General features: G+C 60.5%; 54 protein-coding genes and 1 pseudogene (1 of these 55 running past the window's edge). 28 read left to right on the plus strand and 27 right to left on the minus strand.

The window, feature by feature from the left end; all coding sequences use genetic code 11:
• Nucleotides 1-435: 435 nt before the first annotated feature.
• From BV106_RS36425 to BV106_RS29185, 4 genes are read left to right on the plus strand one after another with little or no spacing between them, the layout of a single operon-like run.
• Complete coding sequence (locus BV106_RS36425) at nt 436-3252, plus strand: sialidase family protein (protein ID WP_051946465.1); 2817 nt, start codon at nt 436-438, stop codon at nt 3250-3252.
• Between the two features lie 36 nt (nt 3253-3288).
• A complete protein-coding gene (locus BV106_RS29175) occupies nt 3289-4302 on the plus strand; it encodes a bile acid:sodium symporter family protein (RefSeq protein WP_038170766.1) in 1014 nt (337 codons plus the stop codon).
• Nucleotides 4299-5441 carry an aminoglycoside phosphotransferase family protein gene (locus BV106_RS29180; RefSeq protein WP_038170767.1) on the plus strand — a complete coding sequence of 381 codons (1143 nt, stop codon included), beginning with the start codon at nt 4299-4301 and terminating at the stop codon, nt 5439-5441. Before BV106_RS29175 ends, BV106_RS29180 begins: the two co-directional genes overlap by 4 nt.
• A 36-nt stretch (nt 5442-5477) precedes the next feature.
• Nucleotides 5478-6218, plus strand: a complete 741-nt coding sequence (locus tag BV106_RS29185) for an aldolase/citrate lyase family protein (protein ID WP_038170769.1) — start codon at nt 5478-5480, stop codon at nt 6216-6218.
• Nucleotides 6219-6240: 22 nt separating this feature from the next.
• On the opposite strand, the gene BV106_RS29190 is transcribed toward BV106_RS29185, so the two are convergent.
• The gene (locus tag BV106_RS29190; RefSeq protein ID WP_038170770.1) at nt 6241-7530 is read right to left on the minus strand and encodes an ATP-dependent 6-phosphofructokinase; all 1290 of its coding nucleotides are present in this window, start codon (nt 7528-7530) and stop codon (nt 6241-6243) included.
• A gap of 159 nt (nt 7531-7689) precedes the next feature.
• On the opposite strand from BV106_RS29190, the gene BV106_RS29195 reads away from it, so the two are divergent.
• The 5 genes from BV106_RS29195 (at nt 7690) to BV106_RS29215 (ending at nt 13005) form a co-directional block, all read left to right on the plus strand.
• Complete coding sequence (locus tag BV106_RS29195) at nt 7690-8130, plus strand: GNAT family acetyltransferase (protein WP_038170972.1); 441 nt, start codon at nt 7690-7692, stop codon at nt 8128-8130.
• Between the two features lie 46 nt (nt 8131-8176).
• Nucleotides 8177-9286 (plus strand): alpha-hydroxy acid oxidase, encoded by a 1110-nt coding sequence (locus BV106_RS29200; protein ID WP_038170772.1) that lies wholly within the window; start codon nt 8177-8179, stop codon nt 9284-9286.
• Nucleotides 9287-9344: 58 nt separating this feature from the next.
• Nucleotides 9345-10700, plus strand: coding sequence for a right-handed parallel beta-helix repeat-containing protein (locus BV106_RS29205; protein ID WP_038170773.1), 1356 nt, complete (start codon nt 9345-9347; stop codon nt 10698-10700).
• A 92-nt stretch (nt 10701-10792) separates the two neighbouring features.
• Nucleotides 10793-11887 (plus strand): NHL repeat containing protein, encoded by a 1095-nt coding sequence (locus BV106_RS29210; RefSeq protein WP_038170775.1) that lies wholly within the window; start codon nt 10793-10795, stop codon nt 11885-11887.
• Nucleotides 11888-11928: 41 nt separating this feature from the next.
• Complete coding sequence (locus BV106_RS29215) at nt 11929-13005, plus strand: hypothetical protein (protein WP_038170777.1); 1077 nt, start codon at nt 11929-11931, stop codon at nt 13003-13005.
• An 83-nt stretch (nt 13006-13088) separates the two neighbouring features.
• On the opposite strand, the gene BV106_RS38960 is transcribed toward BV106_RS29215, so the two are convergent.
• Nucleotides 13089-13343, minus strand: coding sequence for a hypothetical protein (locus tag BV106_RS38960; protein WP_265596193.1), 255 nt, complete (start codon nt 13341-13343; stop codon nt 13089-13091).
• Between the two features lie 227 nt (nt 13344-13570).
• Between BV106_RS38960 and BV106_RS29220 the strand changes: the two genes are divergently transcribed.
• From BV106_RS29220 to BV106_RS29230, 3 genes are all read left to right on the plus strand, one after another.
• Nucleotides 13571-14311, plus strand: coding sequence for an N-acetylmuramoyl-L-alanine amidase (locus BV106_RS29220; protein WP_051946466.1), 741 nt, complete (start codon nt 13571-13573; stop codon nt 14309-14311).
• Between the two features lie 110 nt (nt 14312-14421).
• Nucleotides 14422-18090: a PVC-type heme-binding CxxCH protein gene (locus BV106_RS29225; protein ID WP_038170779.1), complete on the plus strand. Its 3669-nt coding sequence runs from the start codon at nt 14422-14424 to the stop codon at nt 18088-18090.
• Between the two features lie 103 nt (nt 18091-18193).
• Nucleotides 18194-19915, plus strand: a complete 1722-nt coding sequence (locus BV106_RS29230; protein ID WP_038170975.1) for an FAD-dependent oxidoreductase — start codon at nt 18194-18196, stop codon at nt 19913-19915.
• Between the two features lie 336 nt (nt 19916-20251).
• Here the strand turns inward: BV106_RS29230 and BV106_RS36430 are convergent, their stop codons facing one another.
• Together BV106_RS36430 and BV106_RS29240 are read right to left on the minus strand one after the other, a co-directional pair.
• On the minus strand, nt 20252-21040 hold the full coding sequence (locus BV106_RS36430; RefSeq protein ID WP_051946467.1) for a hypothetical protein: 789 nt from the start codon (nt 21038-21040) through the stop codon (nt 20252-20254).
• Between the two features lie 47 nt (nt 21041-21087).
• The gene (locus BV106_RS29240) at nt 21088-21681 is read right to left on the minus strand and encodes a hypothetical protein (protein ID WP_038170781.1); all 594 of its coding nucleotides are present in this window, start codon (nt 21679-21681) and stop codon (nt 21088-21090) included.
• Between the two features lie 113 nt (nt 21682-21794).
• Here BV106_RS29240 and BV106_RS29245 point away from each other — a divergent pair, with 113 nt between their 5' ends.
• From BV106_RS29245 to BV106_RS29280, 8 genes are all read left to right on the plus strand, one after another.
• Nucleotides 21795-22490 (plus strand): NUDIX domain-containing protein, encoded by a 696-nt coding sequence (locus BV106_RS29245; protein ID WP_038170783.1) that lies wholly within the window; start codon nt 21795-21797, stop codon nt 22488-22490.
• Nucleotides 22491-22499: 9 nt separating this feature from the next.
• Nucleotides 22500-22940, plus strand: coding sequence for an NADAR family protein (locus BV106_RS29250; protein WP_038170785.1), 441 nt, complete (start codon nt 22500-22502; stop codon nt 22938-22940).
• Nucleotides 22941-22947: 7 nt separating this feature from the next.
• The gene (locus tag BV106_RS29255) at nt 22948-23847 is read left to right on the plus strand and encodes an ADP-ribosylglycohydrolase family protein (protein WP_038170788.1); all 900 of its coding nucleotides are present in this window, start codon (nt 22948-22950) and stop codon (nt 23845-23847) included.
• Nucleotides 23848-23903: 56 nt separating this feature from the next.
• Nucleotides 23904-24458, plus strand: coding sequence for an RNA 2'-phosphotransferase (locus tag BV106_RS29260; protein ID WP_038170790.1), 555 nt, complete (start codon nt 23904-23906; stop codon nt 24456-24458).
• Nucleotides 24455-24652 carry a hypothetical protein gene (locus tag BV106_RS29265; protein WP_038170791.1) on the plus strand — a complete coding sequence of 66 codons (198 nt, stop codon included), beginning with the start codon at nt 24455-24457 and terminating at the stop codon, nt 24650-24652. The genes BV106_RS29260 and BV106_RS29265 overlap by 4 nt, the downstream gene beginning before the upstream one ends.
• A complete protein-coding gene (locus BV106_RS29270) occupies nt 24649-25011 on the plus strand; it encodes a hypothetical protein (protein WP_038170793.1) in 363 nt (120 codons plus the stop codon). Before BV106_RS29265 ends, BV106_RS29270 begins: the two co-directional genes overlap by 4 nt.
• Nucleotides 24998-26065 (plus strand): ADP-ribosylglycohydrolase family protein, encoded by a 1068-nt coding sequence (locus BV106_RS29275; RefSeq protein WP_038170795.1) that lies wholly within the window; start codon nt 24998-25000, stop codon nt 26063-26065. Before BV106_RS29270 ends, BV106_RS29275 begins: the two co-directional genes overlap by 14 nt.
• A 124-nt stretch (nt 26066-26189) precedes the next feature.
• Nucleotides 26190-26639 (plus strand): AAA family ATPase, encoded by a 450-nt coding sequence (locus BV106_RS29280; protein ID WP_038170798.1) that lies wholly within the window; start codon nt 26190-26192, stop codon nt 26637-26639.
• A 256-nt stretch (nt 26640-26895) separates the two neighbouring features.
• Here BV106_RS29280 and BV106_RS37680 read toward each other — a convergent pair whose 3' ends face one another.
• Nucleotides 26896-27327, minus strand: coding sequence for a transposase (locus BV106_RS37680; RefSeq protein ID WP_306301643.1), 432 nt, complete (start codon nt 27325-27327; stop codon nt 26896-26898).
• A gap of 154 nt (nt 27328-27481) precedes the next feature.
• On the opposite strand from BV106_RS37680, the gene BV106_RS29285 reads away from it, so the two are divergent.
• The 4 genes from BV106_RS29285 to BV106_RS29300 all read left to right on the plus strand — a co-directional run bounded on the left by BV106_RS29285 (nt 27482) and on the right by BV106_RS29300 (nt 34922).
• The gene (locus tag BV106_RS29285; protein ID WP_051946468.1) at nt 27482-28414 is read left to right on the plus strand and encodes an alpha/beta hydrolase; all 933 of its coding nucleotides are present in this window, start codon (nt 27482-27484) and stop codon (nt 28412-28414) included.
• A 167-nt stretch (nt 28415-28581) separates the two neighbouring features.
• Nucleotides 28582-30858, plus strand: a complete 2277-nt coding sequence (locus BV106_RS29290) for a redoxin domain-containing protein (RefSeq protein ID WP_038170800.1) — start codon at nt 28582-28584, stop codon at nt 30856-30858.
• Between the two features lie 96 nt (nt 30859-30954).
• Nucleotides 30955-33447 carry a PSD1 and planctomycete cytochrome C domain-containing protein gene (locus BV106_RS29295; protein ID WP_051946469.1) on the plus strand — a complete coding sequence of 831 codons (2493 nt, stop codon included), beginning with the start codon at nt 30955-30957 and terminating at the stop codon, nt 33445-33447.
• 41 nt (nt 33448-33488) lie between these two features.
• Nucleotides 33489-34922, plus strand: coding sequence for a DUF1501 domain-containing protein (locus BV106_RS29300; RefSeq protein WP_038170802.1), 1434 nt, complete (start codon nt 33489-33491; stop codon nt 34920-34922).
• A gap of 222 nt (nt 34923-35144) precedes the next feature.
• Here BV106_RS29300 and BV106_RS29305 read toward each other — a convergent pair whose 3' ends face one another.
• The 4 genes from BV106_RS29305 to BV106_RS29320 form a co-directional block, all read right to left on the minus strand.
• Nucleotides 35145-35801: an SGNH/GDSL hydrolase family protein gene (locus BV106_RS29305; RefSeq protein WP_038170803.1), complete on the minus strand. Its 657-nt coding sequence runs from the start codon at nt 35799-35801 to the stop codon at nt 35145-35147.
• A 587-nt stretch (nt 35802-36388) separates the two neighbouring features.
• Nucleotides 36389-37294 carry a metallophosphoesterase gene (locus tag BV106_RS29310; RefSeq protein ID WP_038170804.1) on the minus strand — a complete coding sequence of 302 codons (906 nt, stop codon included), beginning with the start codon at nt 37292-37294 and terminating at the stop codon, nt 36389-36391.
• A 19-nt stretch (nt 37295-37313) separates the two neighbouring features.
• Complete coding sequence (locus BV106_RS29315; protein WP_038170805.1) at nt 37314-41705, minus strand: hypothetical protein; 4392 nt, start codon at nt 41703-41705, stop codon at nt 37314-37316.
• A 78-nt stretch (nt 41706-41783) separates the two neighbouring features.
• Nucleotides 41784-42317 carry a hypothetical protein gene (locus BV106_RS29320; RefSeq protein ID WP_038170806.1) on the minus strand — a complete coding sequence of 178 codons (534 nt, stop codon included), beginning with the start codon at nt 42315-42317 and terminating at the stop codon, nt 41784-41786.
• A gap of 84 nt (nt 42318-42401) precedes the next feature.
• Here BV106_RS29320 and BV106_RS29325 point away from each other — a divergent pair, with 84 nt between their 5' ends.
• The 4 genes from BV106_RS29325 to BV106_RS29340 all read left to right on the plus strand — a co-directional run bounded on the left by BV106_RS29325 (nt 42402) and on the right by BV106_RS29340 (nt 46685).
• Complete coding sequence (locus BV106_RS29325; RefSeq protein ID WP_038170807.1) at nt 42402-43589, plus strand: histidine decarboxylase; 1188 nt, start codon at nt 42402-42404, stop codon at nt 43587-43589.
• Nucleotides 43586-43984 (plus strand): ACT domain-containing protein, encoded by a 399-nt coding sequence (locus tag BV106_RS29330; RefSeq protein WP_038170809.1) that lies wholly within the window; start codon nt 43586-43588, stop codon nt 43982-43984. Before BV106_RS29325 ends, BV106_RS29330 begins: the two co-directional genes overlap by 4 nt.
• A 159-nt stretch (nt 43985-44143) precedes the next feature.
• A complete protein-coding gene (locus tag BV106_RS29335; protein WP_038170811.1) occupies nt 44144-44803 on the plus strand; it encodes a hypothetical protein in 660 nt (219 codons plus the stop codon).
• 148 nt (nt 44804-44951) lie between these two features.
• Nucleotides 44952-46685, plus strand: a complete 1734-nt coding sequence (locus BV106_RS29340) for a carboxypeptidase regulatory-like domain-containing protein (RefSeq protein WP_265596194.1) — start codon at nt 44952-44954, stop codon at nt 46683-46685.
• 166 nt (nt 46686-46851) lie between these two features.
• Here BV106_RS29340 and BV106_RS29345 read toward each other — a convergent pair whose 3' ends face one another.
• The 18 genes and pseudogenes from BV106_RS29345 to BV106_RS29430 all read right to left on the minus strand — a co-directional run.
• Nucleotides 46852-47460 (minus strand): adenylate kinase, encoded by a 609-nt coding sequence (locus BV106_RS29345; RefSeq protein ID WP_265596195.1) that lies wholly within the window; start codon nt 47458-47460, stop codon nt 46852-46854.
• Between the two features lie 64 nt (nt 47461-47524).
• Nucleotides 47525-48289, minus strand: coding sequence for a phosphoribosylformimino-5-aminoimidazole carboxamide ribotide isomerase (hisA, locus tag BV106_RS29350; protein WP_038170814.1), 765 nt, complete (start codon nt 48287-48289; stop codon nt 47525-47527).
• A 4-nt stretch (nt 48290-48293) separates the two neighbouring features.
• Complete coding sequence (gene map / locus BV106_RS29355) at nt 48294-49118, minus strand: type I methionyl aminopeptidase (protein ID WP_038170815.1); 825 nt, start codon at nt 49116-49118, stop codon at nt 48294-48296.
• A 67-nt stretch (nt 49119-49185) separates the two neighbouring features.
• Nucleotides 49186-50691 carry a preprotein translocase subunit SecY gene (secY, locus tag BV106_RS29360; protein ID WP_038170816.1) on the minus strand — a complete coding sequence of 502 codons (1506 nt, stop codon included), beginning with the start codon at nt 50689-50691 and terminating at the stop codon, nt 49186-49188.
• Nucleotides 50692-50784: 93 nt separating this feature from the next.
• Nucleotides 50785-51234, minus strand: coding sequence for a 50S ribosomal protein L15 (gene rplO, locus BV106_RS29365; protein ID WP_038170818.1), 450 nt, complete (start codon nt 51232-51234; stop codon nt 50785-50787).
• Nucleotides 51235-51268: 34 nt separating this feature from the next.
• Entirely contained in the window at nt 51269-51808 is a 540-nt protein-coding gene (gene rpsE, locus BV106_RS29370) for a 30S ribosomal protein S5 (RefSeq protein ID WP_038170820.1), read from the minus strand.
• A gap of 17 nt (nt 51809-51825) precedes the next feature.
• Nucleotides 51826-52182, minus strand: coding sequence for a 50S ribosomal protein L18 (rplR, locus tag BV106_RS29375; RefSeq protein WP_038170821.1), 357 nt, complete (start codon nt 52180-52182; stop codon nt 51826-51828).
• A gap of 21 nt (nt 52183-52203) precedes the next feature.
• Nucleotides 52204-52740, minus strand: a complete 537-nt coding sequence (rplF, locus tag BV106_RS29380; protein ID WP_038170822.1) for a 50S ribosomal protein L6 — start codon at nt 52738-52740, stop codon at nt 52204-52206.
• A gap of 18 nt (nt 52741-52758) precedes the next feature.
• Nucleotides 52759-53157 (minus strand): 30S ribosomal protein S8, encoded by a 399-nt coding sequence (rpsH, locus tag BV106_RS29385; protein WP_038170824.1) that lies wholly within the window; start codon nt 53155-53157, stop codon nt 52759-52761.
• A gap of 29 nt (nt 53158-53186) precedes the next feature.
• The gene (rplE, locus tag BV106_RS29390) at nt 53187-53771 is read right to left on the minus strand and encodes a 50S ribosomal protein L5 (RefSeq protein WP_038170826.1); all 585 of its coding nucleotides are present in this window, start codon (nt 53769-53771) and stop codon (nt 53187-53189) included.
• 78 nt (nt 53772-53849) lie between these two features.
• Nucleotides 53850-54092, minus strand: coding sequence for a 50S ribosomal protein L24 (gene rplX, locus BV106_RS29395; RefSeq protein WP_009963521.1), 243 nt, complete (start codon nt 54090-54092; stop codon nt 53850-53852).
• Entirely contained in the window at nt 54089-54457 is a 369-nt protein-coding gene (gene rplN, locus BV106_RS29400) for a 50S ribosomal protein L14 (RefSeq protein WP_029190677.1), read from the minus strand. Before rplN ends, rplX begins: the two co-directional genes overlap by 4 nt.
• A gap of 58 nt (nt 54458-54515) precedes the next feature.
• Entirely contained in the window at nt 54516-54797 is a 282-nt protein-coding gene (gene rpsQ, locus BV106_RS29405; protein ID WP_009963524.1) for a 30S ribosomal protein S17, read from the minus strand.
• Between the two features lie 145 nt (nt 54798-54942).
• Nucleotides 54943-55128: pseudogene (gene rpmC / locus BV106_RS38965) on the minus strand (50S ribosomal protein L29); the annotation flags it as partial.
• 38 nt (nt 55129-55166) lie between these two features.
• Complete coding sequence (gene rplP, locus BV106_RS29415; protein ID WP_029190678.1) at nt 55167-55586, minus strand: 50S ribosomal protein L16; 420 nt, start codon at nt 55584-55586, stop codon at nt 55167-55169.
• A gap of 59 nt (nt 55587-55645) precedes the next feature.
• Nucleotides 55646-56470, minus strand: a complete 825-nt coding sequence (gene rpsC, locus BV106_RS29420) for a 30S ribosomal protein S3 (RefSeq protein ID WP_038170829.1) — start codon at nt 56468-56470, stop codon at nt 55646-55648.
• A 34-nt stretch (nt 56471-56504) separates the two neighbouring features.
• Nucleotides 56505-56894, minus strand: a complete 390-nt coding sequence (gene rplV / locus BV106_RS29425) for a 50S ribosomal protein L22 (protein ID WP_009963531.1) — start codon at nt 56892-56894, stop codon at nt 56505-56507.
• 14 nt (nt 56895-56908) lie between these two features.
• Nucleotides 56909-57671 carry the 3' portion of a hypothetical protein gene (locus BV106_RS29430; RefSeq protein ID WP_038170831.1) on the minus strand. 23 nt of this gene lie beyond the right edge of the window, so only the last 763 of its 786 coding nucleotides appear in the window; its start codon lies beyond the right edge, outside the window; the stop codon is at nt 56909-56911.

The raw sequence follows: 57671 nt of genomic DNA on the forward strand, positions 1-57671 counted from the left end.
ATTTCGTCAACAATGTGAGGCTCTTTTTTTGAAGATTTTTGAAGATCGAAAACTGGCAAACTGAGCCGTTTAACGAACCCATGGAGACGAAAAATGGAAGGCCTCGCAAAGCCCCCTAGTGGCAGGCGGATCGAGCGGTCTCATTAATTAAGACTGACAAATCATTAGCAGATTCAAGCGCCGAAAAAATGCGCACCTCGAAGCCGAAAAAAGCCCTTCAGAACGCCGCGAAGCCCCCAAAGCGGGTTCTGTAGGGATGTTTGGATGCGAAATTTCGCGGTCAGAAAGTGGCAATTCGATGCTTGGCGCATCGCTCCGCTCCCAAAAAAGCACCGCGAAACCCTGGCCGCTCATCGTGTTACCATAACACAGCACCTTGATTGCCTCCGCGCGCGGTTCGGTGCCTCATAGGGGCCGTTCTTCTTTCCTCACCGCATGAAATCACTTCCCCTATTCTGCGCGGGCTCTCTGTCCCTCTGCCTCCTCCCTGCCTTGCACGCCGCAGGGTCGGAGCCTGCCTCCTCCCCCTCTCCTTCCCTGGTCCCGGCCTCGGTACTGGATCTGGCCATGCAGCCTTCCGAGCTGATCACCAACCCCGGGGCCAAATACTCCGCCGAAGAACGGGACTACGCGATGGTGATCGGGATGGATCGCACGCCGAAGGGCCGCATCTGGTCCGCCTGGGTGGGTGGTGGCGACAGTGATCTCGGCTACTTCGTGCTGGCATCCAGTGATGACAACGGTGCCACGTGGTCCAAGCCCCGCCTTGTGATTGATCCCCCGGAAGCTCCGACGGGCCTGCGCAAGCGCATCCTGGTCGGCAATCTCTGGACGGATCCCAACGGCAAACTGTGGCTCTTCTATGATCAATCCATGGGGTACTACGACGGCCGCGCGGGTGTATGGGCCATCTGCTGCGAAAACCCGGATGCAGAGAACCCCACTTGGTCAGAGCCTCGCCGCATCTGGCACGGACTCACTCTGAACAAGCCGATTGTATTAAAGAACGGCGAATGGCTCCTCCCCATCTCCCTCTGGACGCGTGACCGCATCGGGCCTGGGGAACTCCGGGAAGGATTCAAGGAACTGGATGAGTTCCGCATGGCAAACATCTTCGTATCCACCGATCAGGGCAAAACGTGGACACGGCGCGGCGGCGTGACCGTGCCAGAGACGGACTTCGATGAGCACATGTTCGTGGAGCTGAATGATGGACGCCTCTGGCTGCTGGCCCGCACTAAATACGGCATTGCCGAGAGCTACTCCTCAGACCAAGGCCGGACCTGGACCGAGGCGCAGCCATCCAAGATTCAGAATGTCAGTTCTCGATTCTTCCTGCGCCGGCTCGCCTCAGGCAACCTGCTCCTGGTAAAGAATGGCCCTCGGGACCAACGGCTCAAAGGGCGCAGCCATATGACGGCCTACCTTTCTGATGACGAAGGCAAAAGCTGGAAAGGCGGGCTGGTCATCGATGAACGTGGTGGCGTCTCCTATCCTGATGGTTTCCAGGCCCCTGATGGCACAATCTACGTCATCCACGATCACAACCGGGACAAGGATCGCGAGATCCTCTTTGCGAAGTTCAAAGAAGAAGATGTGCTGGCAGGCAAGTTCACCCAGCCTGATTCCGCGGGTATGCTGATGGTGAGCAAGGCCTTGGGCAAGCATATCGGCGAGGTCACTTACAACGGCATTCAACTCGATAGCGAGTGGCCACCCCGCACCCAGGATCCGAAATCCACGGAGCCTATGGCGGTGCCTTATTTGACCAATCCGCCTGCCGTCGTCCCCATCAACTTTGGGCGTCAGCTCTTCGTGGATGACTTCCTCATTCAGCAAACCGACCTGAAGCGCACCTACCACGCTGCGGAGAAGTACTCGGGCAATCCCGTCTTTAAAGCAGAAACTCCCGACGAGCTCAAACCTTCTACGGTGGGGGAAACCGGTGAGGAGGCCGTGTGCTACCTGGGCCATGGCGGGGTGTTCTTCGAGCCCAAGGAGAAGCAGTTCAAAATGTTCTACACCGCCGGCTGGAGAGGCGGTCTGGCGCTGGCCACCAGCAAGGATCTGCTCCAATGGGAGCGTCCGTCTCTCGGCCTCGCGGGTGGAAACCTGATCCTCCCCGGCGGCAAACAATGGGCCGGTGGTGACAACTCCGTGTGGCTGGACCTGAGCTCCAAGCTGCCTGAAGAACGCTACAAGCTGCTGACGGATCGTCAGCCCCATACCATCCACACTTCCCTGGACGGCCGCATCTGGTCCCAGGGCATCCCCACGGGCAAGGCTGGTGACTACTGCTCCTTCTTCTACAATCCCTTCCGCAAGAAGTGGGTGTACAGCATCAAACAAGGCGGCCCCCGGGGACGCAGCCGCTACTACGCGGAGACCAACGAGTTCGTCAAAGGTGCGGACTGGAAGAACTCCGTGTACTGGACCAACGCCGATCAACTGGACCCTGCCGATCCCGAGATCGGCGAGGCTCCTCAACTGTACAGCCTCAATGCGGTGGCCTATGAGAGCCTGATGCTGGGTGAGTTCTACATCCTCCAGGGACCCAACAACGAGATCTGCGACAAGGGCAAATTCCCCAAGGTCACCCAGGTGATGCTGGGATTCAGCCGTGATGGCTTCCACTGGCACCGTCCCGAACGCAAGCCCTTCATCGCTGCCACCAAGAAGGAAGGCGACTGGGACCGGGCCTATATCCACGGCACCACGGGTGTCATGGTGGTGAAGGAAGACCGCCTGTACTTCCCCTACACCGGCTACTCCGGCATCGCCCCCAATGGTACTCGCGGCATGTACACGGGCGCCAGCATAGGTCTGGCCACCCTGCGGCGCGATGGCTTCGCCTCGATGGAAGCCGGTGCCACCACCGGTACGCTGACCACTCGCCCAGTGGCGTTCAATGGCTCGCATCTCTTCGTCAACGTGAACTCGCCTCAGGGCAGCCTGAAGGCCGAAGTCATCGATGAAACAGGCAGGGCCATCGAGCCCTATACGATCGCCAACAGCGAAGCCATCACCGCAGACAGCACCCGCACGCGGGTGCTGTGGAAAGGGGCGGTCGATCTGGAAGGTGTGCGGGGCAAGGCCGTGCGTCTGCGCTTCCACCTCACCAACGGCAGCCTCTATTCCTTCTGGATCACGCCACACCTCAGCGGCGCCAGCGGTGGCTACGTCGGCTCCGGCGGCCCTGGCTTCCCGGGAGTAGTGGACACGGTGGGCGACGGCACCCCGGCGGCCAAGTGACGTTTCCTTAAACCCATCTCTTCCTCCACCACCATCATGTTCCGCTTTATCAACTGGTTTACCGGGTTGTACCCGGTCTGGGTCATCTCCTTCGCCGTGGTCGGCCTCATCCGGCCAGAACTGCTCACGTGGTTCAACGGCCCGTGGGTGGTCTGGGCCCTCACTCTGGTCATGTTGGGAATGGGCTTCACGCTCAAGGTGGAGGACTTCCGACGGCTCTTCAAGGCGCCATCCTCCCTCGCCCTCGGCTTCCTGGCCCACTACACCATCATGCCGCTGGCGGGGTGGTCGGTGGCGCACTTGTTAAACCTCGATCCCGGTTTCGCGGTCGGCCTTATCCTGGTGGCCAGCTGCCCTTCCGGCACTGCGTCCAACGTCATCTGCTACCTGGCAAGGGCGAATGTCGCCCTCGCCGTCATGGTGACGCTGACCTCCACCCTGCTGGCGTTCCTGATGACGCCCGCGTGGTGCAAGGTGCTGGCTGGACAGTACGTGCCCGTGGATGCCGCAAAACTGAGCCTCTCCACCATCCAGATTGCTGTAGCCCCCGTCATGATGGGCGTCTTCTGCAACTGGCTCTTCCCAAAGGCAACCGCCTCGGCCTCCCGCGTCGGCCCGCTTATCTCGGTGCTGTCCTTGATGTTCGTGACGGGCGGCATCGTCGCCCAGAACGCCGAGGCCGTGAAGATCAATGCTGGCAAACTGGCGCTCGCCGCCGTGCTGCTGCATTTGTTGGGTTTCGGCGTCGGCTATCTGGTCGCCAAGATCCTGCGCCGTCCCGAGGAAATCGCCCGCACCATCTCGATTGAGGTGGGTATGCAGAACGGCGGACTGGCGGCGGTGCTGGCGAAGCAGAACTTCCCGCTCCAGCCGCTGGCGGCGGTACCAGCCATCTTCAGCGCCATCACCCAGACCCTGCTGGGCAGCCTGCTCGCCACCTGGTGGCGGAACCATCCCGTCCCTTCCTCCAACCCGGAAGCGACTCTCGCCGCTGCCAAGCCCGCTCCCTTGCCTACGTCCCCTGCCATTCCTGAGGCCCGCCCGGAATGAACGCCACCGCCCTTCCTACTCCCCCCTCCGCCTCCCCTGCGGATTCCGTTCCCCTTTCCCATCGTCGCACGACTTACTATTGGAAGTGCGACCGCCCCGCCGCGTTCCACGGCACGACTGGCCGCACCGACGCCTCCAGCCTGCAGAGTTCCTTAAAACGAGCGCTGCAGGAGAAGTTTCCCAAGGCTCGCCTCTCCCTCCAACCAGGGCACGGCCAGGGGAATCACATCACGTTCATCTGCACCCTGGACGATGCCAAGCGCTTCGTGCGTGTGGAAGACGGTCCGGAAAAGGACAACTACCTCATGGTGGAGTCCCGGGTGCTCCAAGAAGTGCGCACCCTCGGTCTGCCAGCCCCCCGGGTGCATGCCGTGGATGCCAGCCGGGAAAAGGTGCCCTTTGCCTGGCAAGTGCTGGATCTCGTGGACGCCCCCGACCTGAACCACTTCCACAAGCAAGGTGCACTGGATCTTCCCGCCATGGCGAAGGAGATTGGCTCCGCCATTGCCCACTGGCAGTGTCTGGAGCCATCAGGCTTCGGGCCCTTTGATCCTGCCGTGGTCACAGGAGCCAACACCCTCAGTGGATTTCACGCCTGCTATGAGGACTACTTTTTCCTGCACTTTGAGCGGCATCTTCGCTATCTGACCAACCAGGAACTGCTCAGCACCCGCGAAGCCGCAGAGATGGAATCCGAAGTGCTTGGGCACCGCAGTCTGCTCAGTCTGGAGCGCGGCTGCCTGGTTCACAAGGATCTGGCCCTCTGGAACATTCTCGGCACCCCGGAAGGCATCGCCGCGTTCATCGACTGGGATGACGCCATCTCCGGCGACCCCATGGACGATCTCTCCCTGCTGGGTTGTTTCCATGATGGCAGGGTGCTGGACCGCGCCCTCCAGGGCTATCAGATGCTCCGCCCCCTGCCCCGGGAGCATCGCCGACGTTTCTGGCTTCACCTCCTGCGCAACATGATCGTCAAAGCCGTCATCAGGGTCGGTGCAGGTTATTTCAAGAAATCCGACGGCTTCTTCCTGATTGGCAGCGGCAGCAATGGCCAGAACCTGGAGGAGTTCACCAAACAACGTCTCGCCACTGCCCTGCGCGGCCTCCGCGAGGATCTGCCGATTGAGTCTCTCTAGATAGATTGTTCCTTTCCTTTTGCTTCCACTTCTCCCATGTCCGCCGATTTTTCGTCCGCCCCCGTTCTTCTGGGCACCTTCCTCTCGCTAGGCTCTCCGCTCGTCGCCGAACTGGCGGCTGAGTGTGGCTTCCAATGGCTTCTGCTCGATCTGGAGCACGGTGCCAGCACGGATGCCACCTTGTTGCCCCAACTGATGGCCACCAAGGGCACCTCCACTCAGGTCATCGTCCGTTTTGGTATCCCTCATGCCGACCAGGTGCTGCGTGCCCTGGACTGGGGTGCGCACGGCATCATGATCCCCCGGGTCACCTCCGCAGCAGAGGCCGCCGCCTGCGTCCAGGCCGCGTCATACGCGCCCCGGGGACACCGCGGATTCTCCCGCTCTGCGCGGACCTATGGGCTGGGTCTGCGACCACCCACCTCCGCAGAGACCATCCCCCAGCCTCTGATCATGGCCCAGATTGAGAACATCGAGGGCGTGGCTCACGCCGATGAAATCGCCGCCGTGGACGGCGTAGACGTCCTCTTTGTCGGCCCGGCCGATCTGCAGTTCGATCTGGCGGCCCGCCCTGACCTAGCCACCCTCAGCTATGAGGAATGTCTGATCTCCGTGGCCAGCGCCGCCCAGAGCGCAGGCAAGGCGTGCGGCATCCTTTTGCGCGACGCTGCCGAGATCCCCAAATTCAGAGATCTCGGCTACACCTATCTGGCGCTGGACTCTGATGTGGCACTGCTTCGCAAAGGCTTCCTGGCCCTCGCAAACGCCGTCCGATAGTCGCCCAGCCTCCTCGCCCTCCTTATTTGAAGAGGGCGGGTTGGCCGGTGGATTCCAGCACGGAGTGCCAGAGCTCGCGCGTGGGGTCCACCTTGCGACGACCGCCCGTCACCAGGTCCAGCGGCAGGTGCACGAAGGCGCCGTGCCAACATCCCACCAGCATGTTCGTCTTGCCCGCCATGGCAGCATGCACCGCCCCTTGGGCCAACCGTGAGCAGTACACGTTGTCCTGCGCATTGGCCGGCACGCTGCGCACGATGTAACTGGGGTCGATGTACTTGAGGTTCACCTCCATCCGGCGGCTCTTGAAGAAGGCATTGATCGTGTCCTTCAGATACAGGCCGATATCCCCATAGCGCTGGTTTCCGCTGGCGTCGGTAGCGGATGCATCACGGTCCATGAGATACTGTCCAGCCCCTTCAGAGACGACGATGACCGCGCTTCCGCGCTTCACCAGGCGATAGCGCAGCATTTCCAGCAGTCCCTTGGGCCCCTCGAGCTCGAAATTCACTTCCGGAATCAAGACGAAGTCCACATTGCTCCCGGCCAGAGCGGCAAAGCAGGCAATGAACCCGGAATCCCGGCCCATGAGCTTCACCAAACCCACGCCGTTCACCGCGCCAGTGGACTCCGTGTAGGCACACTTCACCGCCTGCACAGCTTCGGCAAACGCGGTGTCGAACCCGAAGCTCTTGTCCAGGTACATGATGTCGTTGTCGATGGTCTTGGGGATGCCCACGACCGCCTTCTTCAGTCCACGACGCTCAATCTCCTGGGTGATGGCCGAGGCACCGCGCAGGCTGCCGTCCCCACCGATCACATAGAGGATGTCCACCTTCATGTCTTCGAGCGTGTCCACCATGTCGCCAATGTTCTGGTGACCGCGGGAGCTCCCCAGCATGGTGCCACCGAAGTTGTGGATCTGCTCCACGGATTGCGGCCGGAGGATGAGCGGGGTGTGCCCATACCGCTGCACCAGACCTTCATACCCGTATCGGAACCCATAGATCTTGGTGATCCCATACTGATTGTGCGACTGCAGCACGATGCCGCGGATGATGTCGTTCAAGCCCGGACAGAGGCCACCACACGTCACGATGCCCACCGTGGTCTTCGGTGGATCAAAGAAGATGTGCTCGCGTGGACCCGCCTCCTCAAAGCTGTAGGGCATGGCCCCCGGCTCGTGATCCGAGGTCCGATTATTAAAATAGATGCGATTTTCGTCCGTCTTGAAGGGGGCCTCCATGCCGCCGAAGTGCGGCAGCGGTGAGGGAATGTGGCAAGGTCCGAGGGTTGGGATGTGGAGGTTCACGAAGCAGCGGGATCAAAAACGGGATGTCAATCAAGGGCAAGTTGCAAAGAAAGAAGCAGAAGCGATGCCATGAAACGTCTGGCGATAGAGCTGCTTTTCACGTGCAAGATTGTCACTTTGGGCCAGCGTCCCCATCCGGGCAAGCCATCTCCTCCATCCATGAATTCCTTACTGATCCGCCCCTATGCGGCGAGCGACCAGGCTGCCGTCGTGGCCCTCTGGCAGGCTTGTGGTCTGGTCCGGCCGGTTAATGACCCGCTCAAGGACATCCAGCGCAAGCTGAATACCCAGCCGGAACTCTTTCTGGTGGCGGAGCAGGAGGGGGCAATCATCGGCACCGCCATGGCCGGTTACGAGGGGCATCGCGGCTGGATCAACTACCTCGCCGTCGCGCCCGCCTTGCAGAAGGGAGGGCTGGGCCGCCAGCTCATGGACCACGCGGAGCGCCTGCTGCGCGAGCGCGGCTGCCCCAAGATCAACCTGCAGGTGAGAACCGCCAACCGTGGGGTGATCGCCTTCTACGAGCGTCTGGGCTTTGTCCAGGATGACGTGGTCAGCCTCGGCAAGCGACTGGTGACAGACGAGGCCTCTGCGGGCTGAAGCCATCCATTGACAGTCCGATTCCCGGAGCTGACAGAGGGCAACGATGTCCCTGCTCCCTCCCCTCACCCAAATCCCGCCGGAAGTGGCGTCTTTGGAGGACTATGAACGGCTCGCGCGGGAACGGCTCACTGATCACGCCTGGGCCTACTACTATGGCGGAGCGGGCGATGAAATCACGGTACGCCGCAATCGCGAGGCCTTCGCGGAGCTTGCGCTGGCCCCCCGCGTGCTCGCTTCCATGACCGGAGGTCACACGCGCGTCAGCCTGCTTGGGCACGAGTACGATCACCCCATCCTCCTCGCTCCCATTGCCTACCACCGCATGGCCCACCCAGAGGGAGAGGTGGCGACCGCTTTGGGAGCCTCGGCATTGAAGGCGGGCATGATCCTCAGCACGCATGCCAGCATGCTGCTGGAGCAGGTGGCTGCAGCCGCCCAGGCCCCGTTGTGGTACCAGCTCTACCTTCAGCCGGATCGTGGCTTCATCCGCGAGCTGCTTCAGCGGGTGGCCGACGCCGGATATCGGGCCATCGTCGTGACGGTGGATGCCCCGCTCAAAGGGCTGCGCAATCGTGAACACCATGCGCTCTTCAAACTGCCTCCGGGCATTGAGGCCGTGAACCTGCAGGGGATGGAATCCCTGCCCCCGGTGTATGCGCGGCCCGGTGATCCTTCCATTTACTTTGGCCCCCACCTTGATGCCGCCCCGACCTGGCGTGACATCGCCTGGTTGCAGGAAAACACCTCCCTCCCGGTGCTAGTAAAAGGCATCATGCACCCAGACGATGCCTCTCTGGCCCTCCAGCACCAGGTGGCAGGGTTGGTGGTCTCGAACCACGGCGGCCGCACCCTCGACACTGCTCCGGCCACGATTGAGGTACTTCCCGCCATTGCGGACCGAGTGGCAGGCCAGGTCCCCATCCTGCTGGATGGCGGCATCCGCCGCGGGACAGACATCTTGAAGGCAGTCGCACTGGGCGCCAAAGCCGTGCTCATCGGCCGCCCGTACATTTACGGGCTCGCCGCCGCAGGTGCGGTGGGGGTGGCGCATGTGCTCAATATCCTGCGGGCCGAGCTGGAAATGGCCATGGCCTTCACCGGTCGGGCCACGCTGGACCAGGTGGATGCCTCCACGCTGTGGGATTGGGAATAACGTGGGGCAAAATGCACGCCACTACGCAAGGGCGCGGTGGCAGGCCCGTTATGGGCTGATGCCGCTTTCACGTCTGACCCGCCCACTGACGCATCTGCTGATCGCTCTCATCGGTCCCGGCATGATCGTTGGAGCCGAGCCCGGTGACAAACCGTTCTCCATTCAGGCAGCCCTGGATACCAATCCCGGCACCATGGTCCACGTGCCCGCCGGGGATCACCTGATCTCCGCACCCCTGCGGCTGCACCACGATCACAGCGGACTCTATGGCGAAGGGCGCATCATCCAGCAGAATCCTGAGGTGCCCATCCTCATCATCGAAGACTCACGGGATGTGACGGTGCAAGGACTCACCTTCACCCGTGCCAAGGACAAGGAAGTCACGCGGGCTGAAGGCGTGGTCGCCATCAAATGCCGAGACCTGGTGCTGGATGGCATCTGGGTCATCAACAACCGGACTCGCTCGGCCGCCATCGCCATACGGGAAAGCCAGAGCACGGACATCCGCGATTGCCGGGTGCGCAACTACATGAGCCTCACCATCGATGACCGCACCCATAGTCCAGACTGGGGCTATGCGTTCAACTGCATCGACGGTACCGGCATCGCCGTTTCCTATAGCCAGGGCACCAGCATCACCGGCTGTCGCGTGGTGGAGGAGGATCTGCTCCCCACCCGGGAGGTGCAGCAGAAGCATGGGTTGGGCAAGTTCGTGAAAAAGAACCCGCAGAAAGGGGCCATCATCAGCCAGAAGACCTGGGATGAGGAGTTCGTCTCGAACTGGCACCAGGGATCCGCCATCATCGTCACCGCTCCGGAGTCCAGCGATCTCACCCGCATCCTGAACAACCACATCGAGAACGCCGCCCAGGGCGTGGACCTGCACTCGGACCACGTCATCCTCTCCGGCAATGTGATCCACAACTCCTTCATGGGCATGAAGGCGATGCACGGTTCAAGGAATGTCATCATCACCGGAAACCAGTTCATCAAAAACGACCTCTGGAGCATCGGGCTCATGCCGGGAGCGAGCTCCCATGCCGCCGCACCAGCGGCTGAGGGCAAGCCCGCCACACCGCCCAACGTGGATGGTGGGTCAGTCATCGCGAACAACATCATCTCCGACTTCGGCCGGGGGCACTCCGCCTGGGTCTGGGAAGGTCAGGGCACGCCCATCCGTTTCGACAGCCGTCAGAAGCCGCACAATCCCCCGCTCACCGATGTCGTGATCCAAGGGAACGTGATCTACGACTCGGACCGCGATGAAGCCCCTGCTGCGGGTACCGAAGGTCCGGCCAAGCCCAAGTACGAGTATGCCGTGCGCATTGCCTCAGAAGCCCAAGGGCTGCACTTCTCCGGCAATCTGTTTCATCCCGGCCGGTCTGGCATCTCCAACATTCCCCTGCCACCCTGAGCCCTCGGCGGACGGCGATTGCGGTCTTGTCTTTTTGCCGACAATCGCGTCCAATTCTCCACGCTCCTGTCCTGATATTTTATTACCCAACCATGAAACTCCCTTGTCTCCTTCTGGTCACCGGACTCGCCTGCGCCATCCTCTCGCCCCGTCTGCAGGCCGCAGACTGGACGATCTCCACCTTCGCCGGAACGGGCGTGAAGGGCTTCTCCGGCGATGGCGGCCCCGCCACCCAGGCCCAGATGGACAATCCCTTTGGCGTAGTACGCGGACCGGACGGTGCCATCTGGTACACGGAATACACCGGCCAGCGCATCCGCCGCGTCACTCCAGATGGCAAGATTGAAACCATGGCGGGCAACGGCAAGAAGGGCTACACCGGTGACGGAGGTCCCGCCACAGCAGCCTCCTTTGACCTCCCTCACGAGATTCGTTTCGACAAGGCGGGCAACTACTACATCGCGGACATGTCGAACCACGCCATCCGCAAGGTGGACGCGAAAACGGGCATCATCACCACCTTGGCGGGAACCGGGCGCGGGGGCTACACCGGCGACGGTGGCCCTTCCGAGAAAGCGGAGCTCAAACAACCGCACAGCATCCAGTTCGGTCCAGACGGCGATCTCTACATCTGCGACATCGGCAACCACGTGATCCGCAAGATCGACATGAAGACCGGCAAGATCTCCACCTTTGCCGGCACGGGCAAGCCCGGCCCGACCCCCGATGGCGCTCCCATCAAAGGCACGCCATTGAAAGGGCCGCGCTCCATGGACTTCGACAAAGAGGGCAACCTCTGGCTGGCCACCCGTGAGGGCAACCAGGTCTTCAAGCTCGACCTGAAGGCGGGCGTCATCCATCACATCGCCGGCACGGGAGCCAGCGGCTTCACTGGCAATGGTGGACCGGCCAAGCTGGCCACGCTGAAGGGCCCCAAAGGCATCGCTCTGGATGCAGAAGGCAATGCCTGGCTGGCCGACACGGAGAGCCACACCGTGCGAGTCATCATTGCCAAAACCGGCAACCTGGAACTCCTGGCCGGTACCGGTGAAAAAGGCGACGGACCCGATGGCGATCCGCTCAAGTGCAAGATGGCCCGCCTGCACGGGATCTATGTCGATACCGACGGCTCCGTCTTCATTGGAGACAGTGAGGCGCACCGCGTCCGCGTGATGAAGAAGAAGTAGGTCCCGTTTACTGGTGATTTTGGATTGTTGATTACGACCCTATGAAAATGCGTTTCGTTCTTCCTCTTCTGTTCGCGGCCACTTCCACCGTACCGGGACTCCCAGCTGCCGTGGAACAGATCATTGGTGCGCCCAAGACTGCCGCCGTCTCAGAGCCGTTCAGCGTGGACTTCGACGCGGACAAAACGCTCTACGGCGTGGAGTTCACCAAGTCCAACCGCGTCTTCCGCTGGAAGGATGGCAAGCTGGATTTCGTCGCCGGTGTTCAGCACAACACTGAGAAGATCAAGGGCCTCGCAGAGGTGGGAGACGGCAGCGACCCGCAAAAGGCGCTTTTCAACGGGATGCATGACATCCAGATCACTAATGATGGCAAGGCCATCCTCGGTGACTCCTTTAACCACCGGGTGCGCCAGCTGGATCTAAAGTCCGGTGCAGTGAGCACCATCGCGGGCACGGGGAAGGCGGCCTTTGGCGGCGATGGCGGTCCTGCCACGGCAGCCAGTTTCAACGTCACCATGACGGCGACGCTTTCGCCAGATCGGAAGCGTTACTACGTGGCCGACATCGGGAACCATCGTACCCGCGAGATCGATCTGGCCACCGGCAAGATCTCCACGGTCGCTGGCAACGGTCAGAAAGGACTGCCCACCGATGGCGCAAACGCTCTGGAGACGCCCATGGGCGACACCCGGGCTGTCACCCAGGCCAAAGACGGCACGCTCTACGTGCTGCTGCGCGGTGGCAATTCCCTGGTCGCGGTGAAGGATGGCAAGGTGAACACGGTGGTGAATGCGGGTGGCAAAAAAGGCTACGGCGGCGATGGCGGCCCAGGCCGTGACGCCCAGATGAACGGCCCCAAGTACGTGGCCATGGATGCGGAGAACCGCGTGCTCATCTGTGACACGGAGAACCACTGCATTCGCCGTTTCGACCCGAAATCCGGGAAGATCGAGCTCGTCGCCGGGCAGCCCCCGAAGGCAGGCACCAAGATCGGCAGTGATTTCCTCGGCACGGAACTTCGCCGCCCTCACGGCGTGCGGATTGGCCCAGACGGACTTCTCTACGTGGCAGACACCTACAATGACCGCGTGCTGCGCGGCCCCTACAGCCACTGATCCGCAGATCAGTTTTGGAGCTTGAAAAAGCCTCCGGCACCGAGGGTGACCGGAGGCTCACTTTTTTCGGGGATACTGTCTCGCTACGACTTTCTGATGGCCCGGTCCATCAGGTGCCTCAAGAACCGCTTGATAGAGGGCTTGTCCGCGATCCAGCCGGCGAAGGAAGCGCCGTGCTTGATGTAGCTGCGCCTCAGCCATCCGGGCGCCTCGCCCAACAACCATGCGCGGAACTCCAGCCAGCGGCCGTCATTCACTCCGTAAACTTCCCTAGCTACCCAGCAAACTTGTCCTCCGTTTCCTCCATTGTCCGGCGGGGGTGGTGGTACAGTGCTCATACGTGGAGTCTGTTAAAGATTGATGTCTGTCTTGCCCTGAACCTCGTCAGACAGGTCATCCGCAACCCTGCACGAGTCGCCGGAGCTGACGAGGGTCACATCAAGCTAACGTCAAAAAAGGAAAGTTCTCTCGACGAGTTGGAGAACGTATCGGTCACAATAGGGAAAAAACCCACCAGCACCACACATGAACGGGATTCGACGGCACAACCCTTGCGATCCGTAATATGATGCCACCCTCCATTTCTCAGCTCCCCAAACCGGCCTTCCGCCTGCTGGGCGCAGCACTGCTGGGTCTCCTGGCAGCCTGCCAGACCGCCAGCCACCAGGAGATCTATGGGAACAAGCCTGGTCCCAAGGGCTTCAGCACAGTGGTGCTGGATGCAGGCCACGGCGGCAAGGATTCTGGTGCACGAGCCCGGGGGCAGATGGAGAAGGAGCTGACGCTGGACATCGCCCAGCGGGTGAAGAAGGAGCTGGCTGGCGACTTCCGTGTCGTGATGATCCGGGACGGTGACCAGTTCGTGGACCTGGACGACCGGGTGCGCAAGGCCAACCGCTACGATGGCGGCGTGCTGGTGAGCGTGCATTTCAACTACGGTCCCCGTCGCCTGGCGGGGCCGGAGACCTACTGGTGGCGGGTGGACAGTTCCTCGCTGGCCCGCCGCCTGCACCAGAACCTGATGAGCGCCTGCTCGGTGGAATCCGGCAACCGCGGGCTCGTACGACGCCGTCTACGGCTCACCCGCAACCCCGAGATTCCCTGCGTGCTGGTGGAATGCGGTTACCTGACCAATGCCCGGGAAGCAGCGCTGCTCAAGACGCCGGAGTATCGGGCCAAGCTGGCCAGGGCCATCGCCAACGCGTTGAAAGACCAGAAGCGGCACGGGGATGCCGGAATGGGACCCTTGCCCGCCCCGATCATCGCCCCGCCCAGCAAGGGCTCGGACGCGCGGGACAGCTTCTAGGCCGCCATCGGGCCAGCTTGAAACCGCCTGGAATCAGGACTTGTGAAAGATCGGAGGGGAGATTCCCTTTCCTTCCGTCCTCATTTTCTCCTTACCCTTCCACCGGTCCCATGCTGTTTCCGCCTCCCCGCTTTGCTGTCGTCGCCGCCCTTGTCTGCGCCAGCCCCCTTTTCGCTGCCCCTGTTCCTATCTTCGATGGCAAGACCTTCGACGGTTGGGAGGGCGAGACCGCCAAAGTCTGGCGGATCACTGACGGCACCATTGTGGGCGGCTCGATGGAGGGGAATCCCCAGAACGAGTTCCTCACCACCAAGAAGAGCTACAAAAACTTCACCCTGCAGCTGGAGTACAAGCTGGACGGGACGGAAGGTTTCGTGAACGGCGGGGTGCAGTTCCGCAGCAAGCGCATCCCCAATCCCCCCAACGAAATGTCCGGCTTCCAGGCCGACATCGGCGCGGGCTATACCGGGTGTCTCTACGACGAATCCCGTCGCAAGAAGATGATGGCCACAGCGGACAAAGCTTTGATCACCAGCACGGAGAAACCCGGGGAGTGGAACAAGTACGAGATCCGTGCCGAAGGCCCGCGCATCCGGATCTTTCTGAATGGCAAGCTTACCATCGACTATGTGGAGCGTGAGGCAGGCATTGAATCCGATGGCGTGATCGCCCTCCAGATTCACGGCAACTGCAAAGCGGTCATCGCCTTCCGGGACATCAAACTGGAGGTGCTGCCGGATACCCTCGTGCCGTCTGAACAAGAAGTGCTGAATCGCTTTGGCGACTTGCCTGCCCTCAACGTGGCCCTCGCCCCATGGCAAGGTGGGAAGTTTCAAATTGCGGACAAAGAGGTGATCGCCCTGGCAGGCCAGGCAAATCTGGTGCGGGAGCAAAAGGCTGGCGAGTTGGAGGCCATCCTCACCTCGTCCTATGCCAGCCGTGAGCCAAGTTTTCGCTCCATGGCCTGGGAGGGCGACACGGTGTATGAACAATGGCGCGACCTGAACTTCGGTTCATGGAAAGGCCAGCTGGACGCCACGGGAGCCACCACGGTGCTGGCGCAATTTGGCCAGGTGGAATCCTTCGACGGCAAAGGCCGCATCCCGGAGTTTGTTTCCGCGTACCACCGCCTGATCGACCAGTTCGCCTCCCGCACGCCGCGCCTCGTCCTGATCTCCCCCATTCCTTTTGAAAAGCCAGCCTCCCCGCAGGCTCCGGATCTGACCAAGCGTAACGAGGACGTGGCTGCCTATGCCAAAGCCATCCAGGATGTCGCCCGCCACCGGGGAGCGATCTATGTGGATCTCTTCACTCCGCTTTCCCAGCGCGCTGCCGGATCACCCCGACTCACGGACAATGGCTTGCATCTGAATGCTGAGGGCCTGCGGACGGTGGCGAAGCTCATCGCCACCCAACTGGGCGCCAGCGTGAGTGAGGCGGAAAACCTCGGCCCGCTCCGCGACGCCATTGTCGAGAAGAACCGCCTCTGGTTCGACTGCTGGCGGCCGGCCAACTGGTCCTTTGTGTATGGAGACCGGGTCACCCAGCTCTTCGGCAAGGCGGGTGGAGACGAACCCTCGCTGCGCGAGAGCTTTGAGAAACACAAGCCCCTCATCGCCGGTCTGGATGCCCGCATCCATGCTCTGGCCAAGGGAGAGAAGCCCCCGGAGCCGCCTCCCGCTCCTGAGATTGTCCAGGAGGAGAAGGCACCGTTGACTCCTGAAGCGCAGCTCGCCAGCTTCACCCTTGCAGAAGGCTATGAGGCCAATCTCTTTGCCTCTGAAATCGAAGGTGTGGCCAAGCCCACGCAGTTCTCCTGGGACGAAAAAGGGCGCCTCTGGGTCGCCTGCTCTCCCACCTACCCCCAGGCCATTCCGGGGGTGAAGCCCTCTGACTACGTGCTCGTGTTGGAAGACACCAACGGCGACGGCAAGGCCGACAAATCCCACCGTTTCGCGGAGGGTCTCACCATGATCCAGGGCCTGGAGCCAGGGGCAGGCGGCTTGTACGTGTGCGACTTCGACCAGATCCTCCACTTCAAAGACACCGATGGCGACGGAAAGGCGGATGTGAAGGAGGTGCTCTACTCCGGCTTCGGCATTGGGGACACGCACCAGCTCGTCAACTCCATCTGCCACGGTCCAGATGGCTCATTGTGGTTCAGCCAGGGGCTGCATGCCTTCTCCCGCGTGGAGACGGAGTGGGGTCTCTCCCGCCTGGACAAGGCCGGCGTGTGGCGGTGGAATCCTCGAACCCGGCGCATGGACGCCTTCTTCAACGGCGGCAAGGCCGGCCACAACTGCTGGGGTGTGGCCTTTGACGACTACAATCAAGTCTTCCACAAGAGCGGCGACCGCCCGGTGGGCTACTACACCGTGCCCGGCATGACCAAGCTGGCGGATCCCGACGAGTATCACCCCACGGGAGCCCTCTTCGACACCAGCCCCAAGACCACTGCGATTGATTTCATCGGCACCAAAGCCCTGCCCAAAGACATCCAGGGCTGCGCCCTGATCGGCGGCTACTTTGGGAATGTGGTGGAGTTGCACCGCCTGAAGGATGACGGCTCCGGGTTCAAGAGTGAACAGCTTCCCAAGCTGCTGCGCTCCAGTGAGACCGCCTTCCGCCCGGTGGACGTGAGCGTGGGCCCTGATGGAGCCATTTACCTGGCAGACTGGTTCAATCCAGTCATCGGTCACTACCAGGCCAGCTACGCAGATCCCCGTCGTGATCGCCGGCACGGGCGCATCTGGCGCATCACGGCCAAGGGCTATGCACCCGTCAAGCAACCCAACCTGGCTGCCATGAAGCCGGCGGAACTACTGGAGCAACTCCGCTCCCCTGAGCGCTGGACCCGCTATCAGGCCAAGCGTCTGCTCTTTGACACCCCCACTGCCGATGCCCTGAAAGCCGCTGACGCTCTTGTGGCAGGGCTTGACCTGTCCAAGGCTGAAAACGAGCACCTGCTCATGGAAGTCTGCGGCGTGTACGAGGCCCATGAATCTCCGAGCCTGGAGGTGCTGCAAAAGCTCGCCACTGCCCAGGACAGCCGCGTCCGTGCGTACGGTGCCCGCGTGCTGGCATCTTGGCATGACCGGCTGCCGGAGAGTCTGGCCCTCTTGAAGAATGCCGCCCTCGATGCCAACCCACGGGTAAGGCTGGAGGCAGTAGTGGCGGCCAGCTATTTCCAACAACCCGCCGCGGTGGAAGCCGCCATGCAGGTGCTGGATCAGCCTCGCGACAAGTTCCTGGACTACGCCCTCAAGCAGTCCGTACGTGGTCTGAAACCCGTCTGGAAACCGGCGCTAGCGGCTGGCCAGCTCACCTTCGGCGGCAGTGCCACCCAGGTCGCGTATGTGCGGGATCTGGCCAATCAGGGCGCCACGGTGGAGCATCCCGGCAAGACCATCTATGACGCCCTGTGCCTCAACTGCCACCAGCCTGAGGGCAAGGGGCTTCCAGGCATCTACCCCCCTCTGGCCAACAGCGAGTGGGTGAACGGTGACAAGGCGGCCTTCATCAAAATCGTCATCCACGGTCTCACCGGCCCCATCACGGTCTCCGGGCAGACCTATGGCGTCGCGGCCCCCATTCCCATGCCCCCCATGGGTCTGGATGACCAGCAGATCGCCCATGTGGCCACGTACATCCGCAGCCAGTTTGGCAACAGTTCCGCCCCCATCACGGTGGACGAGGTGAAGGCCGTCCGCGCCGCCACGGAAGGCCGGACCACCTTCTGGACCGTGCAGGAGTTGATGTCCCCGCCAGCGGCAAAGTAGTCAAAGTTTCTGCGTCTCGAAACGCGCCATCCCTCTCTCTTACACTGGTCATTATATCTAACCTGTTAGGGCGACCCGAGGGATGGCGTTCTTTTTGGCACGCATGAAACGCCCCGCTTTCCTCACCCTCCTCACCTGCAGTGCTGCCTGCTCGCTCACCGCGTGGGCGCAATCTCCCTCCGCTGCCATCTTGGAGGCAGATGTCTGCGTCTACGGTGGCACCTCGGGTGGCGTGGCCGCCGCCGTCCAGGCCGCCCGCATGGGGAAGAAGGTGGTGCTGCTGGAGCCAGGTCGCCATCTGGGAAGCATGACTTCGGGGGGCCTCAGCGCGGTGGACATTGGCGATCCGCGCACCGTGGGCGGGATTGCGAAGGAATACTTCACCCGCCTCGTTGCGGGCTACGGCAAGACGCTGGAGTGGGACAAGCCCTTCATCAGCAAAGGAGGCGGCCCTGCCACGGGCGGCGCTTATTCCATTGAACCGCATGTCGCCGAACAAGTGTTCAATGACATGGTGAATGAGGCGGGGGTGACCGTACGCTTCGACAGCCGGCTCGCCAAAGCAGAGAAAGATGGTGCCAACATCACGGCAATCGTGTTGGCAGACGGTCAAACCGTCCGCGCCCGCATGTATGTGGACACCACTTATGAAGGCGATCTCATGGCCAAAGCCGGCGTCAGTTACACCATCACCCGGGAAGGCAACGCCAAGTATGGCGAGACGTACAACGGTATTTCCTATGATCCGAAGTATCAGCCCCGCACCAACCATCTGAAACCGGGCCCCACCGGCCGCGTGAAGGGCGGCCAGGGTGTCTGGGACCGAGACCTGCCCCTCGATCCCTATGTCGTCCCGGGCGATCCCAATAGCGGCTTGCTGCCACTGCTGAATGCTGGAGACCCCGGCACTCCAGGCGAACCCGCCCCCGGCGTCCAGGCCTACTGTTTCCGCCTCTGCCTCAGCACTGCCCCTGACCGGCTCCCTATTTCTCCTCCCACTGACTACGATCCCAAACGCTACGAGCTCGTTGCCAGATTCATCGCCGGCTGCCTGGCCATGGGGGATGACATGGATCTCCGCTGGTTCTCCAAGCACGACGCCCTGCCCAATGACAAATGGGATTTCAACACTGCCACGTTTGGCGGCAATCTCCCCGGAGCCAGTTGGGAGTGGCCCGAGGCCTCGTACGATCGGCGCGTTGAGATCGCAAAAGAACACGAGAACTATCACCGGGGCCTATTGCACTTCCTGGCCACAGATTCCCGTGTGCCCGAGAAAGTCCGCGCGGATATGAAGCGCTATGGTCTGCCCAAAGATGAGTTCAAGGACAACGGCGGCTGGCCTCACCAGCTCTACATTCGCGAAGCCCGCCGCATGGTGTCCGACCTTGTGCTGACTGAGCATCACACCTTCGGTCGCCAAATCGCCGCTCACTCTGTGGGCTTGGGCTCCTACGGCACCGACACCCATGAGATTCGCCGCATCGTCAAAGACGGCGTGGTGCAACGCGAAGGCAAGACCGCAGGCGGTCGCGACGGTGCTCCCCCCTACCCAATCGGCTACAGCGCCATTGTGCCCAAGGCATCAGAATGCACCAACCTCTACGTAACCTTCGCCCTCTCCGCCAGCCACACCGCCTTCAGCAGCATCCGCATGGAGCCCGTCTTCATGGTTACCAGCCAGTCCGCCGCCACCGCCGCCTGCCAGGCACTTGATGCGGGAGTCACCGTGCAGAACGTGGACCAAGCAAAGCTCCGCGAGCAACTGCTGAAGGACAAGCAAGTACTGGAGTGGAAGAAGGAGTGGGGCAGTTCAGGGCATTGACGTGGGCGAACTGAGCAAATGCACCTATCCACGAAGTGCTGAGAGGAGCCTTACGGAATCTCTTCCTCGAAGAGGATGTGGCTCCAAGCCCAACGTTGACGAGCTTCCAGCGAGTCTACGTAGGGTAAGCGAGAGATGGTGACCTTCTCCGAAGGAGTTGCGGCGGTCTGACGGGCTATCACCTGAGAGTCCTCAGCAAGCCCCCACCTTCCGCTCCCAAAGTCGTAAGGCACGTCCGAACTACCCCCGAGGAACTCGCCAGGAGTAGTCCGACGGTCCCCGTCGGCTCAGTCGCCGCAGGGACGCACGTTCAAGTCTCCCCTGCCCCCTCCGCTATCACGCAGAGAAACCATTTGTATCAGAATCCCTCGCTTCCACATACGTCTCGCCGTACGGAAACAAATCGCGGTGCTCCTGGTTGCAATGGATGAAACACCGATGCCTGACGAGCTCCACCCTTGCATGTTCTTCAAGCGGCGGATCTGAAGGCTCCCCCCTCGCATCCACGTTGTACATGAACGAACTTGCCGTCCTGTAGTCTCGCCGGAATCTCGTCCGCCACTGGGAGTTGTGTCCCCAACCTACCGACAAATCTTCACACGGACGAGAACCTCGACGATGCGTCCAATAAATCGTCGAGCTCTCGGCAATGTCTTTTTGAACTGATCGCGTCCCCGCTGCTACTGACACCCCGGCCCGGGAAATCATGAGGGAGCCGAGCATAAATCCCGGCCAAATCGTGCCTAAGATCTCCACCGAAGCTTCTGGTTCAGACGCCTGCCAAACATGGGAAATCTCATGGTAAAATGGATGAAAAGTTCCTTGGATCACCTCCTGCAACCCGAGCCCCAGCATGAACTGTCGGTAGGCACTTAAAAATCCATGATGCTCCTCAATTCTCGAGATCAAAACATCAGCCACCCTCGACAGCGCGTAAAGCCCCCACAAATCTCCATCTGAAACTCTCGGAACCACGTCTCCGACCACATCCGGAAGCTGACCAAGCCATTCCACCTCCTGTGGATTGTCACGCTGCCATTGTGCGATAGATGAGCTGACTGTGTCTCCGTCGTCTTTCTGGACGCGGTCCCACAGCATATAGGTATCAAACGGTTGATTAGTCATTGAGTAGTGAAATAGACAAATCCTAACTCCCGAAACCTGACCCAACTTCACCCCATCTCGAAAAAGTTGCAGACATCGTACGCCCGCGGATGAACTCTTTCTCCGGCAGGCGTTTCCAGCCACGAATCGTCGTCTTCATGCAAATGTCCTCGATGACAAAGGCCGGTGAGGCTCAAGCGATCCCAGACTTCTTCGGCTTCCTGACCCCGAACCTCGATCAACGTCCCCGGCAAGGGCCCGGCGCCATAAAAGTACGGCTCCACCGAAAACAGCCCTCTCCACCAGTCCAATAAGTCCGCTGCGGGGCGATCCATGATCCACAACCAGCGTTTGAACCCGTGCTCCTCCACCAGAAGCAAGGTGTTATCAGGCGTCATTGCGATGTCTGACAAGGCCGGGATTACTTGCGACTTTGCATACTCTCCCTCGCCGAACTCCACCAGACTGAGCACCTCTCCCTCCTCGGAGTATTCCCTCCACAGCCCGCGGCGCACCCCGAAAGCATAGCAGCCCTCGATCCACCTCTTGCCGCTTGGGTAGTTCCAAAAAGCATGCCCCGAGGCACATCGCCCAACCGGATCGAGGTGAAAGTGGGCGAACAGAATTCCTGAAGCAAAAAAGGTCTCGTGGGGTTCGCTCATCAACGGTGGGGAGGATTGAGAGACCATTTCACGGCCTGCATCATTGCACAAGTTTACATCGAGCTTTCACCTTAGTGTTGCAATCACACAATGCATAGTGTAGATGTTACACCATGAGCTTCACCTACGAATACCCAAGAGCCGCCCTCACGGTGGACGCCGTGATCTTCGGGTATGACGCCTCAGAAAACGAACTGCGCGTCTTGCTCATCCAACGGGCCCTCCCGCCCTTCCAGGGGAAGTGGGCTCTTCCGGGAGGTTTTGTCCGGGTGGGTGAGTCCACTGATGAAGCGGCACGCCGCGAATTGCAGGAGGAGGCGGGCTTGCAGAAGGTCTTCCTGGAACAGCTCTACACTTTCAGCGCCCCCGAGAGGGACCCCCGTGAGCATGTCATCACTGTCGCCTACATGGCCCTGGTGCATCTGCTGGATCACCCTCCTCAGGCTGCGACCGATGCCGCGCAGGCCGCGTGGTTCAGCTTGAGCGAACTGCCCCCACTGGCTTTCGACCACGACCAGATCCTCGAGACAGCGCACCGCCGCATTCAGTCCAAGATCCGGTACGAGCCGATCGGCTTCGAGCTTCTTCCCTCAAAGTTTACCCTCACACAGTTGCAGCATCTTTATGAAGCCGTGCTGGGTCAGGCCCTCGACAAACGCAACTTTCGCAAAAGGTTCCTCGCCATGGATCTGCTCAAAGACACAGGCGAAGTCCAACAAGACGTGGCTCATCGTGCCGCCGCCCTCTGGTCCTTTGACCGACGCCGCTACGAACGCCTCCGCAAAGAAGGTCTCAACTTCAGTCTCTAACCCCCCTTCATGGAACCCATCCTCTTCTACAGCACCAAGGGAATGTACGGCGCGTTCTCCAACTTCTCCGCGCATCCTTTCGTGCTGAACAACAAGCGCTGGCCCACCACAGAGCATTACTTCCAGGCTCAGAAATTTGCCGACACCGAACATGAGGAAGCGATTCGAATGATCGCCTCCCCCATGGTGGCCGCACGCATGGGCCGATCCCGCCAGCGACCGCTTCGCAAAGACTGGGACGCGGTAAAAGATGACGTCATGAGGAAAGCCCTGCGCGCGAAGTTCACGCAACACCAGGATCTGCAATCCCTCCTCCTGTCCACAGGTGAAGCGCAACTGATCGAACACACCAAAAACGACTCGTACTGGGCCGATGGCGGCGATGGTTCTGGAAAGAACCGTCTCGGCATCTTGCTCATGGAATTGCGAGATCAGCTGCGAACCTCCTGAATCCACCGTGAAATCCGATCATCACTCTCGACTGGAGCGCGCCTCCGCATCGCTCACCGGCCTTTCGGTTGGCGACTCGTTTGGCGACCAGTTCTTTGTGTCAGATCAGATCATCGAGCTTCGCCTCCTGCATCGCAGTCCACCACCCCCAGTGTGGTTTGTCACCGACGATACCATCATGGCCCAGTCCGTGGTGGAGGTGCTCTCGTCATCTGGGACCATCGATCAGGACAAGCTCGCCCAAGCGTTCGCCAACCGCTACACGCGAGATCCTGGGAGAGGATATGGCGGCACCGCGCACCGGATTCTTCGGTCCATTGCCAGCGGCACCTCGTGGCAGGTCGCAGCATCGGAAGCGTTCGACGGCATGGGCTCCATGGGCAATGGCGGAGCCATGCGCGCTGGCCCGTTGGGGGCATGGTTTGCCTGTGATCTTGTGGAAGTGATCCTGGAGCAGGCTCAACGCTCCGCAGCAGTGACTCACAGCCATCCTGAAGGTCAGGCCGGTGCCATGGCAGTCGCCCTGGCCGCCGCGTATGCCGTGAATCATCCGGGGCGTGAAACCTGCCCAGAGCTTCTCGCCCACGTTCAGGGTCACCTTCCCGATGGCGAGACACGCAGCATCATTCGTCGCGCCATGGACATTCCGTTCACCCGCCCTCCTGGAGTGGTCGCCGCCATGCTGGGCAGCGGCGAGCGGGTGCTGGCACAAGACACTGTCCCCTTCGCGCTGTGGTGCGCCGCCAGACACTGGAGCAGTTATCCTGCCGCCATCTGGTCCACCGTGAGCGGCCTTGGGGACCGCGACACCACCTGCGCCATCGTGGGCAGCATCGTCGCCCTGTCCGCCGGGCTGCCGAGCATTCCTCAAGAATGGCTCGACTCTAGAGAGCCGATTCCTCCCTAGTCAGTAACAGCGCGCTTCGATCAGCAACTTTCCAAACCTCCCCTTTGCCAACTTCAATGCAACCTTCCCCCAAGGCTCTCACTCAAACCAGCAAGTTTCTCAGTCTCGTGCTCCGCCACAAACCTGAGGAGATCGGCCTCGTGCTGGATGAGGCTGGCTGGGCCTCGACTGATGAGTTGATCGATGCCTGCAATCGTCATGGCCCCAGATTGGACCTCTCCACGCTCCAGCTTCTGGTCAACACCAACGAGAAGAAGCGTTTCGAGTTCAACGCCGACGGTTCCCGCATCCGGGCCTCCCAGGGACATTCTGTGGAAGTCGATCTGGGCTACACTCCACAGGTTCCGCCCGCCGTGCTCTACCACGGCACAGTGGAAGATTTCCTCGATCCCATACGGTCCCAAGGCCTGGTCAAAGGCGAGCGCCATCATGTTCATCTCTCTGCGGATCCCGCCATCGCTCGCATCGTTGGCACGCGCCGCTGCAAACCGGTCGTTTTGACCGTCCAGGCCAGCACCATGCACACCGCGGGACACCCTTTTTACCTTTCAACCAATGGGGTTTGGCTCACTGACCATGTGCCCGCCAGCTTCATCGATTTCCCCTCATGACAACCAAGATCTCCGGCAAGAGAAGCTCACGGGCAGATTCCTCTGCCCAGGTGGCACAGGTTTTTGCAGAACAGCTCGGACCCGACGGGCCATTCGGGGGCACCTTCCAACGTGTTGTCTTTGCGATCTACGATTCCTCTTCAGGCACTCCCGTGCTGAATGCCTTCCAAGCCGCCTTCCCTCATCCCCAATGAACGCAGAACCCAAACCAACCGTCACGCTGTATCGCCCTGTCGGTCCCGCAGAGTTGGAACTGATCTCGGCATCGGCCTGGAAGCGCTTCCCGCCCCGCCTCCCAGACCAGCCGATCTTCTACCCAGTGCTCAATGAGGCCTATGCGGCACAAATTGCCCGGGACTGGAATGTCGCAGCCTCTGGCTCGGGACATGTCCTGAAGTTCGAGATCGACGCCGAGTACATCTCCCGATTCGACCGACAGATTGTGGGTGGCTCACAGCACGAAGAACTCTGGGTTCCGGCCGAAGAGCTGGAAGAGTTCAATGACCACATCGTAGGCACCATTGAAGTGGTCGCCAACTATGGCCCCCAATAACATCCCGGTCGTTGAACGCCTGCAGGGTCTCGTGGTGGGAGCCTCGCTGGGCGATGCCTTGGGCCTTCCTTCGGAAGGACTCTCCCGACAGCGCATCGCCCGGCTCTGGCCAGGGCCGCTCACGCATCGCTTCATCGCAGGACGGGGCATGGGCAGTGATGATACCGAGCACCTCGTCTTCACCGCCCTGGCCATCCTGAAGTGCCGGGGAGACACTAAGTTGTTTCAAACAACTCTGGCCAGACATTTGCGATGGTGGCTGCTGCTCCTGCCTGCTGGAGTCGGGCTCGCCACCGCGCGCGCCCTGGTCAAACTCTGGCTGGGATGGAAACCGGGACGAAATGGCGTCTTCTCCGCCGGCAATGGACCTGGCATGCGCAGCAGCGTCATCGGCGCCGTTCTGCCTGGATCACCAGACCTGATAATACTGTACGTCACCGCATCCACGCGGCTGACTCACACGGATCCCAAGGCCCTCACCGGAGCCTTGGCCCTGGCCCATTCCGCCGCGTGGATCCGGGCGGCAGACACGCCCTTGGAGGAATTGTTTCTCACGTGGGAAAGTCTCAGCATAGATCAAGAATGGCGTAACGCCGTGTCATTGATCCAAAGCTGCCATGGAGCACAAGTATCTGTTTCCGAATTTGCCGCTCGCTTTGGCTGCACCCGACGTGTGTCTGGATACATCTACCACAGCGTTCCAATTGCCCTTTATGCCTGGCTCCACCATCGCGGCAACTATTCGGACACGCTTACCGAGGTGGTTCGTTGCGGCGGCGATACCGACACGGTTGCTGCCATGGCCGGAGCCCTGGCTGGCCTTGACGTTGGCATCCATGGCATCCCCACCCCATGGAGAAAAGGTTGGTGCGACTGGCCGACAACTCAAGAGTATCTGCTTGATCTAGGCAGACATCTGGCCGCATTTGACCCGAGTTCTCCATCGGCGTCCATTCCAGACAAACCGCATTGGGCCCTGGTGCTGCCACGGAATCTCTTGTTCCTATTTGTGGTACTCTGCCACGGATTCCGTCGGCTCTTGCCGCCGTACTGACTCCCGCCACGCGCCCCCAGCATCACCGTCTCACACGGCCCTTCATACCTGACTTAATAGTCATGGAACCTGCGAAGGCAGAGTTTTCTCCATTCCAGAACTCACGCCATCGTGCCACCTCCCCATGCAACTCATGCTCTTCACCGGCATCCCGGCCTCAGGCAAGTCGTTGTTTTACAAGCAACGGTTTGCTGACACGCACGTCCGCATCAACCTCGACATGCTGCGCACCCGGCACCGGGAGTCCATCCTCTACCGCGCCTGCCTGGAAGGCAAGGCCCAGATGGTCGTGGACAACACGAACCTCACCCGGGCAGCCAGGGCGGACTACATCCGGAGGGCACGGCTCAACCACTTCTCCATTCATGGGTACTTCTTTGATGCCGATGTGGAAGAGGCGCTGCGACGCAACACCACCCGCATCGGCATGGCCCGGGTGCCGGAAGTGGCCATCCTGACCGCCGCCAAGAACCTCGAACCGCCTTCGTACGATGAAGGCTATGATCAATTGAGCGTCGTCCGCATCGAAGCAGGCTCGTTCATCGTGGAGGAATATGCTTGTGAGATTCGATGATCTTGAAAACAAAATGCGGGCTTTGGAAGCCCTGGACGACGCCCGGTTCATGCCGGGCGTCTTTGCGGTGGCGCGTGCATTTCATCAGTCCCGGAGGGACGTCGGACAGTAGCCGGTGGTGACAACCACCGGACCACCTCCTACCCTACCACCCGCGTCCCGGAGGGACGCCGGATCGGCCCCTACCACAAATGGCGCTCATCGTACGCCACCATCCCCGCTTGCAGCATCTCAACGTACTCTTCTTGAAACGACTTTACCCGGTGATGCTTGTCCTGATTCTGGACCGGGCCACGCGTTCCAGATGAGACGGACTAACGGAGAACGCTCCATATCCCTCCTGCCAGGCAAATCCCGCCAGACGCAGTTCCTCGTGTATCCATCGTGAAGACACGCTCTTCATTCGTTGCACAACGTCGGCGAGACAATGCGTGGCCCTTAGGCCGATCAGTGCATGGAGATGATCCCCCATTCCTCCAATCATATGAGGAAACACGTTCTCTGCCGTGAGTACTCCACCAATGTACTCATGAACACGAGGCCGAGGCGTTGGGGCAAGCCACGGTTCACGATTTTTGGTGCTGAAGACAACGTGAACATGGAAAGCCAGATGCGTTGACGGCATCCGGCAATTTTGGCGCACAATCCATCCAATCGCAATCCGATCCGGCGTCCCTCCGGGACGCATTGAGCCTGAGACCAATAATCCGGTGGTTGTCACCACCGGCTACATTCCGACGTCCCTCCGGGACGAGCATCGATGTCAGCATGGGCATTTGCATCCGCCTCCCCCTCCACACCCCACTGCAACACCCCGCCCTTCCACATCGTTAGACCGTCGTATGCGTTTTCTCCCGCCCGCCTTCAACATCCTCGCCCTCTCCGGCCTGCTAACCACCATCGCACCTTCAGCCGACACGCCCCCCACCACAACTCCCACCCCCACCACAGCAACCTCACCCGCCCCTGCAAAACCCAAATCCAAGGACTACGTCGACACCCTTGGCGAAGGCCTGCAGCCCACCCGCTCCATCACGTACAAGACCATCGGAGATCGCCAGCTTCAGCTTCACATCTTTGAACCCGCTGGCTTCAAAACCACAGACAAGCGCACCTGCTACATCACCATTCACGGCGGCGGCTGGGGCGGCATGACACCCGCGCGCATGTTCCCCTTTGCAGCCCATTTCACCAAGCTCGGCATGGTGGGTATCAGCGTTCAATACCGCCTCTACAACGCCAAAACCCAGACGACGGTCTTCGATTGCGTTAAAGACGCCCGCTCGGCAGTGCGATACGTCCGCGCTCACGCTGCGGAACTCGGCATTGATCCCAATAAGATCATTGTCAGCGGGGGTTCCGCCGGCGGGCATCTCGCCGCAGCCACCGCCTTCTTTGACGGCATCAACGAAACCGGTGAAGACACATCGGTCTCCTGCAAGCCCAACGCGCTGGTGCTGCTCTTCCCCGTGATCGACACTTCTGCCGAAGGCTATGGCAATGCCAAGGTCGGGAAGGACTGGCAGACCATCTCCCCCGCCCACCAAGTCACTCCCGGAGCACCACCCACTCTGGTCTTCCATGGCACCGGCGATACCGTGACGCCCTTCAAAGGAGCCAAAGCTTTCCACGAAGCCATGATTAAGGCTGGCAACCGCTGCGAACTCGACATCAACGAAGGCGGTGCCCACGGCTACTTGATGCGCACCAAGCCGCTCTACGATGACACCCAAACCAAGACGGAAGCTTTCCTCCGCTCACTCGGTCTGCTTTGAGGGTCAGATTCTCGGCAGCGCATCCAAATCCAAAACTCTGGAATTTTGGATCTATCGTAACCAGCCCTGCGGTGTGATCGTCTCATGCAGGACGAGGGGGGAAATGGCGGGCCAGCCTGGCAGCCACTCCCCGTTTCGAGCACCACCTTTTCCCGTTCTGCCCTGCCATGAAGTTCCCCACCCCCAAGGTTCCCGTCCTTCTCCTCACCGCGGCCGCGGCTCTGCCCTGGACCAGCCTCCGCGCCGACGAAATCGAGGACAAGTTTCGCCAGTTCGACCGCGATTCTGACGGAAAGATCACCGGGGACGAGTTCAACGGCGAGGTCTACCTCCCCAAGCTGGATCTGAACAAAGACGGCACCCTCACCCTGGAGGAGTCCCGAGCGGCCCTCGCCCTCTGGCAGCTGGCCAAGAAGAAGAAGGCGAAGGACGAAACTCCTGCACAAACCTCCCCTGCGGAAGCGGCCACAGGTCCCCGATTGGAGAAGCTCTTCAAGCGGCTGGACCGCAACGGCGACGGACAACTGGACTCCCAAGAGCTGCCCCAGGCAGAATGGCGCACCCGGTTGGATGCCAATGGCGATGGCTTGGTCTCCAAGGAGGAAGCCCGCCAGAAGGTGAGGCTCATTTTCCAGAACGGCCAGGACCCCGGTGACACTCCACCCCCACCACCTGTGGAGCTCGACAAGACGCTCACGGAAGGCCCCCTGGTTCTCAAAGCCAGCGATCACCTCGTGGGACACCTCATCCCAGATCTCACGCTCACTCTTGCCGACGGCAGCCCCCAGCGGCTTAGCGACTACAAGAAGTCCAAGGCCATCGTGTTGGCATGGTTCAGCGCCTCCTGCCCCCTCAGCGGCAAACTCGGCCCGGAGCTCGCCCGATTGCAGAAAGATTGCGCCAAGGACAACGTCGCCTTCCTGCTGGTGAACGCCATCCCCACGGACACCCCGGAGGACATCAAAGCCTTTGCCACGAAGTTCGGTCTCACCGCACCACTGGTGCATGACAAATCACTGGCCATTTCCCAGGCGCTGAAAGCCACCGTAACCACTGAGGTGTTCCTCCTGGATGCCGCCCGCACCCTCACGTATCGCGGCGCCATCAACGATCAGTACGGTCTGGGCTATCAACTGGAGGCTCCCCGCAAACAGTTCCTGCGCGATGCTCTCGCCTCCCTCCTGCGCGGTGAATCGCCCTCCATCGCCGCCACCACAGCACCTGGGTGCGCATTGGATCTGGATGCCGCCAAGCCCGATGTTGCGGCCAACGCGGCACCCGCCCAATCCTCCTATCATCGTGATATTTCCCGTATCCTCCAGGCCAACTGCGTGGAATGCCATCGCAAGGATGGTCTGGCCCCCTTCAGCCTCGAGACCTACGCCGACGTCATTAAGAATGCCGGCATGATCAAGAAGCAGGTGACCCGCGGTGCCATGCCGCCATGGTTCGCCGCGCCCACCACTTCCACCCACGACACGCCCTGGGCCAACGACCGTTCCTTGAACGATCAGGACAAGTCCACACTCCTATCCTGGCTGGAGTCCGGCCGCCCTCAGGGAGACATTGCAGACGCCCCCCTACCCCGGAAGTTCCACAGCGGCTGGTCCATCGGCGAGCCCGACGCGATCTTCCAGCTGGGCCAACCCATCAACATCAAGGCGGAGGGCACCATGCCCTATCAGAATGTCACCGTGCCAACCAACTTCCCTGAAGACCGCTGGGTGCAGTCCTACGAGATCGTTCCCACCGACCGCGGTGTCGTCCACCACGTGATCGTGAAGGTCGTGGAGAAGGGCAAGTCCGGCACCAAGGATGAAGATCGTGCCGAGCGCGAAGGCTACTACGCCGCCTACGTCCCTGGAAACAGCTCCCGCATTCTGCCAGAAGGCTTTGCCAAGAAGCTCCCCGCGGGAGCCACCCTGCATTTCCAGATCCACTACACCCCCAATGGCAAGGCCACCCAGGACCAGTTGAAAATTGGTTTCAAGTTTGCCCCCCAGCCGCCTCAGTATGTGGTGCACGTGAACGCAGTGGCCCAACCCCGGCTCAACATCCCGGCAGGCGAGGCCAATCACGTGGAAACCGCCCAGCAGAAGCTTCCCTTTGACATGATGATGACCGCCTTCATGGCGCACATGCACGTACGGGGCAAGGCGTTCAAATACGAGGTCACCTACCCAGATGGCAAACAGGAGGTGTTGCTCGATATTCCCCGCTACGACTTCAACTGGCAACTCGCCTACAACCTGGCCCAGCCCAAGCTGATTCCCCGCGGCAGCATCGTCAAGGTAACCGCCGTTTACGACAACAGCACCGGCAACCCCGCGAATCCCGACCCGACCAAGAGCGTGCGCTGGGGTCAGCAGACTTTCGACGAGATGATGATCGGCTACGTGGAGCACTATGTGCCCTACGTCGCGCCCAAAGTGGCCGGCCGTTGAGCCCCACCGAGCTGCATCACCAGAAATTGTCCTTTTCTCTGTGCAACTCCCGGAGCAATCCGCGGTTGTACAGGGTAACCACTGCCTGCCCGTGCCATGAAGCCCGTGCCCGTCTTCCTTCCCGCCGTCGCTGCCCTGGCACTCGCACCCGCCCTCACCGGAGCGGATGTCGCGCTCTCGGACGAACAAACCCGCTTCTTCGAGCGCAAGATCCGCCCTGTGCTGGTGGAGAAGTGCTACGACTGCCACTCTGCCTCTGCCAAGAAGGTGAAGGGCGGCCTCGTCCTCGACACCAAAGACGGCACCCTCCACGGAGGCGACAACGGTCCCGCCGTGGTTCCCGGAAATATCGATGACAGCATCCTCATCGCGGCCATCCGCTATGGCAACAAGGACATGGAGATGCCCCCGAAGGGCAAGCTTCCCGACAGCGTCATCGCTGACTTCGAAACATGGGTGAAGATGGGCGCCCCGGATCCCCGCACCGGCCCCACCGTGGCCGATGCAAATGCTGCCTCCGCCCAGTGGCAGAAGAAAGAGATCGATATCGCCGCAGGCCGTGCTTTCTGGGCATTTCAACCGCCCAAGGCCTCCCCGACTCCAACGGTCAAGAACACGAACTGGCCCAGGGGCGATATCGACCGCTTCATCCTCGCCCGGATTGAAGAAAAAGGGCTTCAACCCGTCGCCGATGCGGGCAGGCTGGAGTTGCTGCGGCGCGTGACTTTTGATCTCACTGGTCTGCCCCCCACGCCCGACCTCATCCAGGCGTACGTGAAGGACACATCGCCCGATGCCTTTGCCAAGGTCGTCGACAACCTCCTCGCCTCCGAACGATTTGGCGAATATTGGGGCCGCCACTGGCTGGATGTCGCCCGCTACGGGGAGTCAGCCGGGCGCGATGCCAACGTACTCTACCCCTTCGCCTGGAGGTACCGCGACTGGGTCATTGATGCCCTCAACCGCGACCTGCCCTACAACGAGTTTGTGAAACAACAGGTGGCCGGGGATCTCCTCCCCTTCAAGGATGCCGCCGATCAGAGCCGCAAGATCGTCGCCACCGGCTTCCTGGCCATCGGGTCCAAGCCTCAAAATGAGCGAAACCCACGGCAGTTTGCCCTCGAACTCGCAGACGAACAGATCGACACCCTCTCCCAATCGGTCCTGGGCATCACCATCGCCTGCGCCCGCTGCCACGATCACAAGTTTGATCCCATCCCACAGAAGGACTACTACGCCCTGGCGGGCATCTTCCTCAGCAGCGAGACGCTCTATGGAACCAATCGCGGGCTGCAGAACCAGAATGCCTCCGACCTCATTGACCTCGGTCACGAGTCTGGCATGTCCGCGGGATTTGAGGGCATCTCCCCCGCCCAGCGTGCCCAACTGGCCGGCAGGCTGGAGGAGGCCAAAGGCACCCAGGCAGAATCGTTCCGCACCGCTCAGGCAGCGCGACGTGCCGGGAAAGAAGCAGACAACCTCCGCCTCCTCGCCCTGCGTCAGCAGATCGGCACGCTCTCAGGCGAGCTCAACCGTTACGATGAAAGCGGGAATGCCCGTATCCTGGCCATGGGGGTGTATGACCGGGCCCGCCCCGTGGACAGCCCCGTCTTCAACCGTGGGGAGGCCACCCAGCCCGGCGCTGTGGTGCCCCGAGGTTTCGTCCAAGTGTTGTTTCAGGAAACCCCTCCCCATGTTACCCGCGGCAGCGGCCGGTTGGATCTGGCAGAGTGGCTGGCATCCCGCGACAATCCCCAGACCGCCCGCGTGATGGTGAACCGCATGTGGCGCTGGCTGTTTGGCCGGGGCATTGTCCCCACGGTGGACAACTTCGGCGCGATGGGAGAAAAGCCTTCTCACCCGGAGCTGCTGGACCACCTGGCCCTGCAATTCATGGATCAGAGCTGGTCCATCAAGAAGATGGTGCGCGAGATCGTTCTCAGCCGCACCTACCAGCTCGCCACCCTGCATGCTCCGCAGAATTTCGCAGCCGATCCTGAGAACACCCTCTGCTGGCGCATGACCAGCCGCACGGTGGATGCAGAGTCCCTCCGGGACGCCATGCTTCTGGTGAGCGGCAAGTTGGACCTCTATCCCCAGGAGGGCTCCGTGGTGGCACGGGCCAGTGAGGGACGCGAGGGGCTCTTCCGCCTCTTCACCACCCTGCAGGAGCCTCGCTACGACCGCTCCGTCTACCTTCCGGTCGTCCGGGACTTGGTTCCAGAGGCGCTGTCCCTCTTCGACTTCGCCAACCCCAGCCTCGTCACTGGTGATCGGGAATCCACCAACGTGCCTGCCCAGAGCCTCTATCTGCTCAACAACAAGCAGGTGCAGGAGCTCAGCGACGCCTTTGCCCGCCGCGTCTATGCATCGGCCAAAGATCAGCCCGGTCGCATTCAGTTCGCCTTCTGGACGGCTCTGGGTCGCGCGCCCACCGCGGAGGAGGTTCGTGCCGCCTACACCTTCTTCAGCGAGTACACCCAGGACGTCGCCAAGGCCAAGTCGAAAGGTACAGACCTCACCCGTTACGCCTGGAGCGCCTTCTGTCAGTCTTTGATGGCATCCGCTGAGTTCCGGCATCTGGACTGATTTTCACAACTCCCGCCCACTCAACTCCACACCCTGCCCCTATGAACCTCTCTGGCGAACCGCTCCCTTTTAGCCGCCGTCGCTTCCTCCAGGGCACTTCCAGCGGGTTCGGCTACCTGGCTTTCAGTGCGCTTTCCACCTGGGCCGCCGAACAGGGTGCCGCAGGCGGAGCGTCTCCGCTCGCGGCGAAGGCACCCCACTTCGCGCCCAGGGCCAAGCGCGTCATCTTCCTGTGCATGTCCGGTGGCCCCTCCCACCTGGACACGTTTGACTACAAGCCCAAGCTGGTGGCAGATGACGGCAAGGAATCGGGACGAGGTCGCGGCGGACCCGCCACGCTTCTGGCCCCGCGGTTCCAGTTCAAGCAACACGGTCACAGTGGCTTGTGGATTTCTGAGTTGTTTCCTCAGGTGGCCGGACATGCTGATGATCTCTGCCTGGTCCGGTCCATGCACACGGATCTGCCCAACCATCCCCAGGCCTTCAGCCAGATGCACACGGGTACGTCCCAGTTCGTCCGGCCATCCCTTGGCTCGTGGGCACTCTATGGCCTGGGCACGCTCAATGAGAACCTCCCCGGCTTCATCACCATCAATCCCCCAGCCCAGAACGGTGGCGCCAAGAACTACGGCAGCGCCTTTCTCCCCGCCATCTACCAGGGCACGAAGATCGGTGCAGCCGGTTTTCCCGGTGCTGGAGCAGGCCCGGGACGCCGCAACGCGGGCGGGCAGGAGACCATGAGCAACATCTCGAACCCCCGCTATCCTGCGGAGGTGGAGCGCACCCAGCTCGACTTCATGCAGACGCTCAACCGTGCCAAACTCCAGCGGGAGGGCTACGATCCCCAGATCGAAGGCGTCATCCAGAGCAACGAACTCGCGTTTCGCATGCAGAACGTCGTGCCGCAGGTCATGGATCTGGCCAAGGAAACCGAGGCCACCAAAAAGCTCTACGGCCTGGACAACAGCGCCACGGAGACCTTCGGCCGCCAGTGCCTCATGGCCCGCCGCTTTGCAGAGGCCGGCGTCCGATTCATTGAAGTGTCTGCGGGAAACTGGGACCAGCACCGCAACCTCACCGCCGACCTGGAGCGCAACTGTAGCGCCATCGACCAGCCCATCGCGGGCCTGCTCACCGACCTGAAACAGCGCGGCCTGCTCAAAGACACCCTTGTGATGTGGGGTGGCGAATTCGGCCGCACCCCACACGGACAGTCAGGTGATGGCCGCGATCACAACAACAAAGGCTTCACCCTCTGGATGGCTGGCGGCGGCGTCAAAGGCGGCCTCTCCTACGGCAGCACCGACGACTACGGCTACGAAGCCGTCGAGAACAAGGTCCACATCCACGACTGGCACGCCACCATCCTCGCCCTCCTGGGGCTCGATCACGAAAAGCTAACCTACCGCTACGCCGGCCGCGACTTCCGGCTCACCGATGTGCATGGCAACGTGGTAAAGGAAATCATGACGTAGGTGCGCGTTCGAATTGACCACAGAGGCACAGAGAGCACAGAGGAATGACTTTTTAGACAGAATTATCGGAATTAACAAAATTAAGGTTCAAGCTTCAGCTCATGGTGCTCTTGCACGTTAGTCAGAAGCTAAATCTAATTCCGTAAATTCTGTTAATTCTGTCTAAACCTCAGTTTCATTCCTCTGTGTTCTCTGTGCCTCTGTGGTTAAATTTGTATTTCCTCAATCCCCCAACAAACCCCTCACCTTCTCCGCCACGGCCTTGCCGAGCTTCTCATGCTCACCGGCCTCCAGGTGCAGGGCATCCACCGTGCTTGGAGTAACGATGGTCTGGGTATTGAGATAGGCACAGCCCTGTTGCTGGGCCACCGCGGCGTAGTGCTGAGGGAAGCGTTTTGCCTTGGCGGCCACGCCGGTGAATTTCTCATCAAGATCCGGCAGATGACTCATGTCGCCCACGGGAGGCGGGCAGAGCAGGAGCACAGGCGGTGCCGCTGCCTCCACACCAGCCTCACTTTGCCGGATCATCTTCACGAGCTGTCCAGCTCCGGCGGCGATCTCACCGGCGGGCAGGTTGAACATCATCTTCAGGTCATTGGAGCCCAGCATGAGCACCACCAGATCGATCGGCTTGTGCGACTCCAGGCACGCAGGGAGGTAGTCCCGCCCGTTGCGATTTCCCATGATGGGATCGTCATGCACGGTTGTACGTCCGTTCTGCCCCTCTTCCACCACTCGGTAGCCAGTTCCCAGTTCACGGGCCAGCACGCCCGTCCAGCGCACATCGTGAGCATGCCTGCGAGGAAAGGTCGACGCAGCGGTGGCCACGGGGTCATAGCCCCACGTGTTGGAATCGCCGTAGCAGAGGATGGTTTTCATTCGAGTCCCTCTGGATTGGACGGAAGCAGGACGAATGCAAGAAAAGTTTGGCGACCGTCCAACTCTTGGCTGCCAGCATGGAACCAATGAGATGCCGCCACCTCGTCGGTCCAGCCCGGACCTCACCAGTGGGCGGCCGCATATGAGCCAATGCCATCAGGGAAACGGATACAAATGCCACCTCAGGTGAGCCGAAGGCCCGGCGTAATACCCAGCCTTGGGCAACGCCCAAGGAATAGATGACCAAACAACCCTTGAAGTCTGAAAGCCCGGCCTCATCAAGCCTGCCCACGACAAAGCATTCCTGAATGACGCTGGGCCTACAGCCCTCTACATCTAAAACTACCACCAACCTTGGGCCTTCAGCCCTCAGCTCGTTCGCCAAAGGTAGATCATCGACCTCGCCAGCTTTTCCCTGTTGGCATTGCCATAAAAGCGATCGAGGCCCCAATGTACTGATGCCGGAGGCATCGCAGCCCTTAGCCGGAGGTCGAGGGAGCGTAGCGACCGAACACCTCCGGTACCCTCAGCAAATAGATCCCATCCCGGAGGGATGGCAGCAAACTCCTCCTTGCCGCCACGCCTCCTCACCCCGCCTTGCCCGCCCACTTCCGGTCCACCTGCCGCCTGAACCCCTGCAACCTCAACGATCGGTCCGGCATCACTTCGAGCACCCCATACCCATTGTTCTCCGCCCCCGAGCCCTCGATCAACGCCACGAGGGTGCAGTAGTGGATGCCCTGAATCTGCTGGTAGTCGTTCTTGTGGGAGTGTCCCTGAAACACGGCCAGCACTTTCCCACTGTCCTCCAGCACCTTTCGCACCGCGGCAGCATTCACAACACTGTGCGGTGCCGCCTCATCCAGCCGCTGATGGGCAAACACCACCACCGGGCCGGCCGTCGCGGCGAGATCCTTCCGCAACCACTCCAGCTCCGCCTCTGGCACATTGGCATCCTTCCAGTCAGCGTTGTTCCGCCCGTACGGCGCGCCATCAGACCGATAGCAGGCGTCCAGCACCACAAAGTGCACGCCATTCTGATCGAATGAATAGTACGGTGCCTTGGAGGCTCCCGAATGCCGGGCAAACTCCTCCTTCGTCAGCGTCGCCACACAGTGGTTTCCCAGCACGTAGTGACGGGGGCAGGTCAAGCCTGCATAGATCTTGTCGATCTCTTCCAGCCAGGCAATCTCCTGCTCCACCGTGGGTGCCTGATCAATCAGATCTCCCAGCTCAATCACAAATGCCGGGTTGATTTCATTGAACTTGGCCACCGCCTCCCTCAGCTTCCCTGGTGTTTCCCGGTAGAACCGGGTCTTGGTGGGCTCTTTGTCGCCGTAGTGAAGGTCCGTGAGCAGACCGATCTTGATCAAGGCAGGCGTTTCATCCTCGGCAGCGAGCATACGCGCTCCTACACTGGCGGCGAGGCAGAGCGCCCCCCGCTTCAGAAGAACTCGGCGGGCGATTGATGTAGCAGCAACAGTATCTTTCATGTCTGGAGTCTGGTGTCTTCTAGTCTTTTGTCTGAGGCGAAGCCGGCACCAGTTTCCATTTCCCCCAGAGCGCAGGCGTCAGCTCCGCCTCGCTGGGCACATCCGCCGTGATGCCGGTGGCCTTGTTGTTCCAATAGACACGCTGCAACGTCTGGAAGCCATTGCCCCGCAGGATGCCGATATCCCCTTTTACCTCCGAGCCTGCGACGGGTTTCCAGCCCAAGGCCGAGAGCGGGATGGAAATCTCGTAAAAGGCGCTCTTCACCTTGCCCTTCTCATCCTTCTCCACACTGCTGGCCAGCTCCACATCCGCGCTGACGTCATGCACCGCATCCAGCGTGATGGTGCGCCAGGGTGAGGAGAAGGGCACCGGAATCTTGGTTCCAGGAACCACCGCACGATACACCAGAGCCACCGTCTTGCCCTTCACTTGGGTGACAAGCAACCGCTGATCTCCCGCCACAGGGCGTGGGCGTTTGGGATCCGCCTTCTCATCGGTGCCAATCATGACATCCAGGCAGCCTCCCGTCTTGAAGGGGGCATTGGGGGTTTCGCCTGAGTTCTTCAGCAATTCAGGGTCCTGCGTCCGGTAGGCTGCATAGAGCCGGTCACCCGCGATGGCCACGCTTCCCGTGATGTCATACGGCTTGCTGTCGCTATTGAAGTTGGCCGCCGTGCCCCTCCGGTCAATCACCGTCCACACGGCCTTTTCCCACTCCCCGATCTTGCCGTCCACCACCGGAGCTTGAGACAGCATCGGCACCTCCATGGTGCCAGAGCCACGAGCCTGTTGACGCGCCACCTCCGCCTGCACCCGCCAAGCCGCCGCGGCTTTCAACTCTTTCTCGGTCACTTTCAGCTCCGTCGCTGGCAGGCGTTTCAGGCTCTCCAGACCGTCCACCCGCACCAGACTGGTGCGTGAGCCATCACAGAGATACACCTTCCCATCTGCAGCCTGGGCCAGCGTGGGGAAGAAGTTCTCATCATGCAGGGTCAGCTCATTGAGCAACGCCCCACGCTCCGCCCGTGGCATCGTCCAGGGCTTGCCCAGTCGGGAGTCCTGAAACAACTGCGCCACAAACAATCCGTCCGCCGTGAAGAGATACGCGTCGCCCATGTTGCCATTGATGCCCCAGAGCGGGCCCACCTCCTTCCCGGCGGGTTCGATGAACCCACCCAAAAGGCGGGTGCTGCCGATCACCTGGCCGGGCTGATCCGGCAACGCCGCCTCATGCGAAGCATGAAGCCCTGGCCAGACACTGGGGTAGCTCCACATGGGCACACCATCCTTCACCCCGCCGAAGCCTTCCTTGGCGTACGGGAGAGGGGCCACGGTCAGCACGCTCCAACCATCTTTCGACACCAGGACCTGGTCCCCACCGGAGGATGCCGGGTTCTGCACGCCTGTCGCAAGCACCTTGCCTGCCGTTAGTTCATAGACCGGCACCCCTGCCTTGGTAAAGCGCGTCACGGGATATTGCACTGCCTTGTCATCCACCCGGGAGGCCGTGATGGAGAGGTCACTCATCAGCGTATAGCCGCCGCCCGCAGCCTTCTGCAGCTGCACCTCATCCTCCTGCACCCGTCCGTCTTCATTGAGATCACTCCAGGCAAACAACACCTGGTTCTTCGTCTTTTCAGAGGCCAGGTCCACGCCCTGCGGCCAGCGCGAGCGGAACCGGTCTTCCTTCAACAACGGCCACAAATCCGCCCGTCCCAAGGAAGCCACGGGCATCGCCACAGCATTCTTCAAAAGCCACACCGTCACAAAGCCATGCCCGCCAGTGGGATTGCTGTTGTAGCTGTTCGTCATGTACTGACGCCCCTCCACATGCACGGTTCCTTCCGGTGCTCCGGAGCGGAACTGGTTGCTCAATTCATCCCCGCCCGGCCGGTAGATCACCGCGACCGGCACACTCGTGCCCTTCTCCCAGTCCAGTTTGAACTCGAGTCCATCGTAGTAGAAGCGGGTCTTGTCCACGGGGTCCAGCGTCCCGCCCCCGCCGTAGCGCCCCGGGCCGTAGAAGGTCTTTTCCAGCTTCCCTTCAGGCGACCACACACTCACCCTCTTGGGCTGGAAGTCATGCTCTGTCACCCAGATGTTCCCCTTCTCATCCACCGCCATGCCGAGCGGCTGGTTCATGTGCAGGGGATCGTACTTGCCAGCTGCCGGCTGGCCCGCCCGGCCGATGGCTCGCACCAATTTCCCATCCGGACTGAAGACCTTCACCTGATGCGAGGCGCCATGGTCGCTCACCAGGATGTTTCCTGAACCATCCAGCGTGATCCCCTGCCCGTCTTCCAGCCCGACGGTGATCAGTGCCTCAGGAGCCACCCCTTGGGCCACGAGCCGTACGTCTCCGCCGTAGCGGAACACTGTTTTCTCCGTCACCACCAGCAGGCGCCCTTTCGAGTCAAAGGCCACGCCCCGGGTTCCCGGCAGCAACACCTCGCCGATCACCTTGCCCGCCGCAGCATCGACAAAGATCAGTTTGCCCAGCTTCGGCATGCTGGCCACCACCACCCCATCATGCGCGGCAATCCCCGCCAACTGGCTGAGCCAGTGATGATCCCCATGTGAGCCATCTTCCACGTAGGGTGGTGGATTGAACGGCATCTTCAGGATCGCCTTGTCCCCCTTCGCGGTGAGTCCAGTGATGCGCAGTTCGCCATCCTTCATGTTGCGATTGTCGCTGGTGGCCGTCCAGGTGGCCGCCACATAGGCATAGACATCCGGCAGTGCCTTGGTCCCACGGTCAGCGGCCAGATGAGGGGCGGCCGTCCAGTTGCCCCCAATCCATCCCCGGCCTCCCAGTTTGACGCCGTCGAGGCCCACCCAGGCCAACCCCGCTCCGCCCTCGCTCACCGCGCTGCCCAGATACACCATCGCCTTTCCTGTGGGGGACTTGTCCGCTCCCACGAAGAGGGCTGCCTGCGGTGGTGAGTGGTTGGTAAGCCATCCCCCCGTGGTATCTGCCGTGGACCAGGCGGGATTCCCCGCGTTGTAGATGGAGAACTCATAGCGCAGATCGAGCGGCTTCCGCACCAGTCCCCGGACCCGGTAGGCTCCCGGGGCGACAGGCTGCCCGGGGATGTGATAGAGCCCATGCTCCGCGGCATCCCGATCCCTGCCCAGATCATCCGTCCCATCCCACCATGCGGTGTTCTCACCAGCGGGATAAGGGGTCTCCGCCACCAGGTTGCGCACGCGTTTGCCTGCCTGATCCTCAATCACCAGCGTCACCACCCCGGGCTCCTTCAGATGGAACTTCACCGGGATCGGAGGAAACAACTCCTGCTTCACGGATTCCTGCACCGCGCTTTTCAAACCGGCCGTTCCCAGCGGGGTGAGTGCCATCACTTCTGCCAGCCACACCCGCCGCCCGTCCTTGGGCCGGGACTTCATGTGGGGATGCCCCTCCTGCGGGGAGGACGTGAGCCTCAGCCGCACCGCCCGGGTGGTGATTGGCTGGTCAAACATCAGCCCACGGGGACTGAAGGGCAGCGGGTACCCGCTTGACAGCCCGGTATAGGTCTTCACCGATTTCCATTGCGAAGCCGCGGCCTCCCTCGGGTGCACACTGGCGTCGCCTGCATACTGCTCCACTTCTGCCGTGCCAAAACCCGTCCCCAGTGTCTCCAACCCCGTGAGCTTCACCGCCTGCGGCCAGATCAACATGACCCATTCAGACCGTTCCGAGGTTACCACTTGTGCAGCGCCCTCCGTGCCGTTGTCCCAGGTCTTCCATTGCTCATCCTGGGAGTTGATGAGTTTTCCCGCCGCCTCTTCCTGGCTGCTGGCAGCCACTTGGGCTTGGGGCGCCACATTGGCGTATCGCTCCTGCAGGATGATGGCACCGCCAAGCCAACCCGCATATTTGGGGTCAGAAGCCTGGGCATCATGAGTGAAGCGCAAGACGCTCGTCTTTGTCCCTGGCGGCAGCACCCAGGTGGCCAGTTCGTCTTTAGCCACCGCTTCACTTCCCGGCTTGGTAGCGGACAGACGCTCCGCAGAAATCCATTCCTCCTCCGCGGCCGGTCTCCCTGGCCCCGCCACGCCCTCTTTCAGCACGCTCAATCTTCCGCCGCCTCGCACGATCACCGTCCCCACCGCAGTTGGCACCTTCAGTTGCACCAGCAGATGCCTTGCGCCAGGCGTGGACGAATCGCCAAAGGTCACCCCACGGAAGTCCGGCTGCGTGTTCTGCGTCCAGAGAACCGTTTTCGCCCCTGCGGCCAGCGGGACCAGAGCCGCCCCATCCCCGGTCTCTAGAGTTAACAAAGACTCCGCAGCGAGGTCTTCGCTCCGGATGTGGGTCTGACTGGTGCCCTCAGCGGACACCGCGTGGACAAATGCCAGCGAGCCGAAAAGACCCAGGCTCGCGGAGAAAAGGGAAAGAGGAAGCTTCATGCGGGAGGAAACGGATACGCGAGTCCTCCTGGATTGTTGCGCCCAGCATGGCGTCCCATTTTTCCTCGCGACCCCGGCTTACTCCGCCATGGCTCCCAGAAAGATTTCCGAAACCTTCCCCTTCTCAAAGTGGAACACCAGACCGCCATACACGGTTCCTGCCACGAAGATCTCCCCCTTTCGACTCGCCTCCTTGTCTTCCAGCGCTCCATAGGCTTTACGAACCTCGGCTTCGCTGCTCCCGATGCGCAGCCCCTTCCGGGTTGCCAACGCCCCAGGTGCCTTTTGCGCGACGCACAGCACCTTCTTGGCCCCGCCCTTTTTGACAGAGGCCATTTGCAGCGTCACCCCCTGCGCAGGGTATTGCCACTCCTGCACATGCTCTCCTATCGCCTCCCATTCCACATCCTCACCTTTCTTCGCTGGCTTCCCCAGTACTTTGAGCACCGCTTGCTGGGGCATTTCCAGACGTATCTCATTTAGAGCCTCCTCCTTCATGAGTGCGAAGCCCTTCTCTGCCTGTTCGTCACCCATCACCACGGCTGTCGGCAGCATCATCAGCACCGCAACCCACCACACCAGAGCCAGACTTGAGAGACTCGTTTTCTTCATGGCATCACTCTACCAGCCAGACGGAGTTCCCGCAATCCCCCGGACTTTTTTCCAGGCTTGCCCACCGCTTTCCAACCTGCCAGAATGAAAGCCGCACCCCTTCTCCCACCCCAGTTGAAGTTCCCCTCCCTATCGTCGGCAGACCGCCAGCGTCTCGATGCCCTGCAAGAGCGGCTTGAGTCGCTTCGTCCCCGGAACATCGGGTACCCCTGCAATCAGAACTTCGATTTCGAGGACCTCTTCCCCTTCCTCTCTTATTCCATCAACAACGTTGGGGATCCTTTCGGCAGCACCAACTACCGGCTGAACACCCAGGACTTTGAGCGCGACGTCCTGGCAGAGTTTGCCCGTCTCACCCACGCTCCGGTTGACGGCTGGTGGGGCTACGTCACCGCGGGAGGCACAGAGGGCAACATGTACGGCCTCTACGTCGCGCGGGAATTGTTCCCAGACGGCATTTGTTACTTCTCAGAAGACACCCACTACAGTGTGGCCAAGATCCTCCGCCTGCAGCACACGCGGAACATCATGCTCAAGAGTCAGCCCAACGGGGAGATGGACTACAGTGACCTCCGCGAAACGCTGCGCATCCACCGTGATGTCCCTCCCATCATCTTTGCCAATATCGGCACCACCATGAAGGGCGCAGTGGACAATCTCCACAAGATCCGGGCCATTCTGGATGAGCTGGCCATCACCAACGCCTACCTGCATGCCGACGCCGCCCTCAGTGGCATGATCCTGCCCTTCGTCGCCGATCCCCAGCCCTGGGACTTCGCGGGCGGGGCAGACAGCATCGCCATCAGCGGGCACAAGTTCCTCGGGTCCCCCCTGCCCTGCGGCGTAGTCTTGGCGAGGAAACAACATGTCGAACGGGTGGCCCGGTCCATCGAGTATGTCGGTGCCCTGGACACCACCATCGCCGGCTCCCGCAGCGCCATCACCCCCCTCTTCCTGTGGCATCGTCTGCGCACGCTCCGGGTTGAAGGAATCAAGGACCTGGTGCACCGTTGCCTGGAGCTCTCCCAGTACGCAGTGGAGAAGCTCAACGCCGCGGGTATCCCGGCCTGGCGGCACAAGAACTCCGTCACCGTCGTCTTCCCGCGTCCTCCCGCCTCCGTGATGGCCAAGTGGATCATCGCCCCCATGAAAGACATCGGCCACATGATTGTCATGCCCCACGTCACCCAGGCCATCATTGATGAATTTGTGGCCGATTTTGCCTCCGCTCTCCGCCCCGCTCCGGTCGCCCCCGAGCCAGCTGTCCTATGAAACAACTCACTGTCTTTGTCCCCAACGAAATCGGCGTCGCCGCCCGCCTCGCTTCAGCCCTGGCCGACCGGGGAGTCAACATCGAGGCCCTGGACATTGAGAGCATCGAGACTCATGGCATCGTCGTGCTCACCGTGGACCACTATGACGAGGCCCTCCGCGCGCTTCGCGATCACGGCTTCCAGGCCATCACCCAGGACACCCTCTTGATCTGCCTGGAAGATCGCCCCGGTGCCCTCGCCCGCATCGCCATGCGCCTCCGCGACGCCGGACTCGATCTTCGCTCCATGCACATTCTGCGTCGCGAAGAAGGCAGTACCTTCGCCAGCCTCGTCGCCTCAGACAATCGCAAGGCCGCTGAGATCCTGAAGGATGTGCTGGTGGTCGATCGCTAGACCAGTCTGTGAGATCATCACCCCACCATGACCGCGTGGTTTCCCAGACTCCAGCACGCCTGCGGTCCCCGTCCCTTTGGCCCCATTGCTCAACTTGGTGGGCTCCCAATCGACCTTCCCAGCTCACTATGGCCATCATGCCTAATTTGCGATGCTCCCATGGCCTTGCTTGCGCAATTCCAGCATCACCTGCCTGTCATTGATCTTGGGGATGACCAACGTCATCTGTTTCTCTTCCAGTGCACCAGTGACAACATCTGCCCTTCCTATGAATACGAATCTGGCGCTGGTCAGGCATTTGTCTGGCAAGTGAACAATCGCATAAGCGCGGCAACAAATCCCCCTGAAACCGCAGAGTTGCTGCCCGAACTCTGGATCGAATCCTGGCTCCCCAGCGAAGATCAGATACCCGTTTCTCAGACCTCCAAGTTCTACGACCACCGCGAGTACTTTGCCCTCCCAGAGGAACAACAGCGCCCCTGGGGGTTCTTCGAGCAATATGCGACAAAGTTTGGGGGACTTCCGTACTGGACCAATGCGGGCCCCTCGGGCTTTCCCCCGCCTCCATTCGAATACCTGGGCCAAGTGAATCAGTGCCAATTTGTCCCGGGACTCACTGAAGACGATGTTACGAACGAACGACGGAGCCAGCTCGCCGCACCCACGGAAAACGAAGCCGAGCTTCTCGCACGAATAGAAGCGATACAGCCAGCGGCCGCGATGGTGAACTTGGCAAACTTTGGCAGCGATGGCGTCGCCTACATCTTTCTTGATCGCACATCGAATCCACCACGGGCGGTGTGGTATTGGAACCGTTGATTTAGAGGTGCCTTTGATAGCTCTTTGATTTCTTGATTACCCACTTCTGCGACGGTTGGAATTCGCCTTGCGCCATCGTCCCACCCCATGAGACGATGGAAAAATGCTGAGATTGCGCCTGAATTCATTGGTCGCCCTCCTTTCGTTCGTGGCGAAAGCAAGCGCGGCCGACATCACAGGTACGGTAATACTCGGCACTGGCATCCCTGCTCAATCCGCTACGGTCCTCATTCAATCCGCCCGCATGCGCACGGGCGACTCGACGATGTGCCCCACCTGCTGGCGCGATTGTCAGCGTAGTGCCCGTACCAACGCTCAAGGGGAGTTCCGCATTTCAGGAGTGGCGGACGACCTTGTCTTCAATCTTCTAGCCCTTGCCGAGCATCACGCCCCAGCCGTGCTTCGCGGCGTGGATCCACAAAAAAATCCAGTCACTCTGTCACTGCCCCCACGCGATCTCTCCCGCATCCCGCTCACCCATCAGATCCGCGGGCAGGTCCTGGATCCTCATGGAAAACCACTCGCTGGTGCGACGATCTCCCCCAACTTCTCTGGTCCAGAGGGCGACGATCAAACCCTCACCAATGCCGACGGCCATTTCGTTCTCTGCTCCAGCAAGCCATTCAAAAAGACCAAACTCAAGATCACGGCACCCGGCCATGCTGGCATGTGGATCGAAGTTGCCAATCGCACTGAAAACGCGCCAGATGTAACTGTCTCTCTTCAGCGTGGAAGCACAGTAGTCGGCAGACTGCTTCTCGAAGGCCGTCCAGTTCCCAACGTCACCGTCGGCGTGGCCCAAACCAACCGGAACGCCGGTCAATTCCTCGGACCACTCTGCACCACAACCGATACGGAAGGGCGGTTCGCCATCCATGACGTCCGGTCCGATGATGACTGGATCTTTTATGGCGAAATGGACAGCGCAAAATCTTTGGGCTTCATTCCGGCGAGGGAGTTTCACTCACCCTCCCCCGACTCCATTCACGATCTCGGCAACATCCAGACAACAAAGGCCCTTACCCTGCAGGGCCGCCTCGTGCGCCAGGATGGCAGGCCCTTTCCTGAAGGCACCCGCATGAACCTCAGCCGTAGCTCAGCTTGGGACGCCCAGAGGCTCGATGTTGCTTCGGATGGGACCTTCACCGCCCAGGGACTCCCCTCTTCTGAGGAACTGTCCTTGAACCTGCCGCCGAACATTTATGTTGTTTCCTCACCCAATGGGTTCACCAGTAGTGACAGCTCGCAAAGCCTGACGTCTCGATTGAAAGAAAGCCTGTCAGGTCTTTCGATCACGGTCGTTGAAAAGGATCGCCAGACAAAGCAGCAAGAAGATCTGGTGGTCAGTGTCCAAAAGGAATACGTCTCGTTTTTGGAGCAGGTCAAACTGCCACAAACTCAGGCCCAAGCCCTCCTGACCCTCCTGGTGGCGCGGCGCACCAATCTGCAAAATGCAGCTCAAGCGGATCCCCACGCCTACACGCAATGTCTCTCTACCACCCAGAAGTCATATGCTCCGCGCCTGAAGGCCCTCCTTGGCCCTGCCTTGTATCAAGCATTCGACCACTGGGAGCTCTGTCAAGACGGCCAAGGCTTCGCCGAAGTGATCGCCGCACAAGGCGGCACCCCTTGGCTGACCCCGGCAGAGACCCAGATGATCACACTCGCCATGGGGCGGATGCAACGCCTGTTGCTGGAGTTTCACGCCAGCCGCCCACCACAATCTGAACTGAAGCCGGACCAACTGGTCAGCATGCTCAGCTGGCTTCAAAGTGAATCTTATGAGGCCACAGCAAGTGTGGTGGCTCCGGCCAAACACGAAACCCTCCGTAAGGCGATCCAGACCCTGTATGAAATGGCAGCCCAGGAGTCGTCTGAGTAGCGCTGCCACGAACGGCCTCTGCGGTGACACGAGAGGGAAGCTTGTGGATGCATTCGTAAGAATGCGTGGCGGCAAGCGGTCGTGTGGGTGACTTTCTGGTATCGGGAGCAAGCGATGCGCCTGACCGTGAAGCCTCTCAGCCTCCAACCCACCTACTGTGGCATCACTATCGCTGCTCCTGGGCGGACAGGCATTTCCATCGCTCAATGAAGGCTGCTGCCTCCGCATGACTTCGCAGCCTGACAAACTGCACCTCTGTAAACTGCGAATCAGCCAGCATAGCTTCATACTTGGCGCGGACCTTTCCATGCGTGGTCAGCGTCCACCAGATCATGGAGTCCTTGCTGAACAGCGTCTGCCGAAATGACTCACGATTCCCTGTCCCCGGCCAGATCTCTTCCTTGCTCCACGCCCGCCGCAAGGCCCGCTTGATAGCTTGCCACATCGTGATGTGAAAAGGGTAGTCCAGCCAGACCACCAGCTCCACCTGCGCCCACTTGATCGGAATGGTGCGGGTATAATTGCCGTCCAGCACCCAGCCTGGCTCGTTCACCGCTGTCTGCACCCTAGCAAAGAATTGTTCGTCAGTGGCTTTGTGCCAGTTGGCACCCCAGAAGAGACTGTCCATCTCCACACAGGGCAATCTCAACTGATCGGCCAGACGCCGGGCAAAAGTAGACTTCCCACTGCCACTGGCGCCAATCACATTGATCCGCCTGGGAACCGCGCTCTCCCGTAGCAGAGACTCAGACTTTGGATCACGCGTCTCCATCATGAGACAGATCACTGCCACAAGACAGAGTGCCGCGCATCCGGCATTTTCAGCGCCGGCCCGCCAACTACCGCCGGTTGTACGCTACGCAGTCCTCGTACTTGGCCAGCTTGCCGCCAAAAATATCCAGGGCGCTGCCGATGGTCACATCGACTCGACCACCACTGATCTCCTCTACCCTCTTGAGGTCGGCCACACTTCTGGCACCGCCTGCATAGGTCACAGGCTTCTCACACCAGAGGCTGAGGCATTGCACCAGGGATTCATCGATTCCCTCGCACTTGCCCTCCACATCGACGGCATGAATCAGGAACTCATCACAGTAGGGAGCCAGACGGTCGAAGGCATCCCCGTCAACCATCAGGTCCGTCATGGTCTGCCATCGATTCATCGCGACCACCCAGCCATCCTGAGTCGCCCGGCAGCTCAAGTCCAAAACCAGGCAGGACGCACCGACCTCGTTCACCATCTGCTGCAACCGGGCTTCACTGAAGCGGAACGCCTCATCGAAAACGTAGCTCGTCACGATCACATGACTGGCCCCCGCCTCCAGATACTTCGCAGCATTCTCCGGGCGGATGCCACCCCCGACGTGCAAACCACCCGGATAAGCTTGGAGCGCGGAGATCGCAGCCTCCTCGTTCCCTTTGCCCAACATGATCACATGTCCGCCTGCCAGACCATCTTCGCGGTACTTCTCTGCGAACCAGGCCGCTGGTTTTTCGCTGACAAAGTTCTCCTTCGGCCCCTCACCCTCATCTTTGAGGGTGGAGCCGACGATCTGCTTCACTTTGCCATCGTGAAGGTCAATGCAGGGGCGGAACCGGGTCATGGTCTCAGGCGACCGTGCGATTCAACGGAGTCGTCAAACGCGGATTCAACCGGGGCCGGGCCGTGAGCACCTCAGGTTCCCCGTCAGTGATCAGCACCACATGCTCATAGTGAGCACTGGGCTTGTTGTCCATGGTCAGGACCGTCCATCCATCACTCAGGATCTTCGTCTGCTCAGCCCCCATGTTGATCATCGGCTCGATGGCCAGGGTCATCCCGGTGCGCAACCGTGGACGAGCCCCCTTAACACCGTAGTTCGGCACCTGCGGTTCCTCGTGAAGCTTGCGGCCTACTCCGTGACCGACAAACTCCCGAACCACCGAGAAGCCGAAGCGCCGCACGTAGTTCTCCACGGAGTGGCAAAGGTCTCCGAGCATCAGCCCGTCCCGCGCCCAGTCGATCGCCACTTCAAGCGCATCTTCTGTGGCTGAGAGCAGCTTCTGAACATCCGCAGCAATGGGAGGAACCGGAACCGTTAGGGCGTTGTCACCGACCCAACCGTCCTTGATGATCCCAACATCGATCTTCACGATGTCTCCAGCCTTGATCGGCACATTGTTGCCAATGCCATGCACCACGACGTCGTTCAGCCCAATGCAGGCATAGGCTGGGAAAGGTCCACCTGCGCCTTTGTACTTGTAGAAGGCGCTGACCGCCCCCTGCGCCTTGATTTCAGCGGCGACGAACCGGTCCAACTCAGCCGTCGTCATGCCGGGTTCAACCAGTGCGGCCGTCTTGAGAAGGATGTCACGAGCCAGTCCGCAAGCAGCGCGGATGCCGTCCAGGGCTTTGCCGTGACGGGTGGGAATGCGGTCAAACGAAAGTGCCATTGCAATGCGATGTCTATAAACAAGTGCGCCCCGCAGAATCTGCGGGGCGCAATCAATTTGGCAAAAGTTATTTGCCGTGGAAAATCGCGAACGAAACGCCGATCAAAGCGATTACGGCGATCACCGTCCAGAGCATCACCACCACTTTGGGGTTGGCAGCGATACCACCGGACTGGCCGGGGCGGTCGAAACGACCACGAATCTTGCCCTTACGAAGGAAACCGTCGTAGTGGCGTTGCAGCAGGTGGGTTTCCACCTGGCGCATCATGTCGAGCACCACACCTACAAGGATCAGAATGCTCGTACCACCGAAGAACTGGCTCACGCGAGGATCAAGGTTGACCTGCTTTTGCAGCAGCATCGGGAACACATAGATCAACGTCAGGAACAAGGCGCCGGCGAAAGTGAGGCGGCTCATGGTGAAGTCCATGAAATCAGCCGTGGGCTTGCCAGGGCGGACTCCAGGAATATAACCACCGCTCTTCTTGAGGTCTTCTGCGATCTGGTTGGGCTGGAACATGGTCGCCACCCAGAAGTAGCTGAAGAAGAAGATCAGTGACGTGGAGATCACGACGTACGGAGTGCCGCTGGTCAGCCACTCTGCCCACTGGCGCACGCTGGCGACATCTGGGAAAAGGAAGCTGATGATCTGCGACGGGAAGAGCACGATCGCCTGGGCAAAGATGATGGGCATCACGCCTGCATAGTTCACCTTGAGCGGCATGTACTGGGTCTGACCGCCGTAAACCTTGCGACCCACCACGCGCTTGGCGTACTGAATCGGAATGCGGCGTTGCGCCTGGGTCAGGGCGATAATGCCGGCGATCACTACAATGAGCAGTGTGATCAGTCCCAGCAGGGTAAGAGCATCCATGGCACCAGCACCTTCACGGCCGATGTAGGTCTTCCACACACGCACCAAGGCACCGGGAAGTTCAGCCACGATGTTGATACAGATCAAGAGGGAGACACCGTTGCCGATACCGCGCTCAGTGATCTGTTCGCCGAGCCACATGATGAACAAGCTGCCAGCCGTCATGGCGAACACAGCCGGAACCACGAAGCTCCAGAATCCATAGTCAGGCACCAGCGGACCGTATTTGCCGATGATCTCCTCAAGACCGTGCAGGAAGATGTTCTGTCCTGGGTTTTTGAGAGACACCGCAAGCAGGTAGCCTTGAAACACACAAAGACCAACCGTGGCAAACCGAGTCCACTGGTTGATCTTCTGGCGTCCACCGTCTTCACGGGAGAGCTTGCTGATGCTGGGCACCACCGCCGTCAGCAACTGCATCATGATGCTGGCGCTGATGTAGGGCATGATCCCTAGGGCGAAGATGGCACAACGCTCCAGACCGCCACCGCTGAACACGTTCAACAATGCCGCCGCAGCAGCAAAGGGCGAGGCAGAAGCTTCTGCCTTGCTATCGATCCAAGCCTGCAGCACGTGGGGGTTAACCCCGGGCAGCGTGATCGCGTAGCCGATGCGCACAATGACGATCATGGCCAGCGTGTAAAGGATGCGCTGGCGCAGATCCGGTATTTTGAAGATGTTGACGAAAGCGGAGATCATGAGGTGAGGTCGTGTCTTAAAATAGCAAGCGACTCAGGACAAAGCTGAGCCGCTCGCGAAGAACATTGATGTAACCTAGCCGCAAGGCAAGGTTTATGCGGTCAGAGTTACCGTACCGCCAGCCTTTTCAATCTTCTCTTTGGCGGACGCGCTGATCTTGTCCACCTGGACGGTCAACTTCCGCTCCACGACGCCGTCGCCGAGGATTTTCACCACGTCACAACGGCGGTTCACAAGACCCACATCACGGAGGGTCTGCTCATTCACCACTGCGCCGTCGTCGAAACGGCCATCAAGGTCACCCACATTCACCGTTTCCGTTGTGTCACGGAACTGCGTGTTGTTGAAACCCTTCTTGGGAAGACGGCGGTGAAGGGGCATCTGGCCGCCTTCGAAACCGGGGCGGATAGCGCCACCGGAACGGGCCTTCTGACCCTTGTTACCACGGCCAGAGGTCTTGCCGTGACCCGAGCTCTCTCCGCAGCCAACACGCTTGCGGCGATGCTTGGCCCCGGGCTGGGGTTTGAGGTTGTGCAGTCTCATAGTCTTAATCTAGGATATAGGTTGCCAGGCGACCTTACAGAGCGGCTTTCTCAGCCACTTTCTTGCCGCGCATCTTGAGGATTTCATCAGGAAGGCGCAGAGCAGCGAGAGCCGCCAGAGTTGCCTTCACCACGTTGGCGTGGTTGCTGGAGCCGAAGGACTTCGCAAGGACGTCCTTGATGCCAGCTGCTTCACACACCGCACGCACACCGCCGCCAGCGATAATGCCCGTACCAGGAGAGGCGGGCTTGAGCAGGACGCGACCACCGCCATGTTCACCCATCACTTCGTGAGGGATCGTGGCGTTGAGAATATTGACCTTCACGAGATCCTTGCGGGAAGACTCCGTCGCTTTCTTGATCGCGTCGGAAACTTCGTTGGCTTTGCCGAAGCCGAAGCCAACTTTGCCCTTCAGATCGCCAGCCACCACGAGGGCGCTGAAGCTGAAGCGACGACCACCCTTCACGACCTTGGCGCAGCGGTTGATGAAAACCACCTTCTCGGACATGTCGGAACGGGACTCGGATTCCTGACGCTGATTGCCGCCCCGGGGGTTCCTGTTAAACGTTGCCATAGTGTTGCGAGTGATGATTAGAACTGAAGACCCTTGGCGCGTGCGGCATCAGCCAGCGCTTTGACTTTGCCGTGAAAGAAGAAACCGCCGCGGTCGAACACCACGCTCGTGATGTTCTTCTCAAGAGCGCGCTCAGCGATCGCCTCACCCACCTTGGTGGCGTTGGCCACGTTGGCAGCCTTGGAGGCAAGCGTCGCTTCGATGGTCGAAGCCGACACAATCGTCTTGCCCTCGTCATCATTGATGAGCTGGGCGTAAACACGTTGATTGGAGAAATGAACCGCGAGACGGGGGCGCTCGGCCGTCCCCCGGAGGGTCTTGCGAATACGGGCATGAACGAGGCGCCGGATCGCTTTGCGTTTGATGGTAGCCATGATGTGTCTCTGCGAAATGGATTACTTGACGCTCTTGCCTTCCTTACGGCGGACGTATTCGCCCACGTAACGCACACCCTTGCCCTTGTAAGGCTCCGGCGGGTAGTAGCCACGGACGTCTGCAGCGAACTGGCCGACGACCTGCTTGTCGATGCCTTCCACGCTGATCTTCGTGTTTTCATTCACCGTGACCTTGAGGCCCTGGGGAATGGGGTGAAGCAGCGGATGAGAATAGCCAAGGCTAAGGTCAAGGTGGGAACCTTTAACAGCGGCGCGGAAACCGACGCCCTGGATTTCGAGGTCCTTCTTGAAGCCTGTGCTCACACCCTGCACCATGTTGCTGATGAGGCGTTGGGCCGTGCCATGGAAAGCGCGCACACGGCGATCTTCGGAGGCGCGGTTCACAGCGAGGACGTTGCCGTCCTGCTGAAGCGAGATACCGTCAGGGAGCACGTAATCGAGTTTGCCCTTGGGGCCTTCGACGTGCACGTTCTTGCCGGTGATCTTGACGTTGACCTTGTCCGGAAGCGCGATGGGTTGTTTACCTACTCGTGACATGATTCAGTTCCTCCTGACTTACCAGACTTTGGCCAGCAGCTCACCGCCGACATTTGCTTTGCGCGCTTTGGCGCCCGTCATCACGCCTTTCGGCGTGGAGAGAATGGTGATACCAAGGCCACCCAGAACGCGGGGGACATCATCCACGCCCACATAGTGACGCAGACCGGGCTTGCTCACGCGCTTCACATCCGTGATCGCGGGGGTCTTGCCCTGGTACTTGATTTTCACCTGGATCTGGGGCTTGCCGTCGTTCGGCTGCACCTCATAGGACCAGATGTATCCTTCTTCCTGAAGGATACGGGCGACTTCCGCCTTGATCTTGGAATACGGTGCGCTTGCGCCTTCCTTGGCAGCGCGGCTCGCATTCTTGATGCGAGTGAGAAAGTCAGAAATGGGGTCGGTCAAAACGCTCATCTTATTGGCCTCGGTCTTGAAATGGTTGGTTAGGCAGCTGCCAGATCGGCAGTGTCCGCCTTGTTGCCGCCTTTCGCGCGGAAGGGCATGCCGAGGCAGCGAAGCAGCTCACGGGCATGGTCGTCATTGCTGGCGTCCGTCACGAAGGTGACGTCAAAACCCAGGGAGCGCTTGATTTTGTCGAGCTCGATCTCAGGGAAGATGGACTGGTCGGCGATGCCGAGCGTGTAGTTACCACGGCCGTCGAAAGCACGACCGGAGATCCCACGGAAGTCACGAATGCGGGGAATCGCAGTGCGCACCAGGCGCATCATGAAGTCATACATCTTCACACCGCGAAGAGTCACCTTGACCCCGATGGCTTCACCGGCGCGCAGCTTGAAGTTCGCGATCGCCTTCTTGCTGAAGGTCACGATCGGCTTCTGGCCGGTGATCAGGACGATTTCCTTGACCGCGTCTTCGACAGCCTGCTTGCGGTCGGCTTCTTTGCCCACGCAGCAGTTGATGACGATCTTCTCCAGCTTCGGCACCTGATGGATGTTGGTAAGACCGAGCTCCTTGTGGAGATGCGCGATGACTTTATCCTTATATAGCGTTAACAATTCTGGCTGCATGATGATGACACCCTAGTTGGTTTCACACCCCGCGGCCCCACTGTGAGGCCGCGAATACGGGGCTGGCAAATTGCCTGGTTATTTCTTCTTTTCAACAAGTTTCACATTCGAAATGTGAATTGGGCCTTCGCGCTCGATAATACCGCCCTGGGGCTTGTCCTGAGAAGGACGGACAGCTTTCTTGATCATGCGCACGCCTTCGACGAGAACCTGATTTTTCTTGGCAACGACCTGAAGAACGTTGCCCTGGGAACCCTTGTGGGCCCCGCTAGTGACCTCCACGAGGTCGCCTTTGTTGACGTGTGTTTTGATTCTGCTCATAGCACTTCGGGTGCGAGGGAAACGATTTTCATGAAGTTGCGGTCGCGCAGTTCACGGGCCACAGGGCCAAAAATGCGGGTGCCGCGGGGGTTGTTGTCCTTGTCGATGATGACGATCGCGTTCTTGTCGAAGCGCAGGATCGAGCCATCATTGCGGCGGATCGGGGCGGCGGTGCGAACCACAACGGCCCGGACCACTTCACCCTTTTTCACCTGGGCGGTGGGGGTTGAGACGCGGACGTGGGCGGTGATGATGTCCCCCACCCCGGCTGTGCGCTTGTTCTTCTTGCCGATGACGCCAATCATCTCGGCCATACGCGCGCCGGTGTTGTCGGCGATCGCGATTTCGGATTCCATCTGCAACATAAGCTGATCCTCCTTGGGTTGGTAAAGTTACCTGATTCGATGCGAATGCCTGCCCGGCTTAGTGGGCCAGAACTTCCACCAACTTCCAGCGCTTGAGCTTGCTCAGCGGACGGGTCTCCTCGATGCGCACCTTGTCGCCAACTTTGGCGGTGCCTTCTTCATCGTGGGCGTAGAACTTGGAGGTCATGCGGACGATCTTCTTGAACTGGGGGTGCGGCACGCGGCGCTCCACCTCCACCACAATCGTCTTCGACATCTTGTTGGACACAACCTCGCCCACGCGGGTCTTGCGGACAGGCGCCTTGGTTGCGGCGGTTTCGTTAGCGGTCACTTCGCTCATCTTTCAGGGTCTCCCTTTAATTTGGTTACTCCGCGGCTTTCTTCGCGGCTTTCTTTGCAGGGGCCTTCTTGGCCGCCACTTTCTTTGCTGCCTTGGGCTTTGCAGCCGGGGCGGCGTCCGTTGACTTCTTGCCAACGGTCAGGTTGAGGCGGCGCTCAGACAGGATGGTCTCCATCCGGGCCACGTCGCGACGCGCCTGCTTGAGACGGGAGGGGTTCTCCAGCTGGCCGCTGGCCTGCTGGACACGCATGTTGAGCGCGTCCTGCTTGAGTTCACGGCGCTTTCCGCCGACTTCCTCATTGGTCAATTCGCGAAGTTCTTTGATCTTCATATCGTCGCTTCCTGCGCTATCTCTTAATGGTCAACGTGTTAGTGCATCGCCTGACGCGTTACAAAGCGCGTGCGAACCCCGAGTTTGTTTGCTGCCAGGCGGCAAGCGTCGCGGGCAAGAGCCTCGCTCACGCCAGCCACTTCAAAGAGCATCGTGCCAGGATAAACCACGGCAACCCAGAACTCTGGAGCACCCTTACCTTTACCCATTCGGGTTTCTGGCGGACGGGCGGTCACTGGCTTGTGTGGGAAAATGCGGATGTACACGGAGCCTTTACGCTTCAGGTGGCGGGTGATCGCCACACGGCAGGCTTCAATCTGCGTGTTCTTGATCCAGGCGCGCTCGAGGGTCTGGAGACCGAACTCGCCGTAGCTGACCTTGTTTCCTACGGTCGCATTTCCCGCGCGGCTTCCGCGGTGGGTCTTGCGATGCTTAACTCTGCTGGGCAACATTGCCATAACTTGATTCCTCCAAAAGGTTGCTGATCGTTACTCTTGTAAACTCGGTCCGTGCAGGATTAAGCCTGCTCAGGGGCTGGAGCGGGAGCGGGAGCTGGGGCCGGTGCGGGAGCCGAATGGCGGTCGCCGCCACGGTCACCACCACCACGGCGGTCTCCACCGCCACCACCACCACGGCGGTCGCCGCCACGGTTGTCGCGATCGCCACGAGGGCGGCGTTCGCGATTATCACGACGCTCGGCCTGAGGAGCGCCTTCCACTTCGGGCTTGCGGTTCAACCAGCACTTCACGCCGATGATGCCGTACACGGTACGAGCTTCGGTGAAGCCATAGTCGATCGGGATACGAAGGCTCTGAAGAGGCACTTTGCCCTGGCGGTACTGCTCAGCGCGGGCGATGTCCGCACCACCGAGACGACCGGCGCAACGGATACGAATGCCGTCAGCACCCATGTCCATGGCGGTCTGCACCGCACGCTTCATGGCGCGCCGGAAAGAGATACGACGCTCAAGCTGGGTCGCCACCGTCTCGGCAACCAACTGGGCATCCAGCTCAGGCTGCTTGATCTCGATGATGTCGATCTTGACTTGCTTGCCGCCGCACATCTTGGAGATCTCGACGCTCATCACTTCGATTTCCTGACCTTTGCGACCGATCACAAGGCCCGGACGGGCGGTGTGAAGCGTCACGCGGACGAGGTTCCACGCACGCTCGATCACGATTTTCGCGAGAGCGGCCGAGGACAGCTTGCCCTTCAGGTAGCTGCGAATTGCCAGGTCGGCGTGAAGGAAGTCAGCAAACTCCTTTTCAGGAGCGTACCACTTGGAGCGCCAGTCTTTGGTGACGGCGAGGCGGAAACCGATAGGATGAACTTTCTGACCCATAGCTTTGTGATTCGTTGGTGGTTCGGACGGGCGGTTACTTGGCCTCGGCCTTGGCGGCTTTCGCTGCCTTCGGCTTCTTCTCAGCCTCCGCTTCCTTGGCGGCGAGGATGAGGGTGATGTGGCTCATGCGCTTTTTGATGCCGCCGGCGGAACCGCGGGCGCGGGGCATGATTCGCTTCAGCACCGGACCCTTGGTGGCCGTGGCGCTTTTGACGAAAAGTTCATCCGCATCCATCTCGTGGTTGTTTTCAGCATTGGCCACTGCGGAACGCAGAGCCTTGCCGATGAGGAGGGCGGCTTTCTTCGGGGTGAAGTTCAACACGCTGAGAGCCTGAGAAACCGGCATCCCCTGAATGGCACGGGCCACTTCCCGGGCTTTCTGGTCGGAGATTCTCGCGTATTTGAGGACGGATTTTACTTCCATGACGTTGCTTCGTGTTAACCTTTCATTGCTTCCACCTTACCGGTGTCGCCGACTTTCACAGGTTCTGCCTTGTTGATCAGTTCTTGAACAACTGCGCCGCAGATGCCGCTGCGGACATCCACCACCACGGCGCGGGCGATGGGTTTGTCCTGACGATAAAGAGAGAAGGGCATTCCAGGATGCACGCCGTGCCTGGAGCCCACGTTGAGGATGGCGATGCCTAGATCGTCCTTCAAACTCACCACACGGGCGTTTTGAAGGTCGGCAACCGCCGTTTCGCCTTGATCCTTGAGAGAGGCCAGCGCGCGGTCTGCAGCGGTGAGCTTCTCTGTCAGGTTGGTCTTGGCTTCCGGAGCCAGATTCACACCGGAGCTGACAATGCCCGATGCAGCCTCTGACAGGCCGGAGAGAGCGCTCTGAAGCGCTCGTTTTTGAGTTTCAAGAATTCGCAGATCGCTCAACGCGGTCAGCATCCGCTCCCGAAGCACGGCATCCGTGGCGTCGAGTGCGGCAATACCAAGGCCTTCCATCTGCACGCGGAGCTTTTCATAAGCTTCGCGTGACTGCTGGCTTTCACCATTGGCAGCTGCCAGGCTTTCGGAGAGAGAGTTGATCTGCTCCTTGGCCTTGTTGAGCCGCGTTTCCAAATCAGCGATCTGGGCGGCAGAAATCTGGGCGGTGGCCCGGGCCTCCCGGACTTCCAGAACCTCTTTCGACTGCCCCGAGGCCTGCCCAGCCACCACCAGCATCGCCAGAAGCGGTGCGGTAGAGAGGTTC

It is taken from the genome of Verrucomicrobium sp. BvORR106, assembly GCF_000739655.1.
Taxonomy (GTDB): Bacteria; Verrucomicrobiota; Verrucomicrobiia; order Verrucomicrobiales; family Verrucomicrobiaceae; genus Verrucomicrobium.

Coding starts and splice junctions, on each gene's coding strand:
- BV106_RS29305 (WP_038170803.1), bottom strand. CDS start 35,801: ATGAAAACCATCCTCTGCTACGGCGATTCCAACACGTGGGGCTATGAC.
- rplO (WP_038170818.1), bottom strand. CDS start 51,234: ATGAGACTGCACAACCTCAAACCCCAGCCCGGGGCCAAGCATCGCCGC.
- BV106_RS29200 (WP_038170772.1), top strand. CDS start 8,177: ATGTCCCTGCTCCCTCCCCTCACCCAAATCCCGCCGGAAGTGGCGTCT.
- BV106_RS29240 (WP_038170781.1), bottom strand. CDS start 21,681: ATGAGCGAACCCCACGAGACCTTTTTTGCTTCAGGAATTCTGTTCGCC.
- BV106_RS29215 (WP_038170777.1), top strand. CDS start 11,929: ATGAAAATGCGTTTCGTTCTTCCTCTTCTGTTCGCGGCCACTTCCACC.
- BV106_RS29300 (WP_038170802.1), top strand. CDS start 33,489: ATGAACCTCTCTGGCGAACCGCTCCCTTTTAGCCGCCGTCGCTTCCTC.
- BV106_RS29210 (WP_038170775.1), top strand. CDS start 10,793: ATGAAACTCCCTTGTCTCCTTCTGGTCACCGGACTCGCCTGCGCCATC.
- map (WP_038170815.1), bottom strand. CDS start 49,118: ATGGCACTTTCGTTTGACCGCATTCCCACCCGTCACGGCAAAGCCCTG.
- rpsH (WP_038170824.1), bottom strand. CDS start 53,157: ATGAGCGTTTTGACCGACCCCATTTCTGACTTTCTCACTCGCATCAAG.
- BV106_RS29195 (WP_038170972.1), top strand. CDS start 7,690: ATGAATTCCTTACTGATCCGCCCCTATGCGGCGAGCGACCAGGCTGCC.
- BV106_RS38960 (WP_265596193.1), bottom strand. CDS start 13,343: ATGAGCACTGTACCACCACCCCCGCCGGACAATGGAGGAAACGGAGGA.
- BV106_RS29245 (WP_038170783.1), top strand. CDS start 21,795: ATGAGCTTCACCTACGAATACCCAAGAGCCGCCCTCACGGTGGACGCC.
- BV106_RS29230 (WP_038170975.1), top strand. CDS start 18,194: ATGAAACGCCCCGCTTTCCTCACCCTCCTCACCTGCAGTGCTGCCTGC.
- BV106_RS29225 (WP_038170779.1), top strand. CDS start 14,422: ATGCTGTTTCCGCCTCCCCGCTTTGCTGTCGTCGCCGCCCTTGTCTGC.
- BV106_RS36425 (WP_051946465.1), top strand. CDS start 436: ATGAAATCACTTCCCCTATTCTGCGCGGGCTCTCTGTCCCTCTGCCTC.
- BV106_RS29280 (WP_038170798.1), top strand. CDS start 26,190: ATGCAACTCATGCTCTTCACCGGCATCCCGGCCTCAGGCAAGTCGTTG.
- rplE (WP_038170826.1), bottom strand. CDS start 53,771: ATGCAGCCAGAATTGTTAACGCTATATAAGGATAAAGTCATCGCGCAT.
- BV106_RS29330 (WP_038170809.1), top strand. CDS start 43,586: ATGAAACAACTCACTGTCTTTGTCCCCAACGAAATCGGCGTCGCCGCC.
- BV106_RS29325 (WP_038170807.1), top strand. CDS start 42,402: ATGAAAGCCGCACCCCTTCTCCCACCCCAGTTGAAGTTCCCCTCCCTA.
- BV106_RS29285 (WP_051946468.1), top strand. CDS start 27,482: ATGCGTTTTCTCCCGCCCGCCTTCAACATCCTCGCCCTCTCCGGCCTG.
- BV106_RS37680 (WP_306301643.1), bottom strand. CDS start 27,327: ATGCGTCCCGGAGGGACGCCGGATCGGATTGCGATTGGATGGATTGTG.
- rpsC (WP_038170829.1), bottom strand. CDS start 56,470: ATGGGTCAGAAAGTTCATCCTATCGGTTTCCGCCTCGCCGTCACCAAA.
- BV106_RS29220 (WP_051946466.1), top strand. CDS start 13,571: ATGATGCCACCCTCCATTTCTCAGCTCCCCAAACCGGCCTTCCGCCTG.
- BV106_RS29270 (WP_038170793.1), top strand. CDS start 24,649: ATGAACGCAGAACCCAAACCAACCGTCACGCTGTATCGCCCTGTCGGT.
- BV106_RS29345 (WP_265596195.1), bottom strand. CDS start 47,460: ATGATGGAGACGCGTGATCCAAAGTCTGAGTCTCTGCTACGGGAGAGC.
- rplR (WP_038170821.1), bottom strand. CDS start 52,182: ATGGCTACCATCAAACGCAAAGCGATCCGGCGCCTCGTTCATGCCCGT.
- BV106_RS29320 (WP_038170806.1), bottom strand. CDS start 42,317: ATGAAGAAAACGAGTCTCTCAAGTCTGGCTCTGGTGTGGTGGGTTGCG.
- rpsE (WP_038170820.1), bottom strand. CDS start 51,808: ATGGCAACGTTTAACAGGAACCCCCGGGGCGGCAATCAGCGTCAGGAA.
- BV106_RS29175 (WP_038170766.1), top strand. CDS start 3,289: ATGTTCCGCTTTATCAACTGGTTTACCGGGTTGTACCCGGTCTGGGTC.
- BV106_RS29185 (WP_038170769.1), top strand. CDS start 5,478: ATGTCCGCCGATTTTTCGTCCGCCCCCGTTCTTCTGGGCACCTTCCTC.
- rplX (WP_009963521.1), bottom strand. CDS start 54,092: ATGAGCAGAATCAAAACACACGTCAACAAAGGCGACCTCGTGGAGGTC.
- rplN (WP_029190677.1), bottom strand. CDS start 54,457: ATGTTGCAGATGGAATCCGAAATCGCGATCGCCGACAACACCGGCGCG.
- rplV (WP_009963531.1), bottom strand. CDS start 56,894: ATGGAAGTAAAATCCGTCCTCAAATACGCGAGAATCTCCGACCAGAAA.
- BV106_RS29335 (WP_038170811.1), top strand. CDS start 44,144: ATGGCCTTGCTTGCGCAATTCCAGCATCACCTGCCTGTCATTGATCTT.
- BV106_RS29250 (WP_038170785.1), top strand. CDS start 22,500: ATGGAACCCATCCTCTTCTACAGCACCAAGGGAATGTACGGCGCGTTC.
- BV106_RS29265 (WP_038170791.1), top strand. CDS start 24,455: ATGACAACCAAGATCTCCGGCAAGAGAAGCTCACGGGCAGATTCCTCT.
- rplF (WP_038170822.1), bottom strand. CDS start 52,740: ATGTCACGAGTAGGTAAACAACCCATCGCGCTTCCGGACAAGGTCAAC.
- BV106_RS29315 (WP_038170805.1), bottom strand. CDS start 41,705: ATGAAGCTTCCTCTTTCCCTTTTCTCCGCGAGCCTGGGTCTTTTCGGC.
- BV106_RS29180 (WP_038170767.1), top strand. CDS start 4,299: ATGAACGCCACCGCCCTTCCTACTCCCCCCTCCGCCTCCCCTGCGGAT.
- secY (WP_038170816.1), bottom strand. CDS start 50,691: ATGATCTCCGCTTTCGTCAACATCTTCAAAATACCGGATCTGCGCCAG.
- BV106_RS36430 (WP_051946467.1), bottom strand. CDS start 21,040: ATGACTAATCAACCGTTTGATACCTATATGCTGTGGGACCGCGTCCAG.
- BV106_RS29310 (WP_038170804.1), bottom strand. CDS start 37,294: ATGAAAGATACTGTTGCTGCTACATCAATCGCCCGCCGAGTTCTTCTG.
- BV106_RS29275 (WP_038170795.1), top strand. CDS start 24,998: ATGGCCCCCAATAACATCCCGGTCGTTGAACGCCTGCAGGGTCTCGTG.
- BV106_RS29205 (WP_038170773.1), top strand. CDS start 9,345: ATGCCGCTTTCACGTCTGACCCGCCCACTGACGCATCTGCTGATCGCT.
- BV106_RS29290 (WP_038170800.1), top strand. CDS start 28,582: ATGAAGTTCCCCACCCCCAAGGTTCCCGTCCTTCTCCTCACCGCGGCC.
- BV106_RS29260 (WP_038170790.1), top strand. CDS start 23,904: ATGCAACCTTCCCCCAAGGCTCTCACTCAAACCAGCAAGTTTCTCAGT.
- BV106_RS29295 (WP_051946469.1), top strand. CDS start 30,955: ATGAAGCCCGTGCCCGTCTTCCTTCCCGCCGTCGCTGCCCTGGCACTC.
- hisA (WP_038170814.1), bottom strand. CDS start 48,289: ATGACCCGGTTCCGCCCCTGCATTGACCTTCACGATGGCAAAGTGAAG.
- rpsQ (WP_009963524.1), bottom strand. CDS start 54,797: ATGAGCGAAGTGACCGCTAACGAAACCGCCGCAACCAAGGCGCCTGTC.
- rplP (WP_029190678.1), bottom strand. CDS start 55,586: ATGGCAATGTTGCCCAGCAGAGTTAAGCATCGCAAGACCCACCGCGGA.